Source organism: Microbacterium schleiferi, from assembly GCF_038150145.1.
GTDB classification, from domain to species: domain Bacteria; phylum Actinomycetota; class Actinomycetes; order Actinomycetales; family Microbacteriaceae; genus Microbacterium; species Microbacterium schleiferi_B.
Genome location: NZ_JBBWSA010000006.1, coordinates 1 through 57,671, shown reverse-complemented (window position 1 = coordinate 57,671; position 57,671 = coordinate 1). Strand labels below are relative to the sequence as shown.

At 65.7% G+C, this 57,671-nt stretch carries 47 protein-coding genes and 5 pseudogenes (1 of these 52 running past the window's edge); 25 read left to right on the top strand and 27 right to left on the bottom strand.

All coding sequences use genetic code 11. The features are described from left to right. Positions 1-2,071, top strand: the 3' portion of a protein-coding gene (locus AADH62_RS08065; RefSeq protein ID WP_341578989.1) for a 3-hydroxyacyl-CoA dehydrogenase NAD-binding domain-containing protein. Its footprint begins 77 nt before the window's first position; the window shows 2,071 of its 2,148 coding nt (coding positions 78-2,148); its start codon lies beyond the left edge, outside the window; it ends in the stop codon at positions 2,069-2,071. Between the two features lie 67 nt (positions 2,072-2,138). Here the strand turns inward: AADH62_RS08065 and dxs are convergent, their stop codons facing one another. The 5 genes from dxs to dut all read right to left on the bottom strand — a co-directional run bounded on the left by dxs (position 2,139) and on the right by dut (position 9,024). Beyond that, positions 2,139-4,085 (bottom strand): 1-deoxy-D-xylulose-5-phosphate synthase, encoded by a 1,947-nt coding sequence (dxs, locus tag AADH62_RS08060; RefSeq protein ID WP_341578988.1) that lies wholly within the window; start codon positions 4,083-4,085, stop codon positions 2,139-2,141. 121 nt (positions 4,086-4,206) lie between these two features. Next, positions 4,207-7,041 carry an aconitate hydratase gene (locus tag AADH62_RS08055; RefSeq protein WP_341578987.1) on the bottom strand — a complete coding sequence of 945 codons (2,835 nt, stop codon included), beginning with the start codon at positions 7,039-7,041 and terminating at the stop codon, positions 4,207-4,209. 131 nt (positions 7,042-7,172) lie between these two features. After that, on the bottom strand, positions 7,173-7,928 hold the full coding sequence (locus tag AADH62_RS08050; RefSeq protein ID WP_425355657.1) for a DUF3159 domain-containing protein: 756 nt from the start codon (positions 7,926-7,928) through the stop codon (positions 7,173-7,175). Then, positions 7,925-8,554 carry a DUF3710 domain-containing protein gene (locus tag AADH62_RS08045; protein ID WP_341578986.1) on the bottom strand — a complete coding sequence of 210 codons (630 nt, stop codon included), beginning with the start codon at positions 8,552-8,554 and terminating at the stop codon, positions 7,925-7,927. Before AADH62_RS08045 ends, AADH62_RS08050 begins: the two co-directional genes overlap by 4 nt. Then, entirely contained in the window at positions 8,551-9,024 is a 474-nt protein-coding gene (gene dut, locus AADH62_RS08040) for a dUTP diphosphatase (protein ID WP_341578985.1), read from the bottom strand. Before dut ends, AADH62_RS08045 begins: the two co-directional genes overlap by 4 nt. Positions 9,025-9,048: 24 nt before the next feature. Here dut and AADH62_RS08035 point away from each other — a divergent pair, with 24 nt between their 5' ends. Next, a complete protein-coding gene (locus AADH62_RS08035) occupies positions 9,049-9,519 on the top strand; it encodes a DUF3093 family protein (RefSeq protein ID WP_341578984.1) in 471 nt (156 codons plus the stop codon). Positions 9,520-9,546: 27 nt separating this feature from the next. Here AADH62_RS08035 and AADH62_RS08030 read toward each other — a convergent pair whose 3' ends face one another. Next, positions 9,547-9,840: a DUF4193 domain-containing protein gene (locus AADH62_RS08030; protein ID WP_300594779.1), complete on the bottom strand. Its 294-nt coding sequence runs from the start codon at positions 9,838-9,840 to the stop codon at positions 9,547-9,549. 210 nt (positions 9,841-10,050) lie between these two features. Here AADH62_RS08030 and sepH point away from each other — a divergent pair, with 210 nt between their 5' ends. Beyond that, on the top strand, positions 10,051-11,097 hold the full coding sequence (sepH, locus tag AADH62_RS08025; protein ID WP_341578983.1) for a septation protein SepH: 1,047 nt from the start codon (positions 10,051-10,053) through the stop codon (positions 11,095-11,097). 23 nt (positions 11,098-11,120) lie between these two features. Here the strand turns inward: sepH and AADH62_RS08020 are convergent, their stop codons facing one another. Then, positions 11,121-12,242: a nucleotide pyrophosphatase/phosphodiesterase family protein gene (locus AADH62_RS08020; protein WP_341578982.1), complete on the bottom strand. Its 1,122-nt coding sequence runs from the start codon at positions 12,240-12,242 to the stop codon at positions 11,121-11,123. Between the two features lie 71 nt (positions 12,243-12,313). Here AADH62_RS08020 and AADH62_RS08015 point away from each other — a divergent pair, with 71 nt between their 5' ends. Then, the gene (locus AADH62_RS08015; RefSeq protein WP_341578981.1) at positions 12,314-14,773 is read left to right on the top strand and encodes a DNA topoisomerase IV subunit A; all 2,460 of its coding nucleotides are present in this window, start codon (positions 12,314-12,316) and stop codon (positions 14,771-14,773) included. Positions 14,774-14,796: 23 nt separating this feature from the next. Here AADH62_RS08015 and AADH62_RS08010 read toward each other — a convergent pair whose 3' ends face one another. Then, positions 14,797-16,869, bottom strand: coding sequence for a DNA topoisomerase IV subunit B (locus tag AADH62_RS08010; protein WP_341578980.1), 2,073 nt, complete (start codon positions 16,867-16,869; stop codon positions 14,797-14,799). Positions 16,870-17,035: 166 nt separating this feature from the next. On the opposite strand from AADH62_RS08010, the gene AADH62_RS08005 reads away from it, so the two are divergent. Next, positions 17,036-17,251: a DUF7455 domain-containing protein gene (locus tag AADH62_RS08005; RefSeq protein ID WP_425355656.1), complete on the top strand. Its 216-nt coding sequence runs from the start codon at positions 17,036-17,038 to the stop codon at positions 17,249-17,251. Between the two features lie 32 nt (positions 17,252-17,283). Next, positions 17,284-18,300, top strand: coding sequence for a sugar-transfer associated ATP-grasp domain-containing protein (locus tag AADH62_RS08000; protein ID WP_341578978.1), 1,017 nt, complete (start codon positions 17,284-17,286; stop codon positions 18,298-18,300). Between the two features lie 6 nt (positions 18,301-18,306). Here the strand turns inward: AADH62_RS08000 and AADH62_RS07995 are convergent, their stop codons facing one another. The 3 genes from AADH62_RS07995 to AADH62_RS07985 form a co-directional block, all read right to left on the bottom strand. Then, positions 18,307-19,005 (bottom strand): coenzyme F420-0:L-glutamate ligase, encoded by a 699-nt coding sequence (locus AADH62_RS07995; RefSeq protein WP_341578977.1) that lies wholly within the window; start codon positions 19,003-19,005, stop codon positions 18,307-18,309. Then, positions 19,002-20,384, bottom strand: a complete 1,383-nt coding sequence (locus AADH62_RS07990) for an RNA polymerase sigma factor (RefSeq protein WP_341578976.1) — start codon at positions 20,382-20,384, stop codon at positions 19,002-19,004. The genes AADH62_RS07995 and AADH62_RS07990 overlap by 4 nt, the downstream gene beginning before the upstream one ends. Positions 20,385-20,602: 218 nt before the next feature. Then, positions 20,603-21,520 (bottom strand): PAC2 family protein, encoded by a 918-nt coding sequence (locus tag AADH62_RS07985; protein WP_341578975.1) that lies wholly within the window; start codon positions 21,518-21,520, stop codon positions 20,603-20,605. Positions 21,521-21,603: 83 nt separating this feature from the next. On the opposite strand from AADH62_RS07985, the gene AADH62_RS07980 reads away from it, so the two are divergent. The 3 genes from AADH62_RS07980 to sucB all read left to right on the top strand — a co-directional run bounded on the left by AADH62_RS07980 (position 21,604) and on the right by sucB (position 26,227). Then, positions 21,604-23,088: a leucyl aminopeptidase gene (locus tag AADH62_RS07980; RefSeq protein ID WP_341578974.1), complete on the top strand. Its 1,485-nt coding sequence runs from the start codon at positions 21,604-21,606 to the stop codon at positions 23,086-23,088. After that, positions 23,085-24,458: a dihydrolipoyl dehydrogenase gene (lpdA, locus tag AADH62_RS07975; RefSeq protein WP_341578973.1), complete on the top strand. Its 1,374-nt coding sequence runs from the start codon at positions 23,085-23,087 to the stop codon at positions 24,456-24,458. The genes AADH62_RS07980 and lpdA overlap by 4 nt, the downstream gene beginning before the upstream one ends. Before the next feature lie 62 nt (positions 24,459-24,520). After that, positions 24,521-26,227: a 2-oxoglutarate dehydrogenase, E2 component, dihydrolipoamide succinyltransferase gene (sucB, locus tag AADH62_RS07970; protein WP_341578972.1), complete on the top strand. Its 1,707-nt coding sequence runs from the start codon at positions 24,521-24,523 to the stop codon at positions 26,225-26,227. A 36-nt stretch (positions 26,228-26,263) separates the two neighbouring features. Here the strand turns inward: sucB and AADH62_RS07965 are convergent, their stop codons facing one another. Further along, positions 26,264-27,601: a hypothetical protein gene (locus AADH62_RS07965; protein ID WP_341578971.1), complete on the bottom strand. Its 1,338-nt coding sequence runs from the start codon at positions 27,599-27,601 to the stop codon at positions 26,264-26,266. A 156-nt stretch (positions 27,602-27,757) separates the two neighbouring features. On the opposite strand from AADH62_RS07965, the gene AADH62_RS07960 reads away from it, so the two are divergent. After that, the gene (locus AADH62_RS07960) at positions 27,758-28,468 is read left to right on the top strand and encodes a DUF4191 domain-containing protein (RefSeq protein WP_292726371.1); all 711 of its coding nucleotides are present in this window, start codon (positions 27,758-27,760) and stop codon (positions 28,466-28,468) included. Positions 28,469-28,514: 46 nt separating this feature from the next. Here AADH62_RS07960 and AADH62_RS07955 read toward each other — a convergent pair whose 3' ends face one another. Further along, entirely contained in the window at positions 28,515-28,910 is a 396-nt protein-coding gene (locus AADH62_RS07955; protein WP_228178864.1) for an RDD family protein, read from the bottom strand. Positions 28,911-29,051: 141 nt separating this feature from the next. Here AADH62_RS07955 and glnA point away from each other — a divergent pair, with 141 nt between their 5' ends. The 4 genes and pseudogenes from glnA (at position 29,052) to AADH62_RS07935 (ending at position 34,318) form a co-directional block, all read left to right on the top strand. Continuing rightward, positions 29,052-30,476 (top strand): type I glutamate--ammonia ligase, encoded by a 1,425-nt coding sequence (gene glnA, locus AADH62_RS07950; protein WP_228178865.1) that lies wholly within the window; start codon positions 29,052-29,054, stop codon positions 30,474-30,476. A gap of 284 nt (positions 30,477-30,760) precedes the next feature. After that, entirely contained in the window at positions 30,761-32,488 is a 1,728-nt protein-coding gene (locus AADH62_RS07945; protein ID WP_341578970.1) for a DUF262 domain-containing protein, read from the top strand. Between the two features lie 5 nt (positions 32,489-32,493). Next, positions 32,494-33,138 (top strand): annotated as a pseudogene (locus AADH62_RS14585) (DUF262 domain-containing protein); the annotation flags it as partial. Between the two features lie 610 nt (positions 33,139-33,748). After that, positions 33,749-34,318 (top strand): PucR family transcriptional regulator, encoded by a 570-nt coding sequence (locus AADH62_RS07935; protein ID WP_341578968.1) that lies wholly within the window; start codon positions 33,749-33,751, stop codon positions 34,316-34,318. A 10-nt stretch (positions 34,319-34,328) separates the two neighbouring features. Here AADH62_RS07935 and AADH62_RS07930 read toward each other — a convergent pair whose 3' ends face one another. Continuing rightward, positions 34,329-35,912, bottom strand: coding sequence for an AMP-binding protein (locus AADH62_RS07930; RefSeq protein ID WP_341578967.1), 1,584 nt, complete (start codon positions 35,910-35,912; stop codon positions 34,329-34,331). A gap of 213 nt (positions 35,913-36,125) precedes the next feature. On the opposite strand from AADH62_RS07930, the gene AADH62_RS07925 reads away from it, so the two are divergent. Beyond that, a complete protein-coding gene (locus AADH62_RS07925) occupies positions 36,126-36,785 on the top strand; it encodes a TetR family transcriptional regulator (protein ID WP_341578966.1) in 660 nt (219 codons plus the stop codon). A 51-nt stretch (positions 36,786-36,836) separates the two neighbouring features. On the opposite strand, the gene AADH62_RS07920 is transcribed toward AADH62_RS07925, so the two are convergent. From AADH62_RS07920 to AADH62_RS07910, 3 genes are read right to left on the bottom strand one after another with little or no spacing between them, the layout of a single operon-like run. Continuing rightward, positions 36,837-37,877: an NAD(P)H-dependent glycerol-3-phosphate dehydrogenase gene (locus AADH62_RS07920; RefSeq protein ID WP_341578965.1), complete on the bottom strand. Its 1,041-nt coding sequence runs from the start codon at positions 37,875-37,877 to the stop codon at positions 36,837-36,839. Between the two features lie 4 nt (positions 37,878-37,881). Then, positions 37,882-38,661: a lysophospholipid acyltransferase family protein gene (locus tag AADH62_RS07915; RefSeq protein ID WP_341578964.1), complete on the bottom strand. Its 780-nt coding sequence runs from the start codon at positions 38,659-38,661 to the stop codon at positions 37,882-37,884. A 4-nt stretch (positions 38,662-38,665) separates the two neighbouring features. Further along, complete coding sequence (locus tag AADH62_RS07910) at positions 38,666-39,955, bottom strand: UDP-N-acetylglucosamine 1-carboxyvinyltransferase (RefSeq protein ID WP_425355661.1); 1,290 nt, start codon at positions 39,953-39,955, stop codon at positions 38,666-38,668. Here AADH62_RS07910 and AADH62_RS07905 point away from each other — a divergent pair. From AADH62_RS07905 to AADH62_RS07895, 3 genes are read left to right on the top strand one after another with little or no spacing between them, the layout of a single operon-like run. Then, entirely contained in the window at positions 39,840-40,340 is a 501-nt protein-coding gene (locus AADH62_RS07905; RefSeq protein WP_341579192.1) for a hypothetical protein, read from the top strand. The genes AADH62_RS07910 and AADH62_RS07905 overlap by 116 nt on opposite strands. Further along, positions 40,337-40,819, top strand: coding sequence for a hypothetical protein (locus AADH62_RS07900; RefSeq protein ID WP_341578963.1), 483 nt, complete (start codon positions 40,337-40,339; stop codon positions 40,817-40,819). The genes AADH62_RS07905 and AADH62_RS07900 overlap by 4 nt, the downstream gene beginning before the upstream one ends. A 27-nt stretch (positions 40,820-40,846) precedes the next feature. Then, positions 40,847-40,969 carry a hypothetical protein gene (locus tag AADH62_RS07895; RefSeq protein WP_341578962.1) on the top strand — a complete coding sequence of 41 codons (123 nt, stop codon included), beginning with the start codon at positions 40,847-40,849 and terminating at the stop codon, positions 40,967-40,969. 3 nt (positions 40,970-40,972) lie between these two features. Here the strand turns inward: AADH62_RS07895 and AADH62_RS07890 are convergent, their stop codons facing one another. The 4 genes from AADH62_RS07890 to AADH62_RS07875 all read right to left on the bottom strand — a co-directional run bounded on the left by AADH62_RS07890 (position 40,973) and on the right by AADH62_RS07875 (position 45,327). Beyond that, positions 40,973-42,433 carry a DUF3488 and transglutaminase-like domain-containing protein gene (locus AADH62_RS07890; protein WP_341578961.1) on the bottom strand — a complete coding sequence of 487 codons (1,461 nt, stop codon included), beginning with the start codon at positions 42,431-42,433 and terminating at the stop codon, positions 40,973-40,975. 171 nt (positions 42,434-42,604) lie between these two features. Further along, positions 42,605-42,988: a sulfate permease gene (locus AADH62_RS07885; RefSeq protein ID WP_292726374.1), complete on the bottom strand. Its 384-nt coding sequence runs from the start codon at positions 42,986-42,988 to the stop codon at positions 42,605-42,607. A 541-nt stretch (positions 42,989-43,529) separates the two neighbouring features. Beyond that, complete coding sequence (locus AADH62_RS07880; protein ID WP_341578960.1) at positions 43,530-44,462, bottom strand: acetaldehyde dehydrogenase (acetylating); 933 nt, start codon at positions 44,460-44,462, stop codon at positions 43,530-43,532. Positions 44,463-44,544: 82 nt separating this feature from the next. Then, complete coding sequence (locus AADH62_RS07875) at positions 44,545-45,327, bottom strand: 2-keto-4-pentenoate hydratase (protein WP_341578959.1); 783 nt, start codon at positions 45,325-45,327, stop codon at positions 44,545-44,547. A 337-nt stretch (positions 45,328-45,664) separates the two neighbouring features. Here AADH62_RS07875 and AADH62_RS14580 point away from each other — a divergent pair. The 5 genes and pseudogenes from AADH62_RS14580 to AADH62_RS07855 all read left to right on the top strand — a co-directional run. After that, positions 45,665-45,907: pseudogene (locus tag AADH62_RS14580) on the top strand (hypothetical protein); the annotation flags it as partial. A 644-nt stretch (positions 45,908-46,551) separates the two neighbouring features. Continuing rightward, positions 46,552-46,752 (top strand): annotated as a pseudogene (locus AADH62_RS07870) (transposase); the annotation flags it as partial. Positions 46,753-46,933: 181 nt separating this feature from the next. Next, positions 46,934-47,164 (top strand): hypothetical protein, encoded by a 231-nt coding sequence (locus AADH62_RS07865; protein ID WP_341579190.1) that lies wholly within the window; start codon positions 46,934-46,936, stop codon positions 47,162-47,164. A 51-nt stretch (positions 47,165-47,215) separates the two neighbouring features. Continuing rightward, positions 47,216-48,247 carry a 2,3-butanediol dehydrogenase gene (locus AADH62_RS07860; protein ID WP_341578958.1) on the top strand — a complete coding sequence of 344 codons (1,032 nt, stop codon included), beginning with the start codon at positions 47,216-47,218 and terminating at the stop codon, positions 48,245-48,247. A 96-nt stretch (positions 48,248-48,343) separates the two neighbouring features. Continuing rightward, positions 48,344-48,663: pseudogene (locus AADH62_RS07855) on the top strand (transposase); the annotation flags it as partial. A gap of 203 nt (positions 48,664-48,866) precedes the next feature. On the opposite strand, the gene AADH62_RS07850 reads toward AADH62_RS07855, so the two are convergent. The 6 genes and pseudogenes from AADH62_RS07850 to AADH62_RS07825 all read right to left on the bottom strand — a co-directional run bounded on the left by AADH62_RS07850 (position 48,867) and on the right by AADH62_RS07825 (position 56,008). Continuing rightward, positions 48,867-49,761, bottom strand: a protein-coding gene (locus tag AADH62_RS07850; RefSeq protein WP_341578957.1) for an IS5 family transposase whose coding sequence is annotated in 2 segments (ribosomal slippage) — positions 48,867-49,409 and positions 49,411-49,761 — 894 coding nt in all. Because the reading frame shifts where the segments join, the coding sequence is not laid out codon by codon here. A 63-nt stretch (positions 49,762-49,824) separates the two neighbouring features. Further along, positions 49,825-50,141, bottom strand: a pseudogene (locus AADH62_RS07845) (transposase); the annotation flags it as partial. 113 nt (positions 50,142-50,254) lie between these two features. Beyond that, the gene (locus tag AADH62_RS07840; protein ID WP_341578956.1) at positions 50,255-50,797 is read right to left on the bottom strand and encodes a hypothetical protein; all 543 of its coding nucleotides are present in this window, start codon (positions 50,795-50,797) and stop codon (positions 50,255-50,257) included. 241 nt (positions 50,798-51,038) lie between these two features. Further along, on the bottom strand, positions 51,039-52,622 hold the full coding sequence (locus tag AADH62_RS07835) for an AMP-binding protein (RefSeq protein ID WP_341578955.1): 1,584 nt from the start codon (positions 52,620-52,622) through the stop codon (positions 51,039-51,041). Continuing rightward, entirely contained in the window at positions 52,612-54,204 is a 1,593-nt protein-coding gene (locus tag AADH62_RS07830) for a GMC family oxidoreductase (protein WP_341578954.1), read from the bottom strand. The genes AADH62_RS07835 and AADH62_RS07830 overlap by 11 nt, the downstream gene beginning before the upstream one ends. 76 nt (positions 54,205-54,280) lie before the next feature. Continuing rightward, positions 54,281-56,008: an aldehyde dehydrogenase family protein gene (locus tag AADH62_RS07825; RefSeq protein ID WP_341578953.1), complete on the bottom strand. Its 1,728-nt coding sequence runs from the start codon at positions 56,006-56,008 to the stop codon at positions 54,281-54,283. 157 nt (positions 56,009-56,165) lie between these two features. Here AADH62_RS07825 and AADH62_RS07820 point away from each other — a divergent pair, with 157 nt between their 5' ends. Together AADH62_RS07820 and AADH62_RS07815 are read left to right on the top strand one after the other, a co-directional pair. Then, complete coding sequence (locus AADH62_RS07820) at positions 56,166-57,350, top strand: helix-turn-helix domain-containing protein (protein WP_341578952.1); 1,185 nt, start codon at positions 56,166-56,168, stop codon at positions 57,348-57,350. Positions 57,351-57,405: 55 nt separating this feature from the next. Continuing rightward, positions 57,406-57,671: transposase (locus tag AADH62_RS07815; RefSeq protein ID WP_425355655.1), on the top strand; the 266-nt coding region annotated here is incomplete at its 3' end.

The window sequence follows — 57,671 nt, the reverse complement described above, 5'->3', positions numbered from 1 at the left end:
GACCGACGTGCGTCTGGCCTCCGGCAAGGTGCTGGCCCTTGTCACCCTCGACAACGGGCGTGATCACACGCGGCCCAACACGCTCGGACCGGCAACGCTCAAGGAGCTCGGGGAAACACTCGACGCTCTCGCCGCTCGCGCCGCGGCCGGCGAGATCGATGCTCTGGCCATCACGGGCAAGCAGTACATTCTTGCCGCCGGTGCCGACCTGAGCGACGTCTCTCGGGTTCCCTCGGCCGCTATCGCCAAACTGATCGCGCAGCGGGGCCATCAGGTCCTCGGCAAGCTCTCGAGCCTCGGCGTACCCAGCTTCGCTTTCGTGAACGGTCTCGCGCTCGGCGGCGGGCTCGAGATCGCGCTGAACTCCACGTATCGCACGGTGGATGCTTCGGCGGCCGCTATCGCGCTCCCCGAGGTGTTCCTCGGCATCATTCCCGGCTGGGGTGGAGCGTACCTGCTCCCCAACCTCATCGGTATCGAGAACGCGCTCGAAGTCGTCGTCTCCAACCCGCTGAAGCAGAACCGGGTACTCAAGCCCCAGCAGGCTTACGACCTCGGCATCATGGATGCCATCTTCCCGGCAGCGAATTACCTTGAGGATTCACTGCGCTGGGCCGATGGCGTCCTCACCGGCTCGGTCAAGGTCGAGCGCAAGAACGAGCCGGGCAAGATCGAGCGTCTGACCAAGTGGCCGATCGCGATCAAAATGGCTCGCGGGATGCTGGAGAGCCGCATCGGCACGGTCCCCCGCTCCCCCTACGTCGCGCTCGATCTTCTCGACAAGGCCAAGGGCGGCACGAAAGCAGAAGGCTTCGCTCGCGAGGATGAGGCACTGACCGATCTCATCACCGGCGATCAGTTCGCGGCATCCATGTACGCGTTCGACCTCGTACAGAAACGTGCCAAGCGACCCGTCGGCGCTCCCGACAAGGCGCTTGCCAAGAAGGTCCAGAAGGTCGGGATCATCGGTGCCGGCCTCATGGCCAGCCAGTTCGCGCTGCTGTTCGTGCGAAAGCTCCAGGTGCCGGTCCTGATCACCGACCTTGATCAGGCGCGCGTCGACAAGGGACTCGCCTACATCCACGAAGAGATCGGCAAGCTCGAGCAGAAGGGACGACTCGACGGGGATGGTGCGAATCGCCTTCGTGCGCTCATCCACGGCACCACCGACAAGAACGAGTACGCCGACTGCGACTTCGTGATCGAGGCGGTTTTCGAGGAGGTCGGGGTCAAGCAGCAGGTGTTCGGCGAGATCGAGAAGATCATCGCCGAAGACGCGATCCTCGCGACAAACACGTCGTCGCTGTCGGTCGAAGAGATCGGAGCGAAGCTCGAGCACCCGGAGCGGCTCGTGGGATTCCACTTCTTCAACCCGGTGGCGGTGATGCCGCTGATCGAAATCGTAAAGACCCCCACCACCGACGAGGCGGCGCTGTCGACTGCCTTCGTTGTGGCCAAGGGTCTGGGCAAGAACGCCGTCTTGACGGCCGATGCCCCGGGCTTCGTCGTCAATCGCCTTCTCGCGAAGGTCATGGGCGAGGCTGCTCGGGCCGTGTACGAGGGCACGCCGCTGCTCACGGTCGAGAAGGCCTTCGGCCCCCTTGGCCTGCCCATGACGCCGTTCCAGCTCATCGATCTTGTGGGCTGGAAGGTTGCCGCGCACGTGCAGGACACGATGGCTGCAGCGTTCCCGGAGCGCTTCTATGCGAACGAGAACCTCCACGAGCTGGCGGAACTGTCGCAGGTTGTCGAGAAGGACAAGAACGGCAAGGTCACCGGCTGGACGAAGGCCGCCGAGAAGATCCTCAAGCCTGCTGTGGGCGCTGCCCCGGCCAGCGAAGACGAGATCCTTCGCCGCGTGCAGGACGGGTTGGCGCAGGAGATCCGCATCATGCTCGATGAGGGTGTCGTGCCCGAGGTTGAAGACATCGATCTGTGCCTGATCCTCGGTGCCGGCTGGCCCTTCATCGACGGCGGCGCCTCGCCGTATCTCGATCGCGAAGGGGCGTCTCAGCGCGTCTTTGGGGGCACCTTCCACGAACCGCCCATCCGAGGAATCGCCGCCGTCTGATCAGACCGCACACGAGAGGGGGCCCGGCTGGATCAGCCGGGCCCCCTCTCTCGTTGGCATTGCCTCGTCAGTCGCGGCGTTCCGCGAACTCGGCGACGAAATCGGCGCTGTTCTCAGCGCGGCGTGCGATCGGAATCCTGGTGCCGAGGACCTGCGCGACGACATCTTGGGCGATCTTGCTGGCGACGAGCCCGGCATCCTCGAGGATCTGTTCGCGGGTCGCGTGAGCGACGAACTCGTCAGGAAGCCCGAGCTCGTCAACGGCAGTGTCGACGCCAGCCTCCCGCAGGACCTGGCGGACGCGGGTTCCGATCCCGCCCACGCGGATGCCGTCTTCGATCGTGATCACGAGGCGGTGTGCTGCGGCGAGGTCGATCACAGATGGCTGCACGGGGATCGCCCAGCGCGGGTCGATGACCGTCGCACCGATCCCTTGGGCGCGAAGACGAGTGGCCACGTCCATCGCGATGTGGGCCATGGGTCCGATGCCGATGAGCAGGACGTCTTCCGCTCCTCCGCGAGCCAACACGTCGACCCCGTCCTCGAGGCGCTCCACAGCGGGCAGATCGGGAAGCACGGATCCCTTGGGGAACCGCACAACCGTCGGTGCGTCCGAGACAGCAACCGCTTCGCGGAATTCTTCGCGAAGTCGCTCCGCGTCCCGCGGTGCCGCAATCCGGATGTTGGGCACGAGCTGCAACATGGCGAGGTCCCACACACCGTGGTGGCTGGGGCCGTCTGGCCCGGTCACCCCCGCGCGGTCGAGGACGAAGGTGACCCCGGCGCGGTGCAGTGCGACATCCATCATGACCTGATCGAACGCGCGGTTCATGAAGGTCGCGTAGACGGCGACGACAGGATGCAGGCCCCCGAAGGCCAGACCCGCCGCTGAAGCCACGGCGTGCTGCTCAGCGATGCCAACGTCATAAACCCGTTGCGGAAAGCGCTCCGCAAAGGGCTGCAAGCCGGTGGGGCGCAGCATCGCAGCGGTGATGGCGATGACGTCTTCACGCTCGGACCCCACCTCAACGAGTTCCTGGGCGAACACGTCAGTCCACGCCGATGCACCGGAACCGCCGACGGGCTCACCCGAGATAGGGTCGATCTTGCCGACAGCGTGGAACTGGTCGGCAACGTCGCGGAGCGCCGGTTCATACCCGCGCCCCTTCTCGGTTATCGCGTGCACGATGACCGGTGCCCCGTGCTCCTTTGCGAGCTCGAGTGTCTCGATCAGCATCGGAAGGTCATGCCCGTCGATCGGACCGAGGTACTTGATGTCGAGGTTCGAGTACAACGCCTCGTTGTTCGTGAACCGAGAAAGGAAACCCCGGGTTCCGCCCCGGACGCCTCGGTAGAAGGCGCGAGCCGCGGGCCCGAGCCGGCTGGAGATCCGGTCGGACCGCTTGCGCAGCGTCTCGTAGCTGGATGCCGTACGCACGCGATTGAGGTACCGCGCCATGCCGCCGATCGTCGGGGCATATGAGCGTCCGTTGTCATTGACGACGATGACGAGATTGCGGTCGTTGTCGTCGGAGATGTTGTTGAGCGCTTCCCACGTCATGCCGCCGGTCAGCGAGCCGTCACCGACAACGGCAACGACATGGCGGTCATGGCGCCCCGTGCGGGCGAACGCGCGTGAGATTCCGTCGGCCCAGCTGAGGGAGCTGGACGCGTGCGATGACTCGACGACGTCGTGCTCACTCTCTGAGCGCTGCGGGTAGCCGGCAAGGCCGCCACGGCTGCGCAACTGTGAGAAGTCCTGGCGGCCCGTGAGGAGCTTGTGGACGTATGACTGGTGCCCGGTGTCGAAGATGATCGGGTCATCCGGCGAAGAGAACACCCGATGTAGCGCGATGGTCAGTTCGACCACGCCGAGGTTCGGCCCTAAGTGGCCTCCTGTGCGAGCGACGTTCTCGACCAGAAACGCGCGCACCTCGTCCGCAAGTTCGCAGAGCTGATCCGTCGTGAGAGCGTCCAGATCCCGTGGCGAGCGGATCGTGGCAAGCAAAGCCATCTCACTCCTCCCGTCGGGTGGCATCCCAGCCGCAATGCCATCTCGCAAGTCTATCGATGAGCCGAGGGGCGGGATCGAGCACTCCCGTGTCTCGACCCCGCCCCTCGGCTGCGTTCGACTCTCAGACGAGCGAGCGCAGCACGTACTGCAGGATGCCGCCGTTGCGGTAGTAGTCAGCCTCACCGGGTGTGTCAATGCGAACAATCGCGTCGAACTCGACAGTCTGCTTGCCCTCCGGTGAGAACTCGCTCGGCTCAGCGGTCACGCGCACCGTCTTCGGGGTCACGCCCGCGTTGAGCTGCTCGAGGCCGGTGATGCTGATGATCTCGGTGCCGTCCAGGCCGAGCGACTTCCAGCTTTCTCCGGCGGGGAACTGCAGCGGCACGACTCCCATCCCGATGAGGTTCGAGCGGTGAATACGCTCGAAGCTCTCAGTGATGACGGCCTTCACGCCCAGCAGGTTCGTTCCCTTGGCAGCCCAGTCGCGCGACGAGCCCGAGCCGTACTCCTTGCCGCCGAACACGACAAGCGGAATCTCCTGCTCCTGGTAGTTCATGCTCGCGTCGTAGATGTACGACTGCGGGCCGCCCTCCTGCGTGAAGTCCCGGGTGTAACCGCCCTCGACGATCTGACCGTCGTTGACCGCTGCGACTAGTTCGTTCTTCAGTCGGATGTTGGCGAACGTTCCGCGGATCATGACTTCGTGGTTGCCACGGCGTGAACCGTAGGAGTTGAAGTCCTTCTGCGCGACCCCGTGCTCGGCGAGGTACTGAGCGGCGGGGGTGCCGGCCTTGATGTTCCCCGCGGGGCTGATGTGGTCGGTCGTCACCGAGTCGCCGAGGGTTGCCAGCACGCGAGCACCGCGGATGTCGCTCACCGGGGTGAGTTCCATCGTCATGCCGTCGAAGTACGGAGCCTTGCGGACGTAGGTGGAGTTCTCGTCCCACTCGAACTGCGCAGCATCCGGGGTGGGGAGGCTGCGCCAGCGCTCGTCACCGTCGAAGACCGTCGCGTATTGCTTGATGAACTGCTCGCGTGAGATCGACGAGTCGATGACTTCCTGCACCTCGTCGGTCGAGGGCCAGATGTCCTTCAGGAAGACGTCGTTCCCGTCCTGATCCTTGCCAAGGGGGTCGGTCTCAAAATCGAAGTTCATGGAACCGGCGAGGGCATAGGCCACGACGAGGGGCGGCGAGGCCAGGTAGTTCATCTTGACGTCGGGGCTGATGCGCCCCTCGAAGTTCCTGTTGCCCGAGAGCACGGCGGTCACCGCGAGGTCGTTGTCGTTGATTGCCGCCGAGACTTCGTCGATGAGCGGACCGGAGTTACCGATGCAGATCGTGCAGCCGTAGCCGACCGTGTAGAAGCCGAGCCCCTCGAGCGCCTTGTCGAGGCCCGATGACTCGTAGTAGTCAGTGACGACCTTCGATCCGGGGCCCAGTGTCGTCTTGACCCACGGCTTGCGCTTGAGACCCTTGTCGACGGCCTTCTTCGCCAGCAGGCCCGCAGCGAGCATCACCGACGGGTTCGAGGTGTTGGTGCACGAAGTGATCGCGGCGAGCGTGACAGCGCCGTTGTCGAGCAGGTAGCTCTGGCCCTCAGGGGTCGTCACCTTCACGGGCTTGGATGCCGCTGCAGGACCACCCGAGGAGATGAGGACGTCGTGGGCGTGACCGTCCTCGTCACCGGGCTCCCCGCCCGGATCGGATGCCGGGAAGGAGCCCTGCGACTCGAGGTCGACGATGGAGTCAGACGAGGTCGGCGCCGCGTAGTTCAGGATGTCCTTCTCGAACTGGGACTTGGCCTCGGAAAGCAGAATGCGATCCTGCGGGCGCTTCGGTCCGGCGATCGAGGGAACGACGGTACCGAGGTCGAGCTCCATGTACTCGCTGAAGACGAGCTCACGCGCCGGGTCGTGCCACATCGCCTGGAGCTTCGCGTACGCCTCGACGAGCGCAACCGTCTGCTCGTCACGGCCGGTCAGGCGCAGGTAGTCGAGAGTCACATCGTCGATCGGGAACATGGCGGCAGTCGAGCCGAACTCGGGGCTCATGTTGCCGATCGTCGCGCGGTTGGCAAGCGGCACTGACGCAACGCCCTCGCCGTAGAACTCGACAAACTTGCCGACCACGCCGTGCTTGCGGAGCATGTCGGTAATCGTGAGCACGACGTCGGTCGCGGTCACACCGGCAGGAATGGAACCGGTGAGCTTGAAGCCCACGACCCGCGGAATGAGCATGGAGACCGGCTGGCCGAGCATGGCGGCCTCGGCCTCGATGCCACCGACTCCCCAGCCGAGCACGCCAAGACCGTTGACCATGGTGGTGTGTGAGTCGGTGCCGACACAGGTGTCAGGGTATGCGCGGAGCACGCCGCCGACCTCGCGGTCGTAAACGACCTTCGCAAGGTGCTCGATGTTCACCTGGTGGACGATGCCGGTGCCGGGGGGCACGACCTTGAAGTCGTCGAAGGCTGTCTGGCCCCACCGCAGGAACTGGTAACGCTCGCCGTTGCGCTCGTACTCGATCTCGACGTTGCGCTCGAGTGCGTTCGGCGTGCCGAACAGATCCGCGATGACCGAGTGGTCGATCACCATCTCGGCGGGCGAGAGCGGGTTGATCTTGGCGGGGTCGCCACCGAGGGCGGTCACTGCCTCTCGCATCGTGGCGAGATCGACGATGCAGGGAACACCGGTGAAGTCCTGCATCACCACGCGAGCCGGGGTGAACTGGATCTCGGTGTCGGGCTCGGCATCCGGATTCCAGGAGCCGAGCGCCTGGATCTGCTCCTTCGTGACGTTCGCGCCGTCTTCGGTGCGAAGCAGGTTCTCGAGGAGGACCTTCAAGCTGAAGGGAAGCTTCTCGTACCCGGCGACGGAGTCGATCCGGAAGATTTCGTAGTCGGTCTCCCCGACTGTCAGTGTGCTCTTGGCACCGAAGCTGTCAACGGTGGACATGTGTGCTCCTTCGTCGGCGGAGGCGGGAAGCCGGTCGCTCCCCATCTTGTTCTTCAGCATCAGACCCTGCCAGCAAGGCGAGCCTTACTGGCTCTGACGCGGAAAGTATCTTGACGTCAAGATAAATGCTATCACTCGGTCTGGCGTGGATACAGCGCTCTGACCACCAGCCACGTCACGGCGATGAGCGGGGCGAACAGCGGGATCCCCATCAGCAGTTTGGTCGTTCCGAGCGCGGTCACGTCTCCCGCAAAGTAGAGCGGGAGTTGAACGATCAGGCGCGCAGCAAAGAGGGCTGCCCACGCGATCGACAGCCAGAAGAAGACCCGGCGCTTGCGCGGATCACGGCGCCACGCCGTCCCTTCGCCCATCAGGAACCCGACGGCCAGTCCGATCAACGACCATCCCACCAAGGCTGAGACGAGGAACGCTGATCCGTAGATGGCGTTCGTGACGAAGCCGAGCACGAAGTTGTCTTCAGCTCTCCCGGTCCACAGCGCGAGCGCGGCTGCGGCTGCAGCGGCTATCAAGCCACCGAGCGCCGCGTTGACCGAGGATCGGGCGAGCAAACGCACCACCGTGAAGACGAGCGCGAGCCCCACCGACACGCACAACGCCAGCACGAGTTCACTCGTGAGCGTGTAAAGGACGAGGAAGGCAAGGCTCGGGAGGACCGATTCGAGGATGCCGCGCCACCCGCCGATCGCAGCCCAGACGGCGCGACCGGTGGTGACGTCTTGCGCGGGGTCGAGGCCCGCGCGACGCGCAGCTTCACCGAGAGCGGCGCTCACGGCATCCGAGACCCGGGGTTGCTCTCCACTCACCGGCGGAGCGGCTGACTCCTCGGGCTGGGCAGCATCATCGGCACCCGAGAGCGGCGTGCTCACGTGGTACCCGGGGCGGCGGGCATTCGAAGCGGGATCAGGTCGCGGGGCGGCATCGGGGTCGTTCCGCGCACCACGACGATCGAGCGGAACAGATCCTCGACCTGCGCTGCAGCGTCCACATCGGTAGCTGCGGCGCCGCCGACCACGCCACGGAGGAACCACCGCGGTCCGTCCACGCCGATGAAGCGAGCGATGCGCTTTCCTGCCGACGGATCGGTGCCCGCGACAACGGGAACCTCGGCCAGGAGCTCCGGGCCGAGCGGGCCCTGACGCTCCTCGACGCGACCGCCCTGCTGGCGGATCTGCGCGCGGATCTGGTCTCGCGTCTCATTCCACAACCCGGTCGATCGCGGCGCAGCGAAGGCCTGCACCTGCAGCGTGGACCCGGCGTAATCAAGACCGACAGCCACGATGCGCTTGGTCTGCTCCTCGACCTCGAGGCGAAGATTCAAGCCTTCGCGCGGGAGGATCTTGATCGCACCAAGGTCGATATACGGACGAACGGCCCGTGCTTCGGCCTCATCGAAGGGGCCCGACTGCTCGCGGTCTGCGGGAGCGGACTTGGCGTCCTTCTCAGGTCCGTCAGCCGAGGTGTCCGGTGAACCGTCGTCGATCTGCTCCGTCATCGTGCTGCGCTCCGTCCCATACCGTCAACGCTACCCCCGACGTAACCGGTCGATCCGAACCCACCATCGCCGCGCACGCTGTCAGGCAGCTCGTCGACGGGCAGGAACCGGGCGATGGTCACCGGCATGATGATCACCTGAGCGATTCGGTCACCCACCGCGATCTCGTACGGTTCACGCGCATCGGTGTTGAGAAGACACACCTTGATCTCGCCGCGGTACCCGGCATCCACAGTGCCCGGCGAGTTCACAACCGTGATGCCGTGCTTAGCGGCAAGCCCGCTTCGAGGAACCACAAAGGCCGCGTATCCGTCCGGGAGGGCGATGCGAACACCGGTGCCCACGAGCGCGCGTTCGCCCGGTTCGAGACGCACCGCCTCAGCGGCGACCAGATCCGCGCCGGCGTCGCCCGGATGGCTATACGTCGGCGGGTGTGCGGCGATAATGGGGATATCCACGGATGGGGTCACGCAACGAGGGTAGTGCAGAACACGATGGCGACGACGAGAGTCCAGACCGCGGCCGACTATCGAGAACGGCTGGGGCCGTCACTGTGGGTGATCGTGTCTGCAGCGGTGCTCGCCCCCATGGCGGCGCTGGTCTTGGCGCCAATCGACACGACTGTCGCGCTGGCAGTGGGAGCAGCGATCGGTGTTGCCGCGATTGCGCTGCTGGTGTGGATGAGCCCGGTTGTGCGGGTCACCGACGATCGCGTCTTCGCAGGCCGAGCCTGGATCGACGCTCGCTACCTCGGCGAACCCGTCGCCCTCACAGCGGAAGATGCACGCTTCGCCCGGGGGCCAGGCCTCGATGCGACCGCGTGGCACGTCATCCGAGGGGGAATCGACGGCGTCGTGGTGGTGCCTGTGGTCGACCCGGATGACCCGGCACGAGCCTGGGTCATCTCGAGCCGGACACCAGACAGACTTGCTGCGGCGATTCGACGCGCTCAAGCCGTGGTGTAGGCGGCTCGGAGGCCATACGGCCGGCGATCAGGCCGCGCACTCCTTGCAGATGATGCCGCCGGCTTCCTCGTGATCCACCTGCGAACGGTGCTTCACCAGGAAGCAGCTTGCGCACGTGAATTCGTCCTGCTGGGGCGGCAGAACCACAACGTCGAGCTCGAGGTCTGAGAGGTCGGCCCCCGGCAACTCGAAGCCGGACGGGTTGTCCGAATCGTCGACGTCGACCGAACCCGACATCTTGTCGGGGACCCGCTCCTTGAGCGCCTCGATGGACTCGCTGTCGTCGTCGCTCTTGCGCGGTGCGTCGTAGTCGGTGGCCATTCTCTACTTCCGTTGCGTGATGCTGTGGTGCGGTGCTGCGGGGCCGCTATGGGCGGCGATAGTTTGCACGACGGATCGGGATTTAGCAAATGCTCACTCCGTGTGCCGACGTCGACGAAACGAGCGGCACGCGACGGATATTCCCTGTGGCAGCGGTTCGGTGTGTCAGCATGGGGCCGACACGCCGCAGAGGCACGGGAGGAGCGTGGGATGGAACAGCTCAAAGTCATCGCGACGGAAGACGATCAGCTGATCCTCGCAACGGAGTCGGGCGACAGATTCACGCTCGCCCTCGATGATGCACTGGCGTTCGAAGTCCGGCGAGCCCGTCGGGCCCGCGAATCGGACACGACGGCTGCCAGGCCAAGCCCGCGTGAGATCCAGACGCAGATCCGTGCGGGCCTGAGCGCAGAGGAAGTCGCCGAGCTTCTGGGGGCTCGGGTCGAGGATGTGCGGCGGTATGAAGGTCCCGTCCTCGCCGAGCGCGAGCACGTTCTCAGCCAGGCGCTGGCAGTCCCCGTGCTCGTGTCTGCCGAACTTGAACCCGACGGTGAATCCACGTTCGGCGCAGCGGTGCGCGCGAGACTCGCCGAGGCGGGTGCCACCGCGGAACGGTGGACCAGCTGGAAGGACGCAACGGGCTGGGTCATCAAGCTCGAGTTCCGCACCGGCGACGTCGATCGCGACGCCCGTTGGGGGTTTGACCCGCGGCGCACGACCCTGTCGCCGCTGAACACAGATGCGACGCAGCTGTCGAGGCAGGGCGCCCTGCCCGATGGGCTGATCCCTCGACTCCGCGCACTCGATCCCTCTCCGTCGAAGGATGACTCGCGATTCGACTCCGGCGCTTTTGGCCCACGACGAGACGATGACCAGGCGCGCGACGCGGAGAGACCTACAGAGCGCACCCCGGAGCGGGCGAGCGCTGCGGTTCGCGAGGCTGCTACCAAGCGCGCCGCCGATCCCGTCGTGACAACGTCCCCCGAGACAGCGGATCTGCTCGAAGCGCTGCGTCGGCGCCGCGGTCAGCGAGAATCCGCTCCGGACCCCAGCACAGATGAGGCAGAACGTGCACCCGTTGCCCTGTTCGATGCCCTCGAGCCCGGTTACGACGAGACCACCGCTCCCCCGCCGGCCGCCGCTGAAGAGGATCCCACCGAGCTCGAGGCGACGCAACTGACGTCATCCCGTCGGCGCGGTCGGGCGGCCCTCCCCACCTGGGACGAGATCGTCTTCGGTGCCCGCTCCGACGAGTAGCCCCCGGCACGCTGCGATGACGGTCAGGCGGCGTATGCGCCAGCTCGAAGCAGCGGAACGACGGACTCCTCGAGCGTGAGCGATCCGTGTTGCCCGACCATTCGCTGGGGTGAACGATCGTCCAGCCGGTTGTCGTAGTAGGCGACCCGTGCTCTGGCCGCGACAAGAACATCCCCGATCCGTTGGACCATGTCTGGGCTCACCGTCCCGAACACCCCGACGGCGATCGCTTCGTCACGGGTCATGACCCAGGCGCGCTCGGCGTCGGATGCCCGCCAGACACCGGCTATCGCATCGGCTGTCTCCGGCTGCGCATACAGATGCAGCATGCGCGGTTCGCCGGCGATGTCGGCGACGCCCTCCAGCCGTGGGTCTGCGTCATCCAGGAGCACGTGACGACTCGCGGGTACATCGATCATGCCGTGATCGGCGGTGATGAGCAGGCCTGCCTGGGGTGCCGCTTGGGCCAGGTCGCGAAGCGCGGCATCCACGCGTTCGAGACCGTCGGTCCATGCACCCGACTCCCAGCCGACCCGGTGACCGATGGCGTCGAGTTCTGGTACGTACAGGTAGGTGAAACTTCCCGGATGCTGCGCCGCGATCGCACCGGCGCGGGCGATTCGGTCATCGAGATCCGTGACCCCGATGAACTCGGCACCGTCCGTGGTCGAGCGGGTAAAGCCCGTGGTGGCAAACTCCGGCTTCGAGACCACGAAGACCGGCGCCTGCCGAGCCTGCGCGCGAGTAAGCGGCGCCTCTTGCTGCCAGGTGTCCGGCAGATCGCCGTCTTCCCAGCCATGGAGCAGATTTGCCACGCGGCCCGTCTCGGGGACGCGAACCCGATACCCGAGCATCCCGTTCTGTCCGGGGGGCGTCGCCGTGAGAAGGCTCGTGAGTGCGCTGGCGGTCGTCGAAGGGAATGTCGTGCGGGCGACGTCGCGCACGCCGCTGATGCTCGCGAGAAAGCGCGCGTGTCCGGCGCGCGCCCGGAGTTGTGCGGCGCCTACGCCGTCCAACATGACCAGGACGGCGCTACGAACGGGACGCAGCCAGGTGCCCTCCCCGCGCAGCGAACGAAACATCTCCGGCACGACGTCGGTGAGGCTCCGGGTTCTCGGCGAGTGCGCAGGTAGTGTGATCGGCATCCACGCAAGTCTCCCACGCGCCTTCTTCCCGCAGGGCGAGGTGCGTCAGTTCCAGCGTCCGAGGTTTTGTCATGCCGTCATCCCGTCCCCCCCAGCCCGCTGAGGTCGCCGAGCGGATCGAGGATGTCGACGTCGCAGCAGAGATGCAGGGCTCGTTCCTTGAGTACGCGTATTCGGTGATCTACTCGCGGGCACTCCCCGACGCCCGCGATGGTCTGAAGCCGGTGCAGCGTCGCATCCTCTTCCAAATGGCAGACATGGGTCTGCGGCCCGACCGCGGTCATGTGAAAAGTTCGCGTGTCGTGGGCGAGGTCATGGGAAAGCTTCACCCCCATGGCGATGCAGCGATCTACGACGCCCTGGTACGTCTCGCCCAACCCTTCTCGCTGCGTGTTCCGCTAGTGGACGGGCACGGCAACTTCGGGTCGTTGGATGACGGACCTGCAGCTCCCCGATACACCGAGGCACGCCTTGCAGCCCCGGCACTCGCGCTGACCGAGAACCTGGATGAGGACGTCGTCGACTTCATCCCGAACTACGACGGACAGTTCCAGCAGCCGGCTGTTCTCCCCGCAGCCTTTCCGAACCTGCTCGTCAATGGCGCGTCGGGCATCGCGGTGGGCATGGCCACGAACATGGCGCCGCACAACCTCATCGAGGTGGTAGCGGCAGCCATCCACCTGCTGGAGAACCCCGAGGCCACCGTGGAAGAGCTCATGGAGTTCGTTCCCGGACCCGACTTCCCCTCGGGAGGCATCATCGTCGGACTCGACGGGGTGAAGGACGCCTATGCGAAGGGCCGCGGCTCGGTCCGAACCCGCGCAAAGGTGTCGATCGAGTCGCTCGGCCCCCGACGAACCGGCCTGGTGGTGACCGAGCTCCCCTACCTGGTCGGTCCCGAGCGCGTGATCGAGAAGATCAAGGATGCGGTCACGTCCAAGAAATTGCAGGGCATCGCCGACGTCACCGACCTCACCGATCGGCACCGCGGCCTGCAGCTGGTCATCGGCATCAAGACCGGATTCGATCCGAATGCGGTCCTCGAGCAGCTTTACCGGCTGACGCCGCTGGAGGACTCTTTCGGCATCAACAACGTCGCGCTCGTCGAGGGTCAGCCGCAGACGCTCGGCCTTAAGGAGATGCTCGAGGTCTACGTCGGGCACCGCATCGAGGTCGTGACGCGGCGCAGCCGGCATCGCCTCGGCAAGCGGCGTGAGCGGTTGCACCTGGTCGAGGGCCTGCTGATCGCGATCGTCGACATCGACGAGGTCATCCAGGTGATCCGCACCTCGGATGACGGCGAGCAGGCCCGCACCCGACTCATGGAGGTCTTCGATCTCTCACAGCCGCAGGCGGAGTACATCCTCGAGCTGCGACTGCGCAGGCTCACCCGTTTTTCCCGCCTCGAGCTGGAGCAGGAACGCGACGCTTTGAAGGCCGAGATCGCCGAGCTGGAGGCGCTCCTCGCCAGCGACCAGCTGATCCGTGCACAGGTCGCTACCGAGTTGGACGCCGCAGCGGAGGCGTTCGGTACGCCGCGGCGCACGCTTCTGCTCAACGGAGGCCCCGTTGCCTCTCGCTCGTCGTCGAAGACGCCCGTCGATCTCCAAATCGCCGACACCCCGTGCCGCGTGTTCCTCTCGGCGACAGGCCGCATGGTTCGGGCCGACCTGGATCCAGCGGCGACAGGTGGCGGGATCGTTTCTCCCACACGCCGGTCGAAGCATGACGCGATCCGCAGCGCCGCCGACGCGACAACGCGAGGTCACCTCGGAGCCCTGACGACCCGCGGACGCCTCGTGCGCTTCACACCCGTTGACCTCCCTTCTGTTCCCGGCAACGCCGTGCAGCTCGCTGCGGGGACCCGTGCCGATCAGTACCTCGGCCTATCCGGCGGTGAACATGTCGTCGCTATCGTTCCGCTCGACGGTGCGATCCCACTCGCGCTCGGTACCGCGCAGGGTGTCGTCAAGCGCGTACTGCCGAGCGAAATCGCCGCTCGTGACGAGGTCGAGATCATCTCGCTGAAGCCCGGGGACGCTGTTGTCGGCGGGGCGCTGGCCGCCGATGGCGCCGAGCTTCTCTTCATCACCGACGATGCGCAGCTGCTGCGGTTCGAGGCGGGCGCCGTGCGTGCGCAGGGCCGTGCAGCGGGCGGTATGGCTGGCATCCGACTCGGCTCGGGCGCGTCAGTCATCGGGTTCGCCGTGATTCCGGCGGCGGATGCTGCCGGGGCTGTCGTGGTGACGGCCGCGGGGAGCGCAGGCGCGCTGGCCGGGGCGGACGTGAGTTCAGGCAAGGTGTCGCCCTTGGGCGAGTTCCCCGCGAAGGGCCGTGCCACCGGCGGCGTGCGCGCCCACCGCCTGCTCAAGGGCGAAGACCGCCTGGTTCTTGCCTGGGCGGGGTCGGATCCGCGCGCAGTCGCGCAGGATGGGGCAGCGCGCGCGCTGCCGCCCGCAGGCGCGAAGCGCGATGCATCCGGGGTGTCGCTCGAAGCGGGGGTCGCGGCGATCGGTACCGTCGTCCGCTGAACACGTTTGCCGGCGGGCGTCGCTCAGGCGTCGATGCGCTCGCGGGCGAGCCGATCTGACGACTCGATCAGGAACTCGCGCCGCGGGGCGACGTCGTTACCCATGAGCAGTTCGAAGACGGATGCCGCACTCTCGGCATCCTGAACCCGCACGCGACGCAGGGTTCGACCAGCGCGATCCATCGTGGTCGTCGCCAGCTGCTCGGCATCCATCTCGCCGAGGCCCTTGTAGCGCTGAATCGGCTCCTGCCACGTGCGGCCGGCCTTGGTCAGCTTGTTCAGCAGACCGTGGAGCTCCGCCTCACTGTACGTGTACAACGTCTCGTTGGGCTTGGACCCCGGATGCTTCACGACCACGCGATGAAGCGGAGGCACAGCGGCGAACACGCGTCCCTCTTCGATCAGCGGACGCATGTAGCGGAAGAAGAGCGTGAGGAGGAGCGTGCGGATGTGAGCGCCGTCGACGTCGGCGTCGCTCATCAAGATCACCTTGCCGTAGCGGGCGGTGCTGATATCGAACGAACGCCCCGACCCGGCACCGATGACCTGGATGATCGACGCGCACTCCGCGTTCGAGAGCATGTCGCTGATCGACGCCTTCTGGACGTTGAGGATCTTTCCGCGAATCGGCAGCAGCGCCTGATACTCGCTATTACGCGCGAGCTTGGCGGTGCCCAGGGCCGAATCACCCTCGACGATGAACAGCTCGGAGTCGGCCACGTCGTTGGAGCGGCAGTCCACGAGCTTGGCCGGGAGCGACGAGGACTCGAGAGCGTTCTTGCGTCGCTGCGTTTCTTTGTGGGCGCGCGCCGAGATTCGAGCCTTCATTTCGGCGACGACCTTGTCGAGCAGCAGCGAGGTCTGGGCCTTGTCATCGCGTTTGGATGAGGAGAATCGCGCAGCCAGTTCCCGGGCCACCACGGTCGAGACGATCTGGCGTACCGCGGGCGTACCGAGCACTTCCTTCGTCTGACCCTCAAACTGCGGCTCGGGAAGTCGAACGGTGAGCACGACAGTGAGGCCCGCCATGATGTCGTCCTTGTCGAGCTTGTCGTTGCCGACCTTCAGCCGGCGCGCATTCTGCTCAACCTGAGCCCGAATGACCTTCATGAGGCCCGCTTCGAAGCCCTGCTGGTGCGTGCCGCCCTTGGGCGTTGCGATGATATTCACGAAAGAGCGCAACGTCGTCTCGTAGCCGGTACCCCAGCGCACAGCGACGTCGACCTCACACGATCGCTCGAGCTCGGTCGGCACCATGGCCCCGGATGCCTGCAGCACGGGGACGGTCTCGGTGAACGTCCCCGTACCCTGCAGCCGCCAGGTGTCGGTAACCGCCGCGTCGGGGGCGAGAAAGTCCGCGAACTCCGAGATCCCGCCATCGAAGCGGTACTCCGTCGTCAGCGGCGCCTCGGGGTCACGTTGGTCAGTGATCGTGATCGACAGGCCGGGCACGAGGAACGCCGTCTGCCGTGCCCGTTGCTGCAGGTCCTCGAGGGAGAACGTCGCGTCACGAGTGAAGATCTGCCGATCGGCCCAGTATCGAATGCGCGTGCCGGTCACACCCTTCGCCGCCTTGCCCACGACACGAAGGGTTGAGCTCTTCTCGAAGGGGGTGAAGGCCGAGTCCGGAGTGGGGCCAGCGAACTCTCCCGGCTCACCCCGGTGGAACGACATCGCCCACGTCTTGCCGCCCCGGTCGACCTCGACATCCAGGCGTTCCGAAAGCGCGTTGACCACTGACGCTCCTACACCGTGGAGCCCGCCCGACGCGCTGTACGAACCGGATCCGAACTTTCCACCGGCGTGCAGCTTCGTGAAGACAACCTCGACGCCCGATAGCCCGGTTCGGGGTTCGATGTCGACCGGGATGCCGCGGGCTCGGTCGCGCACTTCGACGCTGCCGTCGGCGTACAGCACGATCTCGATCGTCGAACCGTGCCCGGCAAGCGCCTCATCGACCGAGTTGTCGATGATCTCCCAGAGGCAGTGCATCAGGCCGCGCGAGTCGGTCGACCCGATGTACATTCCCGGTCGCTTGCGAACCGCCTCGAGGCCTTCAAGTACCTGAAGATGGTGGGCGGAGTACTCGGAGGTCACAGTCGTTCAGATTACGTGGCGTCGTGGAGATCCCTGCGGAGCCACGCGGCACAGGCGGTCGCCGTACGCGCTCAGCGAAATGTGACCCAATAGCGGCATACCCGAAACATCCCCGTGGTTGTATGTCATGACACCGCCAGGAGTGACGCACCGAGGAGGCATGACCATGGCTACCCTTTCCCCCGCAGAGATCGACGTCATCGATAGCCGTCTTACCGCCGCCGACCGTTGCGACTCGTGCGGCGCACAGGCCTACATTGCCGCCGAAGTCAACGGCAGCGAACTGCTCTTCTGCGCCCACCACGGACGCCGCTACGAAGAGAAGCTGCGCGAGATCGCCACGAGCTGGCACGACGAGACGCACCGACTGAGCGCTGAGTGAGTTCAGCACAACTCTCACCCCGTACTCCCTGAATGGCCTCGCTCGATCCGCGGACGCGGATGCGCTATCGCGGCGCGCGAGCACGCCGCATCGACGTCGGATCGCTGTGGCAACGAGCCCGCGAGACCTCGCGAGAGCACGATCGCTGGGCTCCTGCCGTGCTTGCCGACATGCTCTGGTCGGCTGGCGTGCGTCAGGTGGGATTCCAGGATTACGTCGACTACGACTTCGCGATTCTGAGCCGCGCTGAGCGCGCCACATACATGACGCATCCCGTTTCGAACGAGCTGTCACAGCGCTACGACGACCCGCGTTACCGAGCCCAGTTTCACAACAAGATCGCTTTCAACCGCACGTTTGCACCCTTCCTCCACCGCGAATGGATGACGATCACGGCTGATAACGCCCACGAGTTGCGCGATTTCGTCGAGAGCCACGGCACCGTCATCGTCAAAGAGCCGGTCGGGCAAGCAGGATCCGGCGTCCACCGTTATCGCGCTGACGCGGTCACCGACTGGGAGGCGTTCCACACCGGTCTGCTCGAGCGCGGGGAACTCCTCGCTGAAGAGGTGATCACACAGCATCCTGATCTCGCTGCCTTCTGCCCGGGAACGGTCAATACGACGCGGGTCACGACATTCTTCGACGGCGAGCGAACACACATCCTCGCCATGGCCCAGAAGTTCGGCCGCGGCGAAGTGAGCGACCAGATGAGCTTCGGCGGCTTCTATTCGATGCTCGATGACGAGGGCCGGGCCGTGGGCGCGGGATACGACTCGCACGGCAACGTGCACGAGTCTCATCCCGACACCGGGCGCCGCATCTGCGAGTTCACCCTGCCGATGCTCGACGAGGTCATTGCCTTCATCGATGACGTGGCCCGTGTCGTTCCGACAGTGCGCTATGTAGGGTGGGACGTCGTCGTGACCCCCACCGGCCCTGTCCTCGTGGAGGGGAACTGGGCTGCAGGGGTCTACGAGAACAAGCCCAGCGTGACCGGCATCCGTACCGGCCACAAGCCCCGGTACCGCGCAGCTATCGGCTTCTGAGCAGCGCTAGACCGCACGCACGATGCCGAGCGGCGTTGACTGGTGACCCTGGCCGAGCGGGTTGTCGCGAAGGACGGCGAGAAGCGTCTTCTCGTCATTTTTCGAGAGCGTCGACCCGAGAATGTTCCCACCGAGATCGTTGATGTCGACCACCGCAACCTCGACGCCCGGGGCCAGCAACGTCTTGAGGTGCTGAGCTACCTCCCGGGGACGCTCCGGCCCCAGCACGACGGCACTGTTGTAGGGCGGGATGGTCCCACTGGTCGGCCCGTCGATCGCTCGGGCGCGGTCGCCGGCGATCCGGTAGAAGTCGCCTGAGCGACCGAAGGCCTTCGTCACGGCCGAGACCGCCGCAGCGAAGAGGATGCGCGGCGTGCCGCACTCGCGCAGTGCCATCTCCATGGTCTCGGGCATCCCGAGGCCGATCCCGTACGGAGTACGCGTCACGTACCGCGACAGAAACAGCGCCAGCTTCCGCGGCTGAATTTCCGACACCGCGTACGAGCGACCCTGCGTAATCGCGACGATCTTCTCGGTGACAAAGAGCGTGTCGCCGGCGACGGCGTGCTCGAGGGCGTACTCGCGGATGATGTCATCCAGGTCATCACCGGGCATCACAACGCGCGTGCGGATCGGGATCCGCCGGTAGCTCGCGCCGTCGATCTCGACGTCGAGCGACTTCCCCTCGTTGGCGACGCCGGTCATTCCAGATAGTCCCGCAGCGACTGCGACCGCGACGGGTGGCGAAGCTTGGCCATCGTCTTCGACTCGATCTGGCGGATCCGCTCACGGGTCACACCGAACGTGTCGCCGATCTGGTCGAGCGTCTTGGGCTGACCATCACCGAGTCCGAAACGCATGCGGATGACGCCGGCTTCCCGCTCGGACAGCGAGTCGAGCAGAGACTCGAGCTGACGCTGCAGCATCGTGAACCCAACAGCGTCAGCCGGAACGACAGCCTCGGTGTCTTCGATGAGGTCACCGAACTCGCTGTCGCCATCCTCACCGAGCGGCGTGTGCAGCGAGATCGGCTCGCGGCCATACTTCTGGACCTCGATGACCTTCTCGGGCGTCATGTCCAGTTCGCGGCTGAGCTCTTCGGGTGTGGGTTCGCGACCAAGATCCTGCAGCATCTGACGCTGCACGCGGGCGAGCTTGTTGATGACCTCGACCATGTGCACCGGGATACGGATGGTGCGGGCCTGATCTGCCATCGCGCGGGTGATCGCCTGGCGAATCCACCACGTCGCGTAGGTCGAGAACTTGAAGCCCTTCGTGTAGTCGAACTTCTCGACGGCACGGATGAGGCCGAGGTTCCCCTCCTGGATGAGGTCGAGGAACTGCATCCCGCGACCCGTGTAGCGCTTCGCAAGCGAGACCACCAGGCGCAGGTTAGCTCCGAGCAGGTGGCTCTTGGCGCGCTGACCGTCGCGGGCTATCCACTGCAGGTCCAGGCCAAGCTGGCTGGACTTCTCTGCCGGCGTCATGTTCGACAGCTTCTCTTCGGCGAACAGACCCGCCTCGATCCGCATAGCGAGCTCAACCTCTTCGGCCGCGTTCAGCAGCGGAACCTTACCGATCTGCTTCAGGTAATCCTTGACCGGGTCGGCTGTCGCGCCGGTGATCTGCGTCGAGTAAACCGGGACGTCATCCTCGTCGCTCGAGGTGATGACGATGGCGCCACTGGGGAGCGGCTCGGTGAAGACGGGCTTACCGGGCTGATCGTCATCGTCAGCATCAGCGTCGTCGTCGTCAGACGCGTCCTTCGCGGCCGGCGAGTCGGTTGCGTCATCCGATGACTCCGAGTCAGACGACTCGTCGTCAGCTCCCTCGTCGTCGCCGTCCACATCAGCCTCGTCGAGTTCTTCGTCCTCGTCGATGTCGTCGGCGTCGTCATCCGCGTTCTTCGTGGATGACTTCTTCGCACTGGCCTTTGCGCCCGCCGCGCCACTACGCTTCTTGGCTGCGGGACGCTTGCTGGCAGCAGTCGTGGCGACCTCGTCGTCGCTCTCGATCTCAGCCGCCTGCGCGTCCGCGTCAGCCTTCTTGGCGCGCGTACGGGTGGGTGTCGTGCTTGCGGTCACGTTTCGCCTCTCAGCGCACGGCGATCTGATTGCCGCGCTGTTGGTTTCGGACGCTAGTAAGACCCTTGTCAAGTCCCGAAGCGTCTAACGGCCACGGGCGACAATGGGTCGAACCACCATTCTCTCATACTCCGTCAGCGAATCCTGGCCCACTCCCCCGACCGTCCGCTAACGGATATAAGCCACAACGATTGGGCCGTGCTGCGTATTCCCCGCGCTCAAGCCTTGTCATCGTCGCCGGCGGGGCGGGTGGCCAGATACCGCTCCAGCTCGGCGGCAATCTCGTCCGCGGTCGGCAGGTCACCGGTGTGGATGATCGGCGTGGCGTTCGTCGCTCCCGCCATGTACGCGTCGTAGCGCTCTTCGAGGGTCTCGATCATCCGCTGCAGTTCGTCGCTGCCACCAACCTGCTCCTGCACCTTCTCGAGGTACTCGCGGTTCTCTTCGCGCAGTTCATCACCAGCGAAGACCAATCCCGTGGCGACTGTGACACTGTCGAGCGCGGCGAGAGCCGCTGCAGGATATTGCGTATCGGCGAGGTAGTGCGGCACCAGCAGCACGAAGCCCGCAACATCCGCCGCGGTCTCGGCAAAGCGGTACTCGAGGAGATGACCGACAGTCGCGGGAACCTGTGTCTCTGGCTGCCATACCGAATGCGCAGCCGTGAGCTCGGTCCGGGTCCCGCTCACTGTCGTTCCCAGCGGACGTGTGTGAGGAACGGGCATCGGAATGGCGTGTACCCACGTCACGCTCGCCACGTCAAGTTCAGCGGCCAGCTCGAGGACCGCAGCTGTGAACGAGTCCCAGGCAAAATCCGGCTCGTACCCCGTGAGCGTGATGAACGGCTGCCCCAAGGCGTCGTGAACGAGCGAAAGCTCCAACCGGGGAGGCCGATAGTCAGTGAGGTGGTCGTGCTCGAAAGAGATGACCGGGCGACGCGCGCGGTAGTCGAGAAGAATGTCGTTCTCGAAAACCGCAATGGGCGTCGGCTCCAGATCCTCTCTCACGTAGGTGACGACCCGACTCACGGCGGATCCGGCGTCGGTGAAACCGGTGAGCGCGATCACGAGCGGCAGACCCGCGGGCACCGGCGGGGCGCTGGCGACGCGGTGATAAACGGGTACCGACAAGGTCATGTCTCCATGCTAGGCGCGTGGTCGCAGTGGCCGCCCCGACGCGTGCCGCTCAGAGCGAACATGCCCCGACCTAGGATGAATACATGGCCAGTCCTGTCGTCGAATTCAGCGAAGCCCCGGTTACCGAACACGACGCAGACGCGGTGGTGATGGTGATCCCCCTCGTTTCCGCAACCGCTGGCGACGAGTGGGAATCCCTTCCCGGACTGCGCGAGAGCCTGGAGTCGATCGGGTTCACAGGCGCGGCGGGATCGTATGCCCGAGTGGCGGTTCCGCAGCTGTTCGCTCACCCCGTTGCCGTCGTCGGCAGCGGTGCGGGTCGGGACGCGGCATCCGTTCGCAACGCTGTCGGTGTTGGAAGTCGCACTCTGACCGGGTTCGCCACTGTCGCGGTGGCTCTGCCGTTCCATCAGACTGCGGATGCGGCGCTCGCAGCCGCCGAGGGCGCAGGTCTCGGCGGCTATAGCTTCGCGAGCTTCAAGAAAGAGCCACCGAAGCCCCGCGCGACGCGTGTCGTCGTTCACGCTGCGGCGGCGGTTCCGCCCGAGGATGCGGCACGAGTGCGCGCGGTGATCGAGGCAGTCGCACTTGTGAAGGATCTCGTGACCACCCCCGCCGATGCCCTCGGCCCTGCTGACATGGCTGAGGTTGCCAGCGACCTGCTGACAGGCCTCCCGGCAACAGTCCAGGTGTGGGACGAAACCGATCTGGCGGCCGGCGGGTTCGGTGGCATCCTTGGTGTCGGTCGCGGGTCGGTTCGCCCACCACGCCTGGTTCGCGCCGAGTATGCGCCGGACGGCGCGACGCGTCACGTTGCTCTGGTCGGCAAGGGCATCACGTTCGACTCCGGTGGGCTCTCGCTCAAACCCGCCGCCGGCATGGTCGACATGAAGTACGACATGTGCGGCGCTGCCACGGTCCTTGCTGTGCTTCGCGCCGTCGCCGAGATCGGCGCTCCCGTGCGCGTGTCGGCGTGGCTGTGTCTGGCCGAGAACATGCCCTCGGGAACGGCGACGCGCCCGGGCGACGTCCTTCGCATCGCCGATGGCACGACGGTCGAGGTGCTGAACACGGATGCCGAAGGCCGGCTGGTCCTTGCCGACGGCCTTGTCGCGGCGAGCCGCGAGCACCCCGACCTCATCGTCGATGTGGCAACCCTCACTGGTGCGATCACCACAGCGCTTGGAACGCGGCACGCAGGTGTCATGGGCGATGACGACGCCGTCGCCCGATACCTTGCTGCAGCGGATCGTGTCAACGAACTCGCCTGGCAGATGCCCCTTCCCGACCACATGGTCGATGAGCTCGACTCCCCCATCGCGGATCTTCGTAATGCAAAGGTCGGTGACCCCGCGGGAGGATCCCTCTTCGCTGGTCTGTTCCTTCGTCATTTCGTCGGAACACGCGACAACACCGACGGCAGCGGATCCCGGATCCCGTGGGTTCATCTCGATATCGCCGGTGTCGGCATGAACAAGGGCGCCCCCTTCGCCTTTACCGACAAGGGCCCGACCGCCGCGACGACCCGGAGCCTCATCGAGTTCGTCCTCAACGAGGCCGGCCGATGAGCGAGGACGCCTTCGACATCGTTGTGCTCGGCGGCGGCTCCGGAGGCTACGCGGCAGCGTTGCGCGCCCGGGAACTCGGACGAACGGTTGCTCTGGTCGAGCGAGACCAGGTGGGCGGGACATGCCTTCACCGCGGTTGCGTCCCCACGAAAGCGTTGCTGCACTCCGGAGAAGTCGCCGATGTGGTGCGGAACGCTCGGCACCACGGCGTGAGCGCGAGCCTTGATGCCATCGATATGGCCGCGGTCCACGACTACCGTCGCAAGATCGTCAGCAAGAAGCACGCAGGACTCACCGGACTTCTTACCGCGCGCGGTGTCGTCACCGTGACCGGTGACGGGTATCTCGAGCCCGGTCTGAAGGTTCGGGTGGGAGACCGCACCCTGTCGGCATCCGACATCATCCTTGCCACTGGCGGGCGCACCCGCGAGCTTGCCGATGTGCCTCTCGGCGGGCGGGTGTTGAGCAGCGACACCGCGCTCGAGCTCGACGAGGTGCCGTCATCCGTCCTCATCCTCGGCGGCGGCGTCATCGGTGTCGAGTTCGCCAGCATCTGGCGCTCGTTCGGGGCAGAGGTGACGATCATCGAGCCGCTCGCGCGCCTGCTCCCCTCAGAAGACGAAGCCAGCAGCGCTGCGCTGCTCCGGGCGTTCCGCAAGCGAGGGATCACGGCGACCTTTGGAGTCTCGTGCACGGGTGTCGACGCGAGCGACGATCACGTCACGGTGACCCTGTCGGATGGTTCGACCCGCACCGCCGACTACGTTCTGGTTGCGGCGGGCCGAGTTCCGGCTACCGCTGACCTCGGCTTCGAGGAAGCTGGCGTTGAACTCACTGCCGGGTTCGTCGTGACGGATGCCGAGCTGCGCACGACCGCACCGCACATCTGGGCAGTGGGTGACATCGTTCGAGGGCCACAACTTGCCCATCGCGGCTTCGCTCACGGCATCGCTGTGGCGGAGCGGATCGCCGGGCTGTCCGTCGCCCCGCTCGACGACAACTCCGTTCCGCGCGTCGCGTACTCGAGTCCGGAGGTAGCTTCCGTTGGGCTCACGACAGCGGCGGCGGTCGAACGGTTCGGTGAGGATGCCGTTCAGGTCGCGGAGATCCCACTGGCAGCGAACGCCAAGAGCGAGATCTTGGGAACCACCGGATTTGCGCGGGTCGTGCGGCGGCGCGAAGGCCCGGTCCTGGGTGTGCACCTCGTCGGCGATCGCGTCGGCGAGCTCATCACCGAAGGACAGTTGCTCGTGGGCTGGGACGCGCACCCCGAAGACGTCGCCCCCCTCATTCACGCCCATCCGACACAGAGCGAGGCGCTCGGCGAAGCGCTCTTGCTGCTCTCGGGCAAGCCACTACATGCGATCTGACGACCGCCCCCGCAGAATCACTAAGCTGGAAACGACATCGGCATCCTGAAGGAGACAAACTCATGAGCACTTCCGTGGTCCTCCCCGCACTCGGCGAGAGTGTTACGGAGGGAACGGTGACCCGCTGGCTCAAGAAAGTGGGAGACACAGTTCAGGCCGATGAAGGGCTTCTCGAGATCTCGACCGACAAGGTCGACACCGAGATCCCCTCTCCCGTATCTGGCGTGATCGAGGAGATCCTCGTTGACGAGGACGAGACCGTCGAGGTCGGCGCGATCCTGGCGAAGATCGGTGACGGCTCATCCGCACCCTCGTCGGACGCTCCCGCCGAGGAGGCTCCCGCCGAGCAGGCGCCGCAGGAGTCGGCTCCCGAGCCCGAGCCCGCCCCGGCCGAAGAGCCCGCACCTGCACCCGCTCCCGCAGCGCAGGCCGCTCCGTCCGGCGAGGGCAAGGACGTCGTCCTGCCCGAGCTCGGTGAAAGCGTGACCGAAGGCACGGTGACCCGCTGGCTGAAGGCCGTTGGCGACACCGTCGAGGTCGACGAGCCGCTGCTGGAGATCTCCACCGACAAGGTCGACACCGAGATCCCCTCCCCTGTCGCGGGAACGCTGCAGGAGATTCTCGTACGAGAAGACGAGACGGTTTCGGTCGGTGCGACGCTCGCCCGAATCGGTGACGGTGCCGCGCAGCAGTCCGCCCCAGAGCCCACACCCGCTCCTGAGCCGACGCCGGAACCCGCCGCCGAGAAGCCTGCGGCTGAGCCCGAGAAGCCCGCAGCGCCGAGCCACACGGCAGAGACCCCCGCGACCTCGTCCGAAGTGACCGAGGCAGCCGCCGACGAAGCTGCGCCCGAGTCTGACGGCGACGGCAAGACGTATGTGACCCCGCTCGTTCGCAAGCTCGCGCAGGAGAAGGGCGTCGACCTCTCGACGGTCAAGGGAAGCGGCGTCGGCGGACGGGTCCGCAAGGAGGACGTCCTGGCAGCTGCCGAGTCGGCAGCAACGCCCGCGCCCGCAACTGCTGCGCCTAAGCGTGCTGCTCGGGAGGTTTCTGAGCTCCGTGGCACCACGCAACCGATGTCGCGACTGCGCAAGGTTCTCTCCGAGCGCGCTGTCGCGTCGATGCAGTCGACGGCTCAGCTCACCACCGTGGTCGAGGTCGACATCACCAAGGTTGCGGCATTCCGCGACGCGGTGAAGGGCGACTTCCAGAAGAAGACGGGCGACAAACTCTCATTCCTGCCCTTCTTCGCGCTGGCAGCCGCCGAGGCTCTGCAGGCGTACCCCGTCATCAACGCGACCGTCGACGAGGGTTCGATCGTCTACCCGGCAACCGAGAACCTCTCGATTGCCGTCGACACCGAGCGGGGCCTGCTGACTCCCGTACTGCGTGATGCAGCAACAAAGAACCTCGCTCAGATCGCTCACGAGATCGCCGATCTCGCGGCCCGGACGCGCGACAACAAGCTCAAGCCCGACGAGCTGGCCGGCGGCACGTTCACGCTGACCAACACGGGATCCCGTGGCGCGCTGTTTGACACGCCGGTCGTTTTCTTGCCGCAGTCCGCGATCCTCGGCACCGGCACTGTCGTCAAGCGACCCGGTGTCGTGCAGGTTGACGGAAAGGATGCGATCTCCGTTCGCTCGTATGTCTACCTCGCCCTGTCGTACGACCACCGGATCATTGACGGTGCGGATGCGGCCCGCTTCCTCGGTGCCGTGAAGGCGCGCCTCGAAGAGGCAGACTTCGCCGGCGATCTCGGCATCTGACGGGATCGGCGTCGAGCCGGCAAGAACGTACCAGCACTACGCAGATGGCTGCTGCGTGAGGTCGAGAACCTCACGCAGCAGCCATTTGTCGTCGTGACGTGCAATCACAACGAGCTGCGGCGGAAAGCCGTCGGCCTCGGCGCGAACGACCGCGACATCCCCGTACTCGTCGACCAGATGAAGGTTCCGAAGAGCTGCAGGAGCGGCGGCGGCGCCGGTAGCGAATGCCACATCCCCACGCTCGGCGACCGTCCCGACGCAGGCGGCATCCCCGGCACACGTCGACATGGCGTCGAGGATGACGCCCGCCACGCGAGGCAGATCAGGCGCGTCCGCCTCGATGTGGGAGTCGGACGAAGCGGTTTCGCCGGTATCCGGCGAGATGACATCTCCGGTCGGTGCACCTTCTGCTGGCGCACTGCGCGCATCAGGCGCCAGGACCGTGACAGCAATAGCCAGGACCACGCCTACGGCAACAGCACCAATGACCAGCCGCCCCCGCCCGACAGGGCGCCCCGCTCTCGGGCCACGTCGAAATGAACGCAGAGCGCCACGGGCAGAGGCAGCCACGTCCGCGAGAGTCTCATGCCATCCGCCATCGCCACCGCGCACGAGCCGATCGAAGGCACCAGGCTCATCAGGCGGCACGACCCGCGACTCGGCCCGCAGGTGGGGCTCAACCACAGCCGGGCTCGGAACCAGCCGCACAGTGGCCGGGGCTTCGGACGACGGACGAAGCGGCCCGGGCTCGACCCACTCGAACACGGCTCGCTCACAGGCATCGAAGCCACCTGCGCGGTGGTCATCGGCTCGCAAGACAGCCACGATGGCATCCCGGACGGAGCCACCCCGCGCATCATCGAGCGGAAGTCGGTTCAGGATGCGGCATGCGCTCTCCCGAGCGGGTTCCGCGCCGGGCCCGAGGGCGAAGACGGGCCTGGCGGAGCCGGACAGCCACCATGCTCCGCCGAGATCCTTCCCAGCTGCAACACGCAGCTCGTACGCCCCGCGCAACAGGCTGATCATGATGGTGGCACACTCCGGTTCCGTAAGAGGCGATCGTAGGCCGTCCCGCACCTCAAGGTACGTTTCGAGGGGCTCGCGACACGCTTCGACCAGTGCGCCAGCGGCGGCTTCAGAGCGGGACGTACCCATGTGTACGACATCCAGTGCGCGCAGCACGTGCGTGTCCTCCTGCGGCGTCCAGAACAGCTCGCCCGCAGGCACCTGTTCAGGATCGATCAGTAGGTGAACGCCCGCCGGGCTGCGTACGAGGGTTCCCGCGTAGGGCGACTCTCTCGTTGTCACACGGCGCAGCGGTGTGAACGCGATCAGGAGCGGATCATCCGCCCACCCGGGCATTGCATCACTCATGCCCCCAGCCTGAGCGGAAGCGGCGGCGGCCCAGCCAAGGCCCATCCGGTGCGGGGACTGACGAGCCCAAGCATGGCCTGGGGAGGAGAGCGCTCGGGGATCGGCTGCCGTACGCAGCAATGCATACGGCACTTCCCGCCCGGGTACGCTGGAGGGATGGCAGCACGCGCGTCCTCACCGGAGAAAAGGCCCGGCTTCTTCTCGCAGCTTCGTACCCTGTATACGTTCACGCAGCAGACCTACCGCGGTCTTCCCTGGATGCTCGTCGGTGTCGTGCTCGCAGGCGCCGCCCTCGGCGTCGGAGTCGGGTTCCTCATCCCGCCGGTCGCGGTCTGGAGCATCATCCTCTGGGGTGTCACCGGGCTTCTCTTCGGCGTGCTGATGGGCCTGACCCTGACGACGCGACTGTCGACACGCGCGATGTACAAGCGCATCGACGGCGTCCCCGGGGCCACCGGCCACGTGATCTCCACCTCACTCGGCCGTTCGTGGCAGGCTAACGAGAACCCCGTGGGCGTCAACCCCAAGACGCAGGAAGCGGTTTATCGCGTCATTGGTCGCGGCGGCGTCGTCATCATTGGCGAGGGTTCACGCGGACGACTGACTCGGCTGGTCAACGACGAGCGTCAGAAGGTTCAGCGTGTGGCATCCGGTGTACCGCTGACAGTGATCTACGTCGGGCACGGTGATGACGATGTGCCGATCTCGCAGCTCGCAACCCGGATCAAGAAGCTCCCCAAGAAGATCGACCGCGCAACGATGGCCGCCGTCATCAAGCGAGTTGACTCGGTTTCGCAGTCGCTCACGTCGCTTCCGATTCCGAAGGGCATCGACCCGACCAAGGTCAGGGCACCGCGTCCGCGCTGATCCCTGACAGCCCGCGGAGCGTCGAACCCACGGACGTGCCCCCGCCTCAGCGGCTGCGAAGCAGAACCGTGCCGGCAGCCTTGTCGTGCAGCCCTCGCTGATCGGCATCCCAGATCACTGCCGGGATCACAACGATCAACAGCAGCGTGCGAATCACCGGTCGCCACAGGCCGACCCAGCCCCCGTCTACGCGCTGGAGCGTCAACCCGAAGATCCGGTGACCGGGGCTGCCCTGCAGCGTCGGCAGGAAGGCGATCTGAATGAGCGCGAAGATTCCCAGAATGGCGAGCGGGTCCCATCCGAAGAACCCGGAAATCAGGTACGCCGCGCCGTAGTCGATGCACAGTGCACCGACTCGGCGACCGAGTCGACCCATCGATCCGGGCCCAGACTCCGGAAGTCCGAGCCGTTTGCCGGGGTAGTCCTGGGCAACTGAGGTCACCGAACGAGCCTACCTGGGCGAGTCGATTCGACAGGCTCGTAACATGCCCGAAACAATAGGGACACGGCAGGGCAATCCCTGCCGACTACCGTTTTGGGAAACCCGACACGGGTATCACCACGCCCTACCTCTGGAGTCTTCATGTTCAAAGATTCATCTGAGGTGCTGAAGTTCATCAAGGACGAGGACGTCAAGTTCCTCGACATCCGTTTCACGGATCTCCCCGGTGTGCAGCAGCACTTCAACATTCCGGCATCCACCGTCGACGAGGACTTCTTCACCGTCGGCCAGCTGTTCGATGGATCCTCGATCCGCGGATTCGCGAACATCCACGAGTCGGACATGCAGCTCATTCCGGATGTCACCACGGCGTACCTCGACCCGTTCCGCGACGCCAAGACGCTGATCATGGTCTTCGACATCTACAACCCGCGCACCGGCGAGATCTACCACAAGGACCCGCGCCAGGTCGCGAAGAAGGCAGAGAAGTTCCTCGCCTCAACCGGCATCGCGGACACCGCGTACTTTGCACCGGAGGCTGAGTTCTACATCTTCGACGACGTGCGCTACGAGGTGAAGCAGAACTCTAGCTTCTACTCCGTGGACTCCTCCGAGGGTGCCTGGAACACGGGCCGCGAAGAAGAGGGCGGCAACCTCGGAAACAAGACCCCGTACAAGGGCGGCTACTTCCCCGTCTCCCCCGTCGACAAGACCGCTGACCTGCGTGACGACATCTCGCTGCGGCTGATCGAGTCGGGCCTTGAGCTTGAGCGCGCCCACCACGAGGTCGGTACCGGTGGCCAGCAGGAAATCAACTACAAGTTCGACACGATGGTTCACGCCGCCGACGACATCTTGAAGTTCAAGTACATCGTCAAGAACGTGGCTGAGCAGTGGGGCAAGGTTGCGACCTTCATGCCCAAGCCGCTGTTCGGCGACAACGGCTCGGGTATGCACACCCATCAGTCGCTGTGGCTCGAGGGCAAGCCCCTCTTCTACGACGAGGCCGGCTACGCACAGCTCTCCGACACCGCTCGGTGGTACATCGGTGGCCTGCTCGCCCACGCTCCGGCTGTTCTCGCATTCACCAACCCGACGCTCAACTCCTACAAGCGTCTGGTCAAGGGCTACGAGGCTCCGGTCAACCTGGTGTACTCGGCCGGTAACCGTTCGGCAGCTGTGCGCATCCCGATCACCGGATCCAACCCGAAGGCCAAGCGCCTCGAGTTCCGCGCCCCCGACTCCTCGGGTAACCCGTACCTCGCGTTCGCTGCGCAGTTGATGGCCGGCATCGACGGCATCATCAACCGCATCGAGCCGCACGAGCCCGTCGACAAGGACCTCTACGAGCTGCCCCCCGAGGAGGCCAAGCTCATCCCGCAGGTGCCGAACTCGCTGCTGGACTCGCTCGACGCCCTGCGCGCCGACCACGAGTTCCTGCTCCGTGGCAACGTGTTCACGCCCGAGCTCATCGAGACCTGGATCGAGTACAAGTTCGAGAACGAGATCCAGCCGATCAACGCCCGTCCTCACCCGTTCGAGTACGAGCTGTACTTCGGGGTCTGATTCCGGGAGGCCCTCAGAGCCACACTTCCGGTTCTTGAGACCAGCAATTCACTGAGCCCCAGGCGGCAGTAGCCGTCTGGGGCTCAGTGTACCTCTGGACGTTTACGGACGGCTACGGGCAGTAAACGGACAGGTTTTCGGACAGCGGCGCACGAGCTGCTTGAGCGAACCCTCCACGCTTCGGAGATCTAGGCAGTCAAAGGTCGGGTAGCGCGCACAAATGCCTCCCCTCTCGTCGGCGAGCTGGTCAACCGAGCGTCGGGGGGCTCCACTAGCGTGGACATGTGGATGCGATTCTTGAACCGCGAGCAGTCGGTGACGTCACAGGAGCCTTCTTCGTTCCCGGTTATCAGCGGGGTTACCGTTGGGGTCCTGACGAGGTGGACCGTCTCCTCGCAGACATCTGGGAGAGTAACGGCGCGCCGTACTACCTCCAGCCCGTGGTCGTAAAGCAGATGGCCGACGGTCGGTGGGAACTCATCGACGGCCAGCAGCGGTTCACCACTCTGTACCTGATCTTCCAGTACATGCGGGATCAGGGGCTGCAAAGCGCCGGCGCTGGCTACTCGATCGAGTACGAGACACGCCCCGGTAGCCAAGAGTTCCTACGGTCGCCGATGGCCGACCACAACGACGAGAACATCGACTTCCACCACATCTTCGGAGCGTACGAACGGATCCGCTCATGGTTCGAGGCGTGGGAGCATCGCACTCAGCACGTCGCCAATAAGTTCTACGGCTACCTCTTCGACTCGGTCAAAGTGATCTGGTATGAGGCATCGCAAGATCTCGACTCCATCACCCTGTTCACCCGGCTGAACGTCGGGCGGATCCCGTTGACTGACGCCGAACTCGTCAAGGCGCTCGTGTTGGCAAACAGCCGCGCGCGTCCTGGATACTCAGACAAGAGCGAGCAGATCGCGGCGCAGTGGGATCAGTTCGAGCGGGAACTTCGCGCGCCGGAGGTCTGGTCGTTCATCACGGGCCGACACGAGAGCGAGGCAACTCACATCGGGCTCGTCCTCGACACTCTCGCCGATCAGATCGGCGGGAGGCCTTCCGGTCGGCACCGCCCTCGCTACTACACGTTCGAAACGCTGAGGAACGAGATCACCGCAGGTGCGCAGGCATTCTGGGACCGAGTCGTGAAGCTGCATTCGCTGATCCTCGGCTGGTACGACGACCGCCAAGTCTTCCACAAGGTCGGATTCCTGATTCAGGTTGGAAGCGACACCTTCGGGCAACTCGTGAATCTGGCCGACGGACTCACCAAGCCGCAGTTGCATGCGGCACTCGACGGCCGCATCCGTGATGTGCTCGACCTGACGGAGGAGGACCTCGGCGCACTGGATTACGACACGAGGAGCGCGAAATGTAGCGAGGTATTGCTGCTGATGAATGTGGAGACAGTTCGCGCTCGTAAGGACGACACTGCCCGGTACTCGTTCAACGCCCACTCACGCGGCTCCTGGTCTCTGGAGCACATCCACGCGCAGAACGCCAAGGAACTCCGGCGCGACGAGAAGATCTGGCGCGAGTGGCTCCTCCTACAGCGCGATGTCGTGGAGGACCTGCCGACGCTCGAGAGCGCCGTCCGCGCCGAACTACTTTCCGAGATCGATGACGTGCTCGGGATGATCGCGGAGCAGCAGGTGCATGGAGTCGGCGTCCGCTTCGACGCGGTGAAGGCCGCAGTCGAGGATGCCCTCACGGACGAATCGACTCGCCGGGGAGAGAACGTGCACTCGCTGGCGAACCTGGCCTTGCTGGCAAGCGGTGACAACAGTGCTCTGAGTAACTCGACGTTCGAGGTCAAACGCCGGGAGATTCTTGCTCGGGACAAGGCAGGCTCCTACATTCCGCCGTGCACCCGCAACGTGTTTCTCAAGTACTACACCGATGCCGATGACCAGCAGATTCACTTCTGGGGAGCCGCCGACCGCGAGAGCTATCTGAAGGCGATCCTCGAAGCCGTCGCCCCGTACCTGCAGACGTCTGAGGTTGCAGCGTGACCGAGATGCGAGGCACCAAGACCTCATTCGCCCGCATGTTCCAGCCGGGTGAGACCGGCGCGGACACCATCAAGCGTGTCGAGATCCCGCTCATCCAGCGGGACTACGCGCAGGGCCGAGACGAACGCGATGTCAACGCCATCCGCGCAGACTTCCTCGGCGTCCTCATCGAAGCGCTCGTAAGCGACGAGGCTGTTGACCTCGATTTTGTGTATGGGGAGATTGGCGACGGGACTCTGCGACCCCTCGACGGACAGCAGCGCCTCACAACCCTGTTCCTCATTCACTGGTATATCGCCGCGCGAGCGGATCGACTCCACGAAGCCGCGGCGGTCCTCCGGTTCGAGTACGCGACTCGTGCCAGCGCCGAACTCTTCTGCCGCGAGCTCGTGAAGCCTGAGCACTCCCCTGGCGAGGACTTCTCCACACCGAAGACGTGGATCACGGATCAAGCGTGGTATCTCCATGCCTGGCGGCATGACCCGACAATCCAATCGATGTTGAACATGCTTGACGCGGTCCACGAGCGAATCACCGCGGAGAACATCGATCTCGACTCCGCATGGGAGCGACTCGTGGACGAGTCGAAACCAGCGGTGTCCTTCTACCTTCTTCCCATCGACGACATGCCGTCCGGCGAAGAGCTGTACATCAAGATGAATTCGCGGGGAAAGCCGCTCACGGACTTCGAGAACTTCAAGGCGAGACTGGAGAAGCTCTTTCACGAGACTCTGCCCAAGGACGACTTCGACGCGATCATCCACAAACTCGACGGTGTGTGGAGCGACCTGCTCTGGAGCTTCCACGGCGGAGACCACCTCATCGACGACGAGTTCCTCCGGTACCTCGAGTTCATCATCGAGATCAGCGAGTGGCGCGACAACGTGATCCCTGAGGGTACGCTGCTGGAGCGGGCGGAACGCGCCTTCGACGTCGGCAACCCGAACGCAGCGAGTCACGTCGCCTTCTTGACTCATGCCTTCGACACCTGGGTAGGTGTCGACGACGTGCGCGCAGCATTCGAGGAGCACTTCGTCGACCTCGCCCGCAGCAGCGCCGCATCACAGACCGGGCGGGTGCCGCTCGACACCACGAATCTCAACCTGTTCGCAGGCTGTCTCGAGCTTTACGGAAAGCGAACTGGAAACCGGCGGCTATTCTCTCTGGCGGAGACGCTCATGCTCTTCGCCGTGCTCATTCATCGGCAGTATGCGACCCGCGAAATCGCGGTTCGACTCCGAATCCTTCGCAATCTCGTCGATGGCGCCGACGACGAAGTATCTCGGGCTGCTTGCCGGGAGCCCAGGCACCGATGTGGTGGAAGCCCTGCAGTTGATGGCCGGGTCGGTGCAGTCGCGGATCGGGGTCAGTCTGCCTTTCGTCCTGCTCGAGAATGCCCAGACCGCCGTCACTCAGGCGCTGCTTGCGCTCAGGTGCGTACCTCCGACGAGCACCGGAATCCACGCATACGGTTCAGCCCCGATCGACACCATGCTCGCGGCACAGCCCCGATACGCAGCAGAGTTGCGCGACCGCGCTTTGGGCACCTTGTTGAAGCTGGACGAGGATGACGCTGGAGTGCTGCTGGAGACGCTTCAGACGTGGTTCGCCGCTGATGGATCTACGGTCGCGTGCGCGCAGGCGTTGCACTGCCACCGCAACACAGTGCTCCATCGTCTCGGGCGCATCGCCGAGTTGACCGGGAAGTCGGTGATGAAACCGCAAGATGCCGCGGAACTGTTCGTTGCTCTGCGTGCCTTGCTCCTGACCAGCGGGCTGGGGCCGCTGGCCCGGCGCAAGCTGGCTGCAGCGCCCAACGACGTTGCGTGATCTGGGTTCGCTACGACGCCCGCGCCCGCAACTCGTTGCGCAGGATCTTGCCAGACGTGCTCTTGGGGATGGAGTCGACGAACTCCACGACCCTCACCTTCTTGTGCGGTGCGAGGTGTTCCGCGACGAACGCCATGACCTCGGGTGCGGTGAGCTCGACATCGGGCTGGGCGACGACGAACGCCTTCGGAACCTCGCCCGCGTCCTCGTCCGGATATCCGATGACGGCAACATCGGCAATGCTGGGGTGGGTGAGCAGCAGCGCTTCAAGCTCCGCCGGAGCGACCTGGTAGCCCTTGTACTTGATGAGCTCCTTGAGTCTGTCGACGATCCACACGGCGCCGTCGCTGCCGATCCGTGCCACGTCTCCGGTGTGGAGGAACCCATCCGCCTCCAATGTCGTCTCGGTCGCCTCCATGTTGTTGAGGTAACCGACCATGACGTTGGGGCCTTTGACGAGCAACTCGCCAGGCTCCGACAGGCCCGCGTCGGGCAGGTCGACCTCGTCGCCGGTGATGGTGTCGACAATCCTGGTCTCAACATTCGGCACCGCCAACCCGATCGAGCCGACGGAGATGTCCTCCCTGGCACGGGGGATGACATGCGAGATGGGGCTCATCTCGGTCATCCCGTACCCTTGCAGGACCCGCACTCCCAAACGGCTTTCGAGCGCACGCCCGAGAGCCTCATCCAGTGCCGCAGCGCCGGAGAGGATGACCTCCAGGCTGGAGAGGTCGTACTGGTCCACGAGGGGATGCTTCGTGAGGGCGACGGCGATGGGTGGTGCGATGAACACGTAGGTGCACTTCTCATCCTGGATGAGGCGCAGGAACTCCGGCAGGTCGAAGCGGGGCTGGGTGACGACCCGCGCTCTGGCCTTCAGAGAGAGGTTCAACAGCACCGTCATGCCGTAGATGTGGAAGAAGGGCAAGACCGCCAACACCGTGTCCTCCGCTGACACCACGACCAACGGCCACGACTGCGCAACGTTCGCGACGAGGTTGCGGTGGGTGAGCATCACCCCCTTGGGCTTTCCCGTCGTCCCCGATGAGTAGGGCAGCACCGCGAGGTGAGTGGCGGGACTGAAGGAGATGTCCGGCGCGGGATGCCCCGAGGACAGAAGATCGGCAGCACTTGCATAGCCCTCGGCCCCATCCATCACGATGATCTGATCGGGCTCGAAACCTGCCGCGGCGGCACCGGCGGCGACCGCTGGCAGCAGTGGCGAAACGGTGATGATCAGCTTCGCACCGGAATCTGTCAGCTGGTTTGCGATCTCTTCGGGGGTGTAGAGCGCATTGACCGTCGTCGCCGTGGCCCCGGCGCGGAGGATCCCGTGGAAGGCGGTGACAAAGGCGGGCGAGTTCGGGGCCTGCAGCGCGACGACGTCGCCGACTCCGATGCCCCTGGCGGCGAGTGCGCCGGCGAATGCGTCGACCTGCTGCCGCAGTGCAGCATAGGTCAGTGATGCGCCACTGGGTCCGTCGACCACGGCGACGCGAGCGGACTCCTCGTCCGTGAGGCTGCCGAAGATGAAGTCATAGACGCTCACATCCGGGATTTCGATATCGGGGTAGATGCTCTTGATCGTCACGCCTGGTCCTCTCGATCTACATTGGTCGATTTCGTACGTCTACCGACATCCAGCGGGTCACCCGCTACTGGCGCGATGGTCCCGCCGTGCGGGATCAGCCCCGCGGGGAGCGGTCCGTCATCGAAACTGCTCGCACGCCATCCTGTCAGAGACTCAGTCTTAGGCAACCGAGACCCAGTGTCAACTGATGTTTCGGGCGAGTATTCTCGGCTCATGCACAGCACCCTGGGAGACTCCACGATCCGAGAGACACTTCGGGTGTTCCGCGAGAAGGGATTCGATGCGACAACCGTTGAAGATCTCGCAGAAGCGAGCGGCATCAGCCGCGCAACCTTCTTTCGACGTTATGGCTCGAAGGTGGATGTGCTGTTCGCCGATCACGACACCCTCCTTGAAGGGGTCGAGGATCTCTTGGCACGGTCGTCCGGTGATCCTCATGCCGTCATCTGCGACGCCGCGGAGTACGCGCTCGGCCAGCTGCTCGCGGACCCTGATGTCGCGCGAGCGCGGTATGCGCTCGTTCGTACGGTTCCCAGCCTGCGCGACCGGGAGATCCTGAGCATCCGGCGCTATGAGCTGCTGTTCGTCCAGTACCTGCGGCGGACTGTTCCCGAGGGGGACCCGGACCTGGCGGCCGGGTTCGCTGCGGCGGTCGTCGCGGTGCACAATGCTGCCCATAGGGAGTGGCTGAGCGGTGACTCCGACATCTCCCCGGAGTCTTTGGGGGTTCGGGTTCGCCGGATTGCGGCGCGGTTCCGCGAGCCGGATTCGAATCGGGCAGCCGGCGGGCATGTCATCGCGGTGCGATTCGATGACGGTGCCCCGCGTGGTCACGTGCTCGCGCGCCTGGCGGAACTGCTCGACGAGACCTGAGCAGACCCGGCTCGATGTGCCGGCTGCAACGTCGGGGACGACGCCAGGCGCCTACTCGACCAGGATCGCGGCTTGGTCGCTGTCGGTGGTCAGATGCGGTGCGATGTCCTTCGGCGCCATGGTGCCGGCGAGCACTTGGGCGACCTGGAGCACGATCGGCATGTCCACGCCCTTCGCCTCGGCGAGTTCGAGCACCGGCGCGACGGAGGCGAGGCCCTCTGCCGTCTGCTTCATCTGGGCGACAACCTGATCGAAGCTGAGCCCCTGGCCGAGCAGCCTGCCCGCCGTGTTGTTGCGCGAGAGCGGGGACTCGCAGGTCGCGATGAGATCGCCGAGGCCGGCGAGCCCGGCGAGGGTCTCCGCACGGCCGCCGTAGGCCACGGCGAAGTCGGTCATCTCGACCAGCCCCCGGGTGATGATCGACGCCTTGGTGTTCTCGCCATAGCCGACGCCGTCGACGATGCCGATCGCCACCGCGATCAGGTTCTTCAGCACCCCGCCGAACTCGGTGCCGGCGACATCGGTGTTGACGAAGGTGCGGAAGTAGCGGTTGGTGGCGACCTGGGCGACGAAGGCGGCCGTGGCGAGATCGTTCGAGGAGACCACGGCCGCCGTCGGCTGCTCCTTCGCGATCTCGAGCGCGAGGTTGGGTCCGGACACGACCGCGACCTGGTTCTGGTCGATCTCGAGCTCCTGCAGGATCACCTCGCTCATCCGGAAGCGGGTGCCCTTCTCGACGCCCTTCATCAGGCTCACGACGATCGCGTCTCGCGGAATCAGTTCGCGCACGATCCGCAGGTTCTCCCGCAGCGACTGACTCGGAATCGACAGGAAGACGATCTCCGCGCCATCCATCACATCGGGCAGGCGCGAGCTCGACCAGAGGTTCATCGGAAGGTTGATTCCCGGGAGGTAGTCGCTGTTGCGCTTGGACTCGAAGATCTCGCGGGCCAGCTCAGGACGCCGGGCCCAGAGGGCGACATCCGCTTGCCCGTCGGCAAGGATCTTCGCGAAGGTGGTGCCCCAGCTCCCAGCCCCGAGCACGGCGACGCGACGCAGGCCGGGTTGCGGCAGGCGGATCGGGATCGTCATCGTGCTAGTCAAAGTGCCCGGTCTCCGTCTGGTTGTGCTCGGCGGGGTCCCACAGCCGCTCGGGCGGAGGCTCATCGCGCAGGTCGGCGAGCAGGGCGGTGATCGCGAGCATCACCGATGTCGTCGCCGCGGTCAGTGCGGCAGAGTCGAGCGGGCGACCGGCATAGGCGCTGAGGTCGATCGGCGCACCGAACTTGATCTGCACGGTCTTGCGCGGGAACAGGCTGATCTTCTTGCCGTAGGGCTGCATGACCTTGTGGTCGCCCCAGTGCGCCACCGGCACGAGCGGAAGGCCGTTGTCGATGGCGAGCCTGACCGCGCCGAACTTGCCGCGCATCGGCCAGAGGTCCGGTTGCCGGGTCAGCGAGCCCTCCGGGTAGACGACCACGGCCAGTCCCTCGTCGCTCAGCTTCCTGCTGGCGGTGAGCGGATCGTTGCCGCGCACCGATCCGCTGCGCTCCACCGGCACCTGCCCGATCTTGCGCAGTGCCCAGCCCAGGACGGGGATGGCGAACAGCGAGGCCTTGGCCAGGAAGTGCGGCGGCCGGCCGAGCTTCCACATCGCGTAGCCGATCAGCACCGGGTCGAGCTCGTTGATGTGGTTGGGCGACACGACCACCGCGCCGGACTTCGGCAGGTTGTGGCCGTCGATCAGCTCCAGCTTGACGATGGCCGCCATGGGCGGGATCACGATCCCGGCGACGATGCGGAAGAACGGGGTCTTCTCCGACCTGCGCTTCGGCGCCCGCCCCTGCCGCGACTCTGCGGCGCCGGCCGTCCCCACGGGCTCAGGCCTCGAAGACGAAGTCCGCACCGAGGACTTCCAGCTTCTCGATGAAGTGCTCGTAGCCCCGGCTGATGATGCCGACGTTGCTGATCGTCGACTTGCCTTCGGCGCGCAGCGCCGCGATCAGATAGCTGAAGCCGCCACGCAGGTCGGGCACGTGCACGTTCGCTGCGTGCAGCGGTGTCGGACCGGTGATCACCGCCGCCTGCTCGAAGTCGCGGCGGGCCACGCGGCGCGGATGGTCGGGCAGACCGTTCTTGTGCACGACGATGTTCGCGCCCATCTCGTTGAGGGCGTCGGTGAAGCCGAAGCGATCCTCGTACACCGTCTCATGCACGATCGAGACACCCCTCGCCTGGGTCAGGGCCACGATCAGCGGCTGCTGCCAGTCGGTCATGAACCCCGGATGCACATCGGTCTCGATGGTCACCGGCTTGAGCTCGCCGCCCGGGTGGTAGAAGCGGATGCCGTCGTCCTCCACGTCGAACGCTCCCCCGACCTTGCGGAACACGTTGAGAAAAGTCATGAGCTCGCTCTGGCGGGCACCCTGCACGAAGATGTCGCCCTCGGTGACCAGCGCGGCCGCCGCCCAGCTGGCGACCTCGTTGCGGTCGAAGAGCGCGCGGTGCTTGTAGCCCTCGAGCCGGTCGACCCCCTCGATGAGGATCACCCGGTTCGGCTCGACCGAGATGATCGCGCCCATCTTCTGCAGGATCGCGATGAGATCCATGATCTCCGGCTCGATCGCCGCGTTGGTCAGCTCGGTGGTGCCCTTCGCCCTGACGGCGGAGAGCAGCACCTGCTCGGTGGCACCGACACTCGGGTACGGCAGGGTGATGTCTGCACCGTGCAGACCGTTGGGCGCCGTGATGTAGATGCCCTCGTAGCTCTTCTCGACGATGGCGCCCATCGCTCGAAGCGCGTCGAGGTGGAAGTCGATCGGCCGGTCGCCGATGCGGCAGCCGCCGAGGTCCGGGATGCGCGCCTCGCCGAGCCGGTGCAGCAGCGGGCCGCAGAACAGGATCGGGATTCGGCTGGAGCCGGCGTGGGCGTCGATCTCGGCGAAGTGCGCCTTCTCCACGTTGCTGGTGTCGAAGCTGAGCTCTCCGGTGGCGGTGTCGGTCACGGTGACGCCGTAGACCTCGAGCAGGCCGCGTACCACCTGCACGTCGCTGATGAATGACCAGACGCGCCGATTGGCCGCCGCCCTGCTCCTGGGGCTCGCTGCACCGACACTCGCCGGATGCTCCCCCGAGCAAAGTGCGATGAACGAGGACGACGGCAGGGCGATCGAGGCCGCAGTCGCCGGCGCCGTTCCCGACGCTGCAGGAGCCTTCGCGAGCTTCACCTGGTCGGGGGCGCCGAACACCCAGAGCATCCTGGTCCGGGTCTACGTCGACCAGACCGATCCCGCCTTTCTCGCCGCCACGGCCGAGACGACCTTCGAGACGGTCTGGAGGAACGCGATCAGGGAGCCGAGCTCGATCTCCTTCCAGGCGGCACAGGGCTCTCGTCCGTCCCAGCCGGCGAGCGACACCCTCGGCAACCTCGATCTCGCCCCGCTCGCCGAACAGTTCCCAGAGGCGCACCTCGGGATCGCCGGCCAGATCCTCAAGCTCAGTCGCGAGGAACTGGCCGACCGCTACGGCCCGTGGTCGGGCAAGGACGCCGAATGACCGGCACCGCCGTCGCTCTTCCCGAACTGCGGTTCCGCCTCCCCGGGGCATGGTGGCAGGTGCCGCTTCACGACCATGAGACCGCGAGGGTGAGCGTGCGTGACCTGGTCCGTCGCCAGCTCGGCCGTTCCGACGAACTCGCCGGTCTGCGCGGAGAACTGAGTCGTCGTCTCCTGGACGGTCTCGAGCGGGCGATCGACGGCGACGGGCTCAGCATGCAGATCGCGCTGTCGATAGTGCCGCAGGTTCCCCTTCCCGCGCACTTCACGGTGTTCCTGCCGGAGATCGGCATGACCCCGGCGATCGGCACCTCCGCCGCCGCGGTGATGGGGGTGCTGGAGAAGACCTTGACCGCCGGCGGCAAGATCGACGCGACGGCCCACCGGTTCGGCATCCGCGAATCCGAGGTGCTGCGCACGCACCGCGTCCGTCTGCCCCAGGAACCGGATGAGACTCCCCCCACCCTGATCGCCGACTAATGGGTCACGGTCCCCCGTTCCAAGCGCGTGCTGCTCATCACCTTCAGCACCGGACTGGTGGACATCGGCGACGAGATGCTCGGCCTGTTCGACTCGATCATCGCCGCGAGCTACTGGAAGTCGACCAACTCGCTGCTCAGCGCCCGGTGAACTTCAGCGCCCGATGAGCGGCAGCCGCGACCAGATCGACGGCGGCACCAGATCGGCGAAAGCTCTCGTTCTCGGCGACGCTGCGGTCCGCAGCGCGGAGATCGTCGCATCGAGGTCGGCGACGATGCCGGGCTCCGCTGCCAGTCCCTCCCGCGAGTAGCTCTCCCGCTCGACGGCGACCACCAGGCGCTCGAGCGACTCGTTCCTGCTGCCGGGTAGCAGCGCCCCCGCCATCTCGGCCGGCGTGAGGGTCGGCGGCACCTGGACGCGCAGATCCTCCGCTGTCTGCAGCAGTTCCCGCCAGGCGAGCGTCGGCGGCGCGAGCCCGCGGCGGAGTCTGCCCCGCCGCCGCAGCCGCTGAAGCCGGCGGGTCAGCGCCGGGACGGCCGCCGCCAGGAGCAGCACGAGCACCGCGATGACGGCCCAGATCCACGCTGAAGGGCCACCCGTTCCGGCCTCGGCGTCAGAACCCGCGTCGTCGGGAGCGGCGCTGGGCGCCGCGGTCGGCGCCGCGCTCGGGGCGGCGCTCGCCGTGGGGGCCGGGGACTCCTCGCCGGGGCGGGACGGGGCATCCGCTGCCCCCGGTTCCGCGTAGCCGGGGACGTCGCCCCGGCTGACCGTCGGTTCGAAACGCAACCAGCCGAGCCCGTCGATGTAGAGCTCCGGCCAGGCGTGCAGGTCGCGGTTGGTGACTTCGAATGCTGACTCGCCCTCCCGCGTGACCCGGTCGCCTGGCAGGAAGCCGACCGCGATGCGCGAGGGGATGCCGATGGTTCTCGCCATCACCGCCATGGCCGAGGCGAAGTGGATGCAGTAGCCGGACCGCTCCTCGAGGAAGGTGGCGACGACGCCGACCCCGGTGCCGTCATAGCCCTCGTCGACCGGCGCGGTCTCGGAGTACTCGAAGTCGCCGTACCTGAAGTAGTCCTGCAGGGCGACGGCCTTCTCGTATGCGGTTTCCGCGCTGCCGGTGACGTCCAGCGCGGCCAGCGTGACGCTCGGCGAGAGGCGGGCAGGCAGGTCGAGGAACCGGCCAACCGTATTCGGAGTCGAGACGCCGGCCTCGGTCAGCTGTTCGGGGCTGGGGTCGGGGGTGAGACTCGTCACCCGGTATTCTTCGCCGGCCGAACCGTCGCTCCGGCTCGAGATCGCCAGGTTGCCGCGGCTCCAGCGCCACGAGTCGTCGACCCCGTTGACCGCTGTCGTCGGGTACGGCACCGGCAGCCATGGGCTGTCCAGTGAGAGGATGCGGATGTCGCTGCTCTCCCTCACGACGGCGACCCCCTCGGCAAGCCCCGGTGGAGACGGAAAGCTGTCCAGCGTATTGCCGGAGGCCGGAGCGGCGCTGCTGGGTTCCCAGTCGGCGCCATCGAAATCGTCGACCGTCGTGAGGCGCAGGTACTCCGCCGAGCGGGACTCCGAGCTGTACTTCGGAGTCTGATTCCGGGAGGCCCTCAGAGCCACACTTCCGGTCTCTGAGCCCAGCAAATTGCTGAGCCCCAGGCGGCAGATGCCGTCTGGGGCTCAGTCTACCTCTGGACGTTTACGGACGGCTACGGGGAGTAAACGGACAGGTTTTCGGACAGCGCGCGGGGCCGCTCTTGCAGTGCCGTTGGCGATCCCGATGCGTCCGGGTCAGAGTCGCGTCGCGGCGAGAACGGGAAGGTCGCCGCCCGCCGCGTAAGCCGCCGACTCGCGCTCAACGATTCGGCGGTCGCGCCGCTCGGTGAGGCGAGCCCGGATCAGGACGACGAGCGTGATCGGCCCGTTGACGACGAACTTCAGTGCGTTCCAGATGAACAGCAGCACGAGCAGGTTCAGCCACCCCGGCCCGCCGTCGGCGATCCAGACGGTCAGCAGCCACGCGCCGAGCAGATACGGCACGGCGATGAGCATTGCGGGCACGCCCCACTTCAGTCCGCGGCGCGTGCGCAGCGCGCTGAGCAGGATGTTCGTCGGCATGTACGTCCGCAGGAACAGCCGAACCCGGATGCTGAGATTCCAGAGCAGTCGGAGCATGATGTCCGCCTCCTGAGAGGGTGCGTAGCTCCGCCGAGGAGATAGATCATGTGGTGAGCGTCCCGAGAGGACCGTCGCAAGCGACCTAGAAATCGTGGCTACTACCTCGACACCCAGGGTACGCCTGACCTCGGACACACGGAAGGGCAGCTACAGGCGTGGCGCGGATACCCCGACTGCGCTGACCGTGGACTCCGGTTCTGCTGCGCGTGCCGCGAGCTGTTGTGCGCGCAGGATCGCGGCGCGTGCTCGCATGGCGTCTGTGCGCTGCCGGGCGTCGTCGCCGATGAGTCCGAGCGCGCTGGTCTCGGTGATGCCGTAGGTGTCGCGGTAGGCCGCGACGGTGCGCGCCTCGCGTCGCCATATCGCGGCAAGCTGCGGATCGGCGGGCTTTGGGCCGAGTTCCGCGGCCCATGCCTCACCGGGACACCCGCCTCGTCGAGCGCCCGGACCGTGTCGACGACCTGCTGGGTGGTGAAGCGGTGGCTCATCGCGTGCGAGCCGTCCCGCAGAGTGGTGTCGGTGATGCGCAGCTCGCGAGTCATGCGGCCTGCCCCTTCCTGGTGATGCGGTCCGCCGCGATCAGGTCGCCGACGCGGGTCGCCGCAGCCGTGATGATGTCGAGGTTGCCCGCGTAGGGCGGGAGGTAGTCGCCGCGTCCGCGCACCTCGCAGAAGACCGCGACGCGGGCGAGTCCGTTCCACGTCTCGCGCGGGGTGTCGAACTGCGGCGCGGACTTGAGCTGGTAGCCGGGCACGTACTCCTGGACCGTGGCGACCATCTGCTCGATGGACTCCACGACGCGGTCCTGGAGCTCCCCGGGCTCGGCCGCCTCCGCCGGGATCGCGCAGAACACGGTGTTGCGCATGATCATCGGCGGATCGACGGGATTGAGGATGACGACCGACTTCCCGCGCTCCGCACCGCCGACGGCCGACAGGGCGCGCGAGGTGGTCATCGTGAACTCGTCCAGGTTGGCGCGCGTACCGGGGCCGGCGGACTTCGACGAGATCGACGCGACGATCTCGGCGTAGGAGACGGGGACGACACGACTGACCGCGTGGACGATCGGAGTCGTGGCCTGCCCGCCGCAGGTGATCATGTTGACGTTCGTGCTGGCGAGGTTGAACTCGAGGTTGACCGGGGGGCAGACGTACGGGCCGATCGCAGCGGGCGTGAGGTCGATCGCGGTGATGCCGGCTTCCCGGTAGCGCTCCGCATTCGCGCGGTGCGCCTTGGCGCTGGTCGCCTCGAACACGATGTCGGGCAGCTCGGACTGGGCGAGCAGCCAATCGACGCCGCCATCGCTGGCCTCGATGCCGAGCCGCCGTGCGCGCGCGAGCCCCTCCGAGCTCGGATCAACGCCGATCATGTGCGTCAGTTCGAGGTTCTGCGCATGTCGCATCACCTTGAACATCAGGTCGGTACCGATGTTGCCTGGGCCGACGATCGCTGCGGTGAGTCGTTCTGCCATGGTGTGGCTTCTCCTTCGAGTGGGCGTCAGGTGTCACTCGCTTCCGCGACACGGAGGCGACGGGGTGGGATTCGGGCGGCGGTCAGGCGAACGGGGCGGTGATCTCGCCGAGGTCGGAGTAGCGCGCCGTGATGACGTCGCCGACGGATACGGGAAGGGATCTTGTGATCGATCCCGGCAGCACCGTCGCGCCGGCCTCGAGCGCGACGCCCCGCTCGCCGAGGGTGTTCGCCAGCCAGACCAGGGCATTCAGCGGGGACCCCAGAACGGCCGCTCCCGCACCGGTGGCCACGATCCGGCCGTTGCGCAGCAGGATGCACCCCATCCCGCGAAGATCGAGACCGTCGAGACGTCGGGCTCGCGAACCCAGGACGACGGCGCCGCTGGATGCATTGTCGGCGACGGTGTCGAAGAACCCGATGCGCCAGTCGCTGATGCGCGAGTCGATCAGCTCGAGTGCGGGAACGACCCAGTCGATCGCGCGCACGGCGTCGGCGAGGCTGACTCCGGGCCCGCGCAGCTCGCGCCCGAGGATGAATGCGATCTCGGGCTCGACCCGCGGCTGGAGGAATGCGCCCGTGTCGATCGGGGTGCTCTCCGGCAGGAACATGTCGTCACGCAGCACGCCGAAGTCCGGCTGGTCGACGCCGATCTGCTTCTGCATCGCGCGGCTCGTGAGCCCGACCTTGTGGCCGCGGATGACCGCCCCCGATGCGCGCCACTCGTCGATCTGCAACGACTGGATCGCATACGCGTCGTCGAGCGTCATCGTGGGGAACCGCTCGATGATCGGGTCGATCGGCGCCCGCGTCCGGTACGCGTCGAGAAGGCGGATCGCCTCGTCGCGGCGCTGCGTGTCCTCCATTGCTCCTCCTCGAACAAGTAGCGCTGCGGTGAACAAGTACCACTACGGTGCGGTTGGTGACGATGACCATGTCATCAGCGAGGAGACTCTCCCAGCAAGGGGGCGGTTCCGATCAATGAGACTCGATGCCAAAGAGCAGCTCTGTGGCAAGACCGCGCGGCATGCACGTCCGCAGTGCCGCCGCGACCCGCAACCCCGCCCGCACCGCGCCCATCGCCGAGGCTGGTCGCCTCGGACCGCCTGAGAGCGGAGGCCAGTGCCTCGACCTCGGGGTCTGTCGGGAAGTTCGTGTGTGAGGGGTTCGGCGTGATCGGCGCGGCGTGAGCCGCGCGGGAAGATGAGTCACGCGACGAACACCGCTACGACGTTGACAACTGACGCTACGACGTTGACAACTGAAGAGGGCGAGCAGGTTGATCCGCGAACAGGCGAGATCCTGCCTCCACCGCCTGATGTGACGGCCGTGGCAGACCAGTTGGTCGCTACCGCGCGCGAGCAGGGCATCGATCTGACCGGCCCGAACGGGCTGCTGACCGGGCTGACCCGTCAGGTGCTGCAGTCCGCGCTTGAGGCAGAGCTGAGGGCCGCTTGGGCCCTTCGACGACCTCGAGGTAATCCGACGCGAGTCCGGGATGCCGACCATGAGGTTCGCTTCCCAAGTCGGCATTCCGCTTCGCACCTACCGACGCCACCAGGCCCGGCCTCGGGACGGTCGACCGCCGAAGGGTCCTTGGCCGGCGCCAGTTCGCTCCGCGCACCGCGATGTCGTCCTCGCGCACGCGACCGCGCACCCGGCCTGGAGTCACCGAAAGGTCTGGGCGATGGTCCGTCACGACGGCTATCGGCTCTCCCAGTCCACCGTCGCCCGGCTGCTGGACGAGGAAGGCCTGCTGCTGAAAGCCGACTACCAGCGGGAGCGCCGCGAACTCGCGAAGGCCCGCAAGGCCGCGTTCACCGCGCCGCCGACTGGGCCGAACCAGGTCTGGCAGCTCGACTTCTCCGAATACGAGACCGCTCACGGCGGCACCTGGCGGGTCGCCGCGGTGATCGACCTACTGGTCCAAATACGAGTTCGCCTGGCACCGGTCACCGACCGCGAACCAGCACGACGCGATTCAGGCCGTCGAGCTCGCCCTCACCGAAGCGCAACGTCTCCTCGGCAACGCCCCGCTGCTGGAGCACCCGACAGACCCGGACTCCGGCGAGGTCGTCCCGATCACGCTCGTGACCGACAACGGGAGTGCGTTCCGGTCCTTCCGCTTCGGCGCGCTCATCACCGCTCGGCCCGAACCGCGTCACATCCGAACCCGGGCCCAAACCCCCGGGCAGAACGGCGTTGGAGAGCGCGGCTTCCAGACGCTGAAATACGAGCGTCTCTACCGCGAGGAGATCGATGACGCCCTCGACCTCGTCCGCATCGGCGACGAGCACCGCGTCGAGTTCAACACGATCCGCCCGCACGAGGCCTTGGCCTGGAACCGCCCGCTCGATGTCCACCTCGGTCTCGCCGACCCCCGGATCCCCAACTTCCCCGAGGCCAAAAGAGTGCCAACTACTCGACACGGGACACTTGCACCGGCACTATGCAGAGGCGCAGAATGTCCGAATGGTGATCATCGAGAACTCGCGCGTGCTGAAGGCTCTCGACGCGGATCTTCGAGAGAGCCGCGGCAGCATCAGGTACCGACTAAGGCGGGCCGAGGAGATCCTCGGCCACGATCTCGGAACCGACCTGAGTTCACTCCACACCGCACTGCTCGCCGCCGACCTGGTGGGCGGCGGGCTCTCCCCGGAACGCACCGCAGAGAACGAGCGGGCACTTGCATCGTACCCGTAATCGGGCCGGTGCCGATGACCTATCGAAGAACTCGGACAAAGGAGCAGGATCATGAAGGCAGCGGTTTTTCACGGAACAGAAGACGTGCGGGTGGAAGAGGTGCCCGAGCCGACTGTCGGGCACGAGGACGTTCTCATTGAAGTAGAGCGGACCGGCATCTGCGGCACCGACCTCCATGAGTATCTTGGGGGCCCGATCTTCGCAGTGCCGGGGACGACACTAGGTCACGAATACTCCGGCACGATCGTCGAACTCGGCAGCGAGGTACGAGGTTTCGCAGTGGGCGATCGTGTCGCTGGCGTCGGCGTGACAGGCTGCGGTGTCTGTTACCTCTGCCGTCATGGATTGACCGGCATCTGCGACACGCCAACCTTCATAGGGTTGCGCAGTCCAGGCGCGCTGGCACCTCTCGCCGCAGTACCGGCAAGCGCGCTTTTTGTTGTACCGGAGAACCTATCGCTGACCGAAGCCGCTCTCGTCGAGCCACTGGGCGTCGCTTTCCACGCGGTGCGTCGCGGGAGGGTCGCGGCGGGCGAGAGCGTGTACATCGCTGGTGCCGGTCCGATCGGACTGGGCGTGCTGCAGTCGGCTCGCGCCGCAGGCGCGAGCGAGATCATCGTCAGCGAGGTGTCTCCCCGTCGCCGACAGGCCGCACTCGAGCTCGGGGCGACGCGGGTCATTGACCCCACCACCGAAGACGCCGTATCGGTCACCCAATCCCTCACTTTCGGTCGAGGTGCCGACGTCGGCTTCGACACAGCAGGAGTTCAGGCGGCGTTCGACCCTGCGATCGCCGCCACTCGCAAGCGGGGGCGCTTCGTGGTCGTCGCCGCATGGGAACGCCCGGCGAGCTTTGAGATGACCGCTCCCCTGCTTCGTGAACTCGAGCTCGTCTTCACTTTCTGCTACGAAGCAGAAGAAGAGATTCCGCAACTGCTCAAACTGATGGCGCGCGGACAGATCAAGGCGTCCCCGATGATCACTAGCCAGATCGACCTCGCATCGATCGTTTCGGGGGGCTTTGAGGAGCTCCGGAACAACCGCGACGAACAGGTCAAGATCCTCGTCGACCCGTCGATCTGACCCGATCGCTGCGGCGACGTGCCCGGCTAGTACTACGGTCGCGCTTGCGAAATTGAGTCAATTCGTCGTCCATCGGGGTCACGGTGTGAACCCCCGGTCGTCGGTGCGGACTGGGGGCAACCGTCCCCGTCCCGGACGACGCATCGAAACGGCTACCGGCACCGCGACCTGGACATCCGTGCCGGGACAATCGATGTCGCGATCCCAATGCTGCGGCAGGGCCACCTACTTCCCGGAGTGGCTGCTCGAGCGGCGGAAGCGTTCCGAGGCGGCGCTGATCACGATCATCGCCGCCTGCTACCTCGCCGGGGTCTCCACGCGTCGGATGGACAAGCTCGTGGAAGACCCTCTGGATTCACGCGCCGTCGAAGTCGCAGGTGTCGCGGATGGCGGCCGGGCTGGAGGTCCGGCCCGAGGTAGCGGCGTCCTTCCTGATACAGAGAGCGAGGTTGGTCGCTGACACCTTCATCGCGCTCAGCGCCTGACACGAAGGATCAGCCGTTACACCACCTCCAGGGACTTGACCCCGGGTCAGGCTCCCCATCGCACGATGGCTCACCCACGCCCAAGACGCCGGGACCGCCAAGAACTTCACACCACTCGCCGGGACGTCACCGGCCTAGGGCGTGTCTCCTAAATGTTGGGTCCAGGCGATGACGGCGGTGAAGACGGCTGCTGATCGATAGACGGTGGCGAGTTTGTCGTAGCGGGTCGCGATGCCGCGCCACTGCTTCAGGGCCGCGAGGCGGCGTTCGACGACGTTCCGGTTCCGGTAGTCGTCGCGGTCGTAGCTGACGGGTCGTCCGCCTCGGGAGCCGCGCCGCAGTCGGTGGCCGATCTGGTCCGATGGTTGTGGGATGACCGCCTGGATGCCGCGGTCGCGCAGGTGCTGGCGGATTGCTCGCGACGAATAGGCCTTGTCGCCTCGTACCCGGTCGGGTCGGGTCCTGGGGTGACCGGAGGGACGTGCCACGCGCAGTTGTTCCAGCAGCGGGATCAGCATCGGCGAATCCCCGGACTGCCCCGGCGTCACCGCAATCACCAGCGGCAGGCCGCGACCGTCGACCAGGTGGTGGAGCTTGGTCGACAGGCCGCCACGGGAGCGGCCGAACCCGTGATCAGGCGGCTCGGCCAGCAGATTCTTGTAGTCCGACGAAGCCCCCTGTGACGCGGGTGATGTTCGTCGCGTGCTGATGGGCGCGAGCGATCGTGGAATCCACCGACACCGACCAGTCCACCTTGCCCGCCGCGTCAGCACGGGCCAGCAGCAGTGCGTGGATGCGATCCCACGTGCCATCGCCGGCCATCCGCCGATGCCACTTCCACGCCGTCTGCCACGGCCCGAACACCGCAGGAAGATCCCGCCACGCGATCCCGGTCCGATAGCGATACACGATCGCCTCGACCATCGTCCGCGCGTCCGAGAACGGACGACCCTTCCGACCGGTCGGCCCGGGCAGGAACCCGCCGATCAGATCCCACTGAGCATCAGAGAGCAACTGGAAACGCGACACCGCTCCAGCATCCGCGCATCAGCACCCAGATTTAGGAGACACGCCCTAGATTCAGCCGCCGTTGCGCTTCTTGACGATCTTCGGCTCGAATGACCCCTCACGGTCTCTGGGGACGTCGATCTCGACCGGGCCGACCTCGGTCAGCATATCTTGGACCTGGTGCCGTTGCGCGCGTTCTCGCCGACCGTCGATGCGTGCTTCTCGTATCCGAGGTGCTCTGTCACCCCCGGCTCGAGCGCGGTCTCCAGCACCCATTTCGTGAGCCCGTTCGGCAACCCGTCGGGGCCGATCAAGTCGACGCCCTGTTCCTTCGCCTGCTTCAGCAGCTGCTCCGCGAGCTGCTGCTCGTCGATGATCTCTCCCGTCACAGGATCGATCATCTCGATAACACCGGTCATCGCCCGTCCTTTCGGTCAGGCCAGACCAGATCCACCGTTGGTCGGACAGCCCCAGTTCTGATGCGTTCCTGCGTGACCGGGCGATCGCGATCGGATCACGTGGGAACACTCATCTCGCGTAGGAGGGTCGGCAGCGTGCGCTGCACGAAGGGCGACTCCTCGAATTGGCTCTCCGGGTTGCCGTCCAGCACCCATGCCTCGAAGGATCGCTCATAAGTGTCGATGATCACACGGACCGCGAGCGGCGGCGGCCAAGCGAACTTCCGGCCCAGCACGACCATCAGGTCTTCGAACACCCCCGCGAGTTCGGCAGCGAATCGCCGGTCGCCCGCGACCGCCGCGTTACCGTGGCGCCCGTCGCGGAGTGCTCGAAAGCGTCGTTCGGCGCGGATCGTCAGGCCGGCGCAGTCGAGTGGCCAGGACGCGGCGAGCGCTTCGGCTGCCTGGACGAACACCGCGTCGCCCGATCCGACCGGGCGAAATCGAGCGATGCCGGCCTTGAGCCGATCGGCGCACTCCGACACGAGGATTCCGTTCACCTCGTCGAGGAGATCGTCGTCCGTCGGAAGCAAAGTGCGGAAGGCATGAGGGTGCAGTCCGATCTGCGCGCAGACATCGGCGATGAGTTCCGGCGACACACCCCGCCCTGCTGACAAGGCAACGCGAGCCGCACGCGCAACACGTTTGACAGTGCGGTCACGATGGGCCGGTGCGCGGCGCGATGAGACGTCCGTTGGACGAGACCTCTCGGAAATCTGCACGATTGGCCTCTCCTCGCGGTCGGGTGGGCCGCTGGGTCGAAGTTGCGCCAGGCATCCAGCAGGCCAGGCCCCTCATCACTGCGTCAGCCCCTCGACGGCACGATCGATGTTCGTCGTCTCAATCTTTGCGTACCCGGAGGTCCTTCCGGAGGATCTTACCCGAAGTCGACTTGGGGATGGAGTCGATGAACTCCACGGCGCGGACCTTCTTGTACGGTGCAACGCGGTCGGCGACGTACTCGATGACCTCGATGTCGGCGAGCCCGCTGTCCGGCGCTGGCACGACGAACGCTTTGGGTACCTCTTCGCCGTCTTCATCGAGTATCCCAATCACGGCGGCATCCATCACCTTCGGGTGCGATAGCAGCAACGCCTCGAGTTCGGCCGGGGCCACCTGGTACCCCTTGTACTTGATGAGTTCCTTCGCCCGGTCGACAATCGCGAACCACCCCGCGTCGGAACGGACGGCAATGTCCCCGGTGCGCAAGAAGCCGTCTGCCGTGATCGCCTGCGCGGTCTCGTCGTCACGCCCTAGGTAGCCGAGCATGACGTTGGGTGCTTTCACCCACAACTCCCCCGGACGGGTGAGACCCTGCTCGTCCGTCTCGACGATCTCTTCCCCGGTCTCGACGTCGACCAGCATGCAAACGGTGTTGGGAACGGGCACGCCGATCGATGATCGCGGGATGTCGTCACGGTCATCCGGGATGACGTGTGACACCGGGCTGAGTTCGCTCATGCCGTAGCCCTGCCGAACCCGAGCGCCGATCCTTGCGGCCGCGCGTTCTGCGGTAACAGCGTCAAGCGGCGCCGCGCCCGAGAAGATTGTCCGCAGGCTCGAGATGTTGTACTCATCGACCATCGGGTGCTTCGCCAAGGCGACCATGATCGGGGGAGCCACAAAGACAAAGGTGCACGCGTGTTGCTGAATGAGTTCCAGGAATCGCATGAGTTCGAACCTGGGCATTGTCACGAGCGCTGCGCGGGCGCGCAACGCAAGATTAAGCAGGACGGTCATGCCGTAGATGTGGAAGAACGGCAGCACCGCCAATACCCGATCCTCCGCCGAGACGTCGATCACAGCACGACACTGCTCGACGTTCGCGACCAGGTTTCGGTGGGTGAGCATGACTCCCTTAGGTGTTCCGGTCGTTCCTGAAGAGTAGGGCAGCACGGCGACGTGGGTCGCGGGATCGATGTCGACCCGCGGCGCAGTTCTGGCCTCGGCCAGCAGGTCGGAGAGGTCAGGGTGGCCCGGCGCTCCGTCCATCAGAATGAGCCGATCCGCGCCGATCCCGACCGCCGCGGCCGCATCCTCTGCGTTGTTAAGAAGCGGTGCAACTGTGAATAGCAGGGTCGCGCCCGCATCACGCAGCTGCTTCTCGATTTCCGGCGCTGTGTAGAGCGCGTTGAGCGGGGTCACGGTACCCCCGGCGCGCAACACTGCGTGGAAGACGGTCCCAAAAGCGGGGACGTTCGGACTCAGCAGGCCGACCACAGTGCCCTCTCGGACCCCGCGCGCGGCGAGTGCGCCAGCCAGCGCATCGACATCGTCCCTCAGCTGACCGTAGCTGGTCGGTGCCCCGGAGTCAGGATCGATGAAAGCAACCCGTTTGAGGTCTTCCTCCAAAAGGCTCCCGAAGAGGTGGTCGTAGATGCTCACTTCGGGGATCTCAACGTCGGGGTACGGACTAGGAAACACGAGAAGCTCCTTTGCGGGCATTCTCAACAACGCTACGACGAATGAATTGCGCTGCCTTTTCCCCAATGACCACGGACGGAGCATGCGTGTGCCCCCGGATGATCTCGGGCATGATCGACGCGTCGGCGACTCTCAGGCCGTGTACACCACGTACGCGTAGCTCCGGGTCGACGACCGATCCCTCGTCAGAACCCATGCGCGCCGTGGACGTCGGGTGATACAGCGTGTGCGAGAGCGTGCTAATCGCGACCTCCGCCCGCTGTTCCGGTTCGAGCGTTTCGCCGTTCTCGGGCGCGATGTAGTGGGCCCCAATGTGCCCACTCATGGCATCCGTGGCGAGAATGCGTTCGCAGATGCGTACACCTTCTAGCTGCCGAGCACGGTCCGCTCCACCCGGGTCAGTGAGATAGCCAGGGTCGATGAGCGGTGCGCTGAAGGGATCGGCGTCGGCGAGGGTCACCGAGCCTCGGCTCTCCGGCAGCAGCAGGATGCTGCCGATCGTGAGACCGTGACCGGGGATGCCCTCAAGCCCTTCCTTCACGTATGCAGCCGGCGCGGCGAGGATCTCAATGTCCGCGTGCTCAAGACCCGGATCGGTCTTCACGAACCCGTACGACTCGGCGACGTTCGACGTGAGCATGCCCATCTGTTCGGTGCCGTACTTCTCGAGCTGTTCTGGTGTCATTGCATCGAACAGGGTGTCCTCGAACGCCTCACGAGTGAGGAAGGTCACGAGATGATCGCGCATCTGCCGACCCACGTCCTGCGAGTCGACCAGCACGGGGATGCCGAGCTTGTCGAGATCGTCTGCCGGGCCAATTCCTGAGCGCAGCAGGATGGTCGGCGTGTTCACCGCACCGGCGGCGAGGATGACCTCTGCATCGGCGACCACCTCGCGCCACAGTCCGTCCGTGTGGTAACGGACCCCGGTGGCGCGCTGCCCGTCGAAAAGCACCCGGTCGACATGGGCTTCGGAGAGAACGGAGAGATTCTCGCGGCCCGCGGCGGCATCGAGATAGCCGCGCACGGAGTTCCAGCGCGCACCACCGCTTTGTGTGACCAGAGTCTGAGTGAACCCTCCAGGCTCGGGCTTGTTCGCCTCCTCAACCGGATACCCGGCTTCCTCGAAAGCCCGCAGAAAGGCCGCTGTGTGGCTGCGTGGGTCCCGCTGCGCAGACACGGTGATGCCGTTGTCGGCGAACAGCGGTGCCAGCGCTTCCCACGACCATTCGGGACCGGCCAGTTCGGCCCAGTGGTCGTAGTCGGCGGCGAAGCCGACCACCCACATCATGGCGTTCATTGACGAGGAGCCGCCGAGGACCTTGCCGCGTGGCCAGTAGATACTGCGGCTGTCGAGTTGCCGCTGCGGGGTGGTCTGGTAGTTCCAGTCCGCGTCCGACTTGAATAGCTGCGAGAAGGCGACCGGAATCTGCACCTCTTGGCGCTGGTCGGTTCCACCGGCCTCCAGCAACAGCACCGTCGTCTCGGGATCCTCGCTCAGCCGGGCGGCGACGGCGCAGCCTGCGGAACCAGCGCCGACGACGACAAAGTCATAGCGCTCGGGGGTGGGATGAGTGGACATACGCGATCTCCTATTTTGCAGTGGGGGTGAAGCTTCGTGACTTGGTGAGTGGGTGAGGTGATCGGAATAGGTCCGGTCAGGCACGGAACGCGGACAGGAAGATACCTGGCAGTTTCGCCCACGACGGATGAGCCGCGTACCCAGCCAGGAGACGCCCCGTGGTGTGCGCGGAGCGGGCGGTGGAGAACCACGGCGCCTTCGGGAACAGCGAGAACTCCCCGCCCGCGATCGACCGGGGGAAAGGCCGGAAGGCACCCTCGACCACTGTGCGTTCAACATCGTCCAGCAGCAGTGCGTTGTGAACGATCCCGGTTCCGCTCTGAATGTCGTCGATCGTAGCGCCCGGGTATGCTCCCCAACTGGCAGTGGCGGTGAGGAAGCCCAGACCCGTCCAGGTGTTGATCGCGACCGTGCCGTACCGCAGCTCGGCGATAAGGTCATCAAACGCTTCGCCGACGCGACGGCGGGTGCGCGGGTCGATGAGGACATTGACCCCGAGGGTTCCCGCGAGCTTCTCGTTGGCATGCTCAACTGCGGCCCGGAGGAACTCCGAGCCCGTTCCGGGCACGGAGACGACGCCGAGTACTGGCGCAAAGAACTCGGTCTGCTCGAGTGCGGTGGCGTCCTCACCGGCCGGGAGATCGATCAGCGCACGACTGCCATCGGGCCCGACGCGCTGCATGCTGGGATACACGTCGCACGCTTGTGCGAGCCGTTCCTCTCCTCGCGGGTACCAGACGGGACGAGGACGCAGCTCCGCCAGCACCCGCTCGACCTCAGCGACGAACTCGTCACGCTGGCTCCAATCGCTGCTCACGATTACCACCTGGCCAGCCACACAGTTGTGTCCCGAGTTATGCATCCGCATGGTTACCACGTGCTCGGCCTGGAATCTCAGGTCCGCCTTGCTCCACCGGCCTGGAACGACGATCACCGGCGAAACCCCGCCCAACTCGCTCGTGATCGGCACGGTCAGCCGCGGTTCGCCACTCGCGCGGCGGCGCCCGGCCTCCTCCCCCGTACCCCAGACAATGGCATCGTGTGTGGCGGCGCTGCCGGTGATGTGAACGTGCGAGACACCCGCGTGCGAGGTCAAGTACTCACCGACCTCCGCCCCGCCGGTTACGATGCGCACGAAACCCTCCCGGATCAGCGGCGCCAGCGCCGCGCTCAGCACCGGTTCCAATCGCCCCAGCACCGGGTTCAGCTTCAGGATCACCGAACGGTTCGACGCGACCAGCTCATAGAGCACATCAAGAGGTGCAATCGAAGTGATGTTGCCCGCGCCCAGCACCACTCCTACACCCGCGCTGACGCCAGTCCGGTCCAGTGCACCGAGGCCAGCTCGCGCCTTCGCCTGCTCCGCACTAATTCCCGGCCGAAGCCACACGCCAGCGGTGAAGCCGTGCATCAGCGTCCATTGCTGCACCGAGCGAGGCAGTGCATTCACGACCACTCGGTCCCCAGTGGCCTGACCCAGGCGGTCGCGCCCAATCGGACTCTTACCCTGAGCCAACGCCGACAGCGTGTGAGCAAGCGTGCCCGCGCCTGCCAGGACCGCATATGGTCCGGAGATCCACTCCTCACCGGCGTACGGGTCCTCGAAGTTGATTCCCTTGATCTCGCACGCCAGACGCACCCATTGCTCCGCGACACCCTCAGCCGTCTCGTGCACCTCTGCCAACAGCTCAGCTCGTCGCGTCAATGGGAGAACAGCCCAGGCTTGAGCGCCGACCGCCAAATCTGTGATCAACTCATCGATTCGCGCAGGAACGATTTCATCTAGCTGCTGCAGGTCCGACATTCTTCTCTCCTTCGAGCACGAGCCGGTTTCTCACGCAATCTTGCGGGTTGTCTAGGCGTCCCACCAGAGGCGGCCGCCCAGTCTTCGCAGGAGTTCCCTTGTGCACACGCACATGGGAACTCCTGCGAAGGGGCAGAGCTAGGGGCTACGCTCAAGCATGGACAGAACGACGTCGGAGATTCGTCCACTCACACCCCAGGCCCACGGGTTGTCGTTTCTCACACACATCGATGAACGACGGAGCACCCTGGTTGACCGCATCGTGGAAGCAATCCTGCGAAACGAGCCGGTCTACCGCGATCCCGAACTTCAGTACGATCTCAGTGACATTGTCGACCAGAACCTCAAAGAGATCCTCAAGGAGTTGCGAGGCGGCCCACCGAGCCTGAGTCCCGCAAGGCGTGCGGGCCGCACCAAAGCCGAGAACGGCATTCCGATGGCGAGCCTCTTACACGCTTACCGACTCGCCGGCATCACGCTCCTCCATGAGGTCGACGAAGTCACGCGGAGCACCGGCGAGACTGATGCCGCCATGGCGACCACCGCGAAGCTGTGGGAGGTCTTGGATCACCTCTCAACCGCTGCGGTTGAGGCCTACCGCGAAGTCATCGACGAGAGCGAACGCCGCAGCGAGCAAGGACGTCGCGTTCACTTGCTGGCATTGCTCTCGGGAATGGCCCCGCATCCGACGGACTCCCTGCGGATCCTCGGACTGCCCGACACTGGTTGGTACACAGCACTTGCGTCGTCGCTCGGAGGAGGCGGTGACGATCCGGAACCGCGCTACACGAGCGCACAAGAGTTCGCGGCGATCGTTTGGGCACAAGATGTCGGGATGCACATTGGCTTGGCGGGAGCCTCCACGCTCGAGAACCTTGAGGCAGCTCTCGCCGCCATAACGGCCACCACCGTCGTACCAACGGGCGCCAGTCATCCCTTCGAGCATGTCTCCCACCTCCCGCGCGCAGCTGATCAGGCACGCAGTGCGCTTCGCTGTCTGACTCCCGGCGAACACGGGCTGAGTCTCTACGGTGATCGCCCGATTGAGCTGACGCTCATCTCGAATCCCGATCCTGTTCGTTATCTCATCCGCGAAGTCCTGGGAGGAGTGCTCTCGCTGGATTCCAGCGGAGCGAACGCGCTGCTCGACACCCTGGACGCGTGGCTCGATGCGGGCGGGTCCACCGCGGCGGCCGCGAATGCACTCCATTGCCACAGGAACACCGTGCTCTACCGCCTGCAACGTATTACTCAACTCACTGGACGCCGTATCTCCCATCCAGCCGAGTCGGCTGAACTCATCATCGCCCTACGCGCCTTGCGCCTACACGGTCAGGAATGAAGGGGACTGAACCGGCACCGGTTTGACGCCGCTTCCTTTCGAGTCTGGAAGGAAGATGATCACCATGCCGAAGAGGATCCCGGAGGAGACGAAGCAGCGTGCGATTCGGCTCGTGCTCGATCACCTCAATGAGTACCCGAACCTGACGGCTGCGTGCGAGACGGTCTCGCAGCGGCTCGGGTTCGGGGCTGAGAGCCTGCGCCGGTGGGTGCGGCAGGCGCAGGTCGACAGCGGGGCTCGTGAGGGCGTGACCACCAGCGAGCTTGAACGGATTCGGCGGCTCGAGCGGGAGAACCGGGAGCTGCGCGAAGCGAACGCGAT

What these genes read in the sequence shown, in the direction of transcription:
- dxs (WP_341578988.1), bottom strand. Translation starts at nt 4,085, where the DNA reads ATGGCTTTGCTTGCCACGATCCGCTCGCCACGGGATCTGGACGCTCTC.
- AADH62_RS08055 (WP_341578987.1), bottom strand. Translation starts at nt 7,041, where the DNA reads ATGTCCACCGTTGACAGCTTCGGTGCCAAGAGCACACTGACAGTCGGG.
- AADH62_RS08045 (WP_341578986.1), bottom strand. Translation starts at nt 8,554, where the DNA reads ATGACGGAGCAGATCGACGACGGTTCACCGGACACCTCGGCTGACGGA.
- AADH62_RS08035 (WP_341578984.1), top strand. Translation starts at nt 9,049, where the DNA reads ATGGCGACGACGAGAGTCCAGACCGCGGCCGACTATCGAGAACGGCTG.
- AADH62_RS08030 (WP_300594779.1), bottom strand. Translation starts at nt 9,840, where the DNA reads ATGGCCACCGACTACGACGCACCGCGCAAGAGCGACGACGACAGCGAG.
- sepH (WP_341578983.1), top strand. Translation starts at nt 10,051, where the DNA reads ATGGAACAGCTCAAAGTCATCGCGACGGAAGACGATCAGCTGATCCTC.
- AADH62_RS08020 (WP_341578982.1), bottom strand. Translation starts at nt 12,242, where the DNA reads ATGCCGATCACACTACCTGCGCACTCGCCGAGAACCCGGAGCCTCACC.
- AADH62_RS08015 (WP_341578981.1), top strand. Translation starts at nt 12,314, where the DNA reads ATGCCGTCATCCCGTCCCCCCCAGCCCGCTGAGGTCGCCGAGCGGATC.
- AADH62_RS08005 (WP_425355656.1), top strand. Translation starts at nt 17,036, where the DNA reads ATGGCTACCCTTTCCCCCGCAGAGATCGACGTCATCGATAGCCGTCTT.
- AADH62_RS08000 (WP_341578978.1), top strand. Translation starts at nt 17,284, where the DNA reads ATGGCCTCGCTCGATCCGCGGACGCGGATGCGCTATCGCGGCGCGCGA.
- AADH62_RS07995 (WP_341578977.1), bottom strand. Translation starts at nt 19,005, where the DNA reads ATGACCGGCGTCGCCAACGAGGGGAAGTCGCTCGACGTCGAGATCGAC.
- AADH62_RS07985 (WP_341578975.1), bottom strand. Translation starts at nt 21,520, where the DNA reads ATGACCTTGTCGGTACCCGTTTATCACCGCGTCGCCAGCGCCCCGCCG.
- AADH62_RS07980 (WP_341578974.1), top strand. Translation starts at nt 21,604, where the DNA reads ATGGCCAGTCCTGTCGTCGAATTCAGCGAAGCCCCGGTTACCGAACAC.
- lpdA (WP_341578973.1), top strand. Translation starts at nt 23,085, where the DNA reads ATGAGCGAGGACGCCTTCGACATCGTTGTGCTCGGCGGCGGCTCCGGA.
- sucB (WP_341578972.1), top strand. Translation starts at nt 24,521, where the DNA reads ATGAGCACTTCCGTGGTCCTCCCCGCACTCGGCGAGAGTGTTACGGAG.
- AADH62_RS07965 (WP_341578971.1), bottom strand. Translation starts at nt 27,601, where the DNA reads ATGAGTGATGCAATGCCCGGGTGGGCGGATGATCCGCTCCTGATCGCG.
- AADH62_RS07960 (WP_292726371.1), top strand. Translation starts at nt 27,758, where the DNA reads ATGGCAGCACGCGCGTCCTCACCGGAGAAAAGGCCCGGCTTCTTCTCG.
- glnA (WP_228178865.1), top strand. Translation starts at nt 29,052, where the DNA reads ATGTTCAAAGATTCATCTGAGGTGCTGAAGTTCATCAAGGACGAGGAC.
- AADH62_RS07935 (WP_341578968.1), top strand. Translation starts at nt 33,749, where the DNA reads ATGGCGCCGACGACGAAGTATCTCGGGCTGCTTGCCGGGAGCCCAGGC.
- AADH62_RS07925 (WP_341578966.1), top strand. Translation starts at nt 36,126, where the DNA reads ATGCACAGCACCCTGGGAGACTCCACGATCCGAGAGACACTTCGGGTG.
- AADH62_RS07920 (WP_341578965.1), bottom strand. Translation starts at nt 37,877, where the DNA reads ATGACGATCCCGATCCGCCTGCCGCAACCCGGCCTGCGTCGCGTCGCC.
- AADH62_RS07905 (WP_341579192.1), top strand. Translation starts at nt 39,840, where the DNA reads ATGAATGACCAGACGCGCCGATTGGCCGCCGCCCTGCTCCTGGGGCTC.
- AADH62_RS07900 (WP_341578963.1), top strand. Translation starts at nt 40,337, where the DNA reads ATGACCGGCACCGCCGTCGCTCTTCCCGAACTGCGGTTCCGCCTCCCC.
- AADH62_RS07885 (WP_292726374.1), bottom strand. Translation starts at nt 42,988, where the DNA reads ATGCTCCGACTGCTCTGGAATCTCAGCATCCGGGTTCGGCTGTTCCTG.
- AADH62_RS07880 (WP_341578960.1), bottom strand. Translation starts at nt 44,462, where the DNA reads ATGGCAGAACGACTCACCGCAGCGATCGTCGGCCCAGGCAACATCGGT.
- AADH62_RS07875 (WP_341578959.1), bottom strand. Translation starts at nt 45,327, where the DNA reads ATGGAGGACACGCAGCGCCGCGACGAGGCGATCCGCCTTCTCGACGCG.
- AADH62_RS07865 (WP_341579190.1), top strand. Translation starts at nt 46,934, where the DNA reads ATGGTGATCATCGAGAACTCGCGCGTGCTGAAGGCTCTCGACGCGGAT.
- AADH62_RS07860 (WP_341578958.1), top strand. Translation starts at nt 47,216, where the DNA reads ATGAAGGCAGCGGTTTTTCACGGAACAGAAGACGTGCGGGTGGAAGAG.
- AADH62_RS07830 (WP_341578954.1), bottom strand. Translation starts at nt 54,204, where the DNA reads ATGTCCACTCATCCCACCCCCGAGCGCTATGACTTTGTCGTCGTCGGC.
- AADH62_RS07825 (WP_341578953.1), bottom strand. Translation starts at nt 56,008, where the DNA reads ATGTCGGACCTGCAGCAGCTAGATGAAATCGTTCCTGCGCGAATCGAT.
- AADH62_RS07820 (WP_341578952.1), top strand. Translation starts at nt 56,166, where the DNA reads ATGGACAGAACGACGTCGGAGATTCGTCCACTCACACCCCAGGCCCAC.